Origin of the sequence: Mesorhizobium sp. B2-9-1, from assembly GCF_006439455.1 — a bacterium.
GTDB lineage: Bacteria > Pseudomonadota > Alphaproteobacteria > Rhizobiales > Rhizobiaceae > Mesorhizobium.
Genome location: NZ_VFTP01000009.1, coordinates 112,519 through 167,781, shown reverse-complemented (window position 1 = coordinate 167,781; position 55,263 = coordinate 112,519). Strand labels below are relative to the sequence as shown.

The window sequence follows — 55,263 nt, the reverse complement described above, 5'->3', positions numbered from 1 at the left end:
GTTCGAGCTTTGGGTCGGAATATTCGCCGCCATAGGTGGCCAGGATGCGCGGATGCTGCGCCTTCGCCATTTCGGCGAGCTTGGCGTTGGCCACGACATTGTCGACGGTGATCGGCTTGTCGGAAGGTTGGAAGCCGCTCTCCTGCACGTCCGGCGGCGTGAACATCTGGCAGCTCGCCAGCACGGCGACGCTCGCCAGCGCGAGAAATCGTGCCAGCGGCTTCATCCACACCTTCTCAGCGCCGCTCGACAGGTCGGCTTCCTTCCAAATCTTTCGGCAAATCACGGTCCAGCCGGACCAGCATGGCCGGACCTAGCCACACTCCCCCGGACAAGGCAAGCAAACGCCGGATCGCCCATTGCCGGTTTGGCCATAAATTATGTCCGCTTCCGGGCAACATGTTGTGATCCGGCAACGGTGCCGCCTCGATCGCCGATATAGCGTCTGAACGCATCCGGTCCAGACCGATCGAAGAAATCCTCGGCGGGCCCGGCTGCCGCGATCGTGCCTTCGTCGAGAAATGCCACGTCCTGCCCGATGCGGCGCGCATCTTGCGGCTGATGCGTGACGAACAACACCGTCATTTCGCGCTCGGTATGGATGCCGGCCATAAGGTCCAGCATATCGTCACGCAGCGCCGGGCCGAGCGACGCGAAAGGTTCGTCGAGCAGCAAAACGGGTCGGTCGCGCAGCAGCACCCGCGCCAGCGCCACGCGCTGCCGCTCGCCGCCGGAAAGCTCGCGCGGCAGCCGCTTTTCCTTGCCGGCAAGACCAACCCGCGCCAGGGCCTCGGCGACGTCGGCGCGATCGGCGTCGCCGAGTTTCAGCGACGGCGAGCGGCCGAGCCCGACATTGGCTTCGACGGAAAGATGCGCAAACAAATTGTTTTCCTGGAACACCATCGACACCGGCCGCGCCGAGGGCGGCGTGTTTCCGAGATCGACGCCGCCGATCAGGACCTTGCCCGCATCGGGCGCTTCGAAGCCGGCTATCAGATTGAGCAGCGTCGACTTGCCGGAGCCGCTCGGCCCCATGATGGCGGCGATCCTGCCGGCCGCGAAATCGGCGTCGAAGCGGAAGGAGGATTCGCCATAGCTGAACGAGACGCCGTCCAGCGCGACGGCGAGGCCCTTTTGCGCGGCGGTGCCGTCGATGGTCGTCGTCATGACTTTCCTTCCCGCCCCAGCCAGTCGGCGGCGACCACCAGCATCAGGCAGACGAGGCCGAGCAGCAAGGCAAGTCCCGCGGCGTCGGCTGTCCGGTAGCTGCTCATGCGCGCCAAAAGCAGATAGGGCAAGGTCTGCACGGAATCGCTGCCGAACAGCGCGATCACGCCGAGATCGCCGAGCGACAGCGCCATGGCGAAGGCGAAGCCGGTGGCCAAGGGCCGCCTGAGCGAAGGCCAGTCTATCAGGCTGAGCCGGTTCCAGCCGGTTATGCCGAGCGCAAGGCAAAGCCGCTCGTGGCGCTCGCTCGCCGCGTCATAGGCCGGGCGTACGGCGCGGATGGCGAAGGGCATCGCCATCACTGCGTTGACGGCGACGACCATGACCGGCGCGATGGCAAAGACATCGGTGATATGGCGCAGCGCCAGGAACCAGCCGGCGCCAAGCACGATCGGCGGCACGACGAGCACGAAGCCGGCGCCGGTGTCGGCGGCATGTTCGAGCAGGCCCATGGCCCCGCCTGCCCGGCGCCGTAGGGCCAGCGCGCGCCGTGCCGCGATCAACGCCAGCGACAGCGTCACGCTGAGAAGCGCCGCAAGCAGGGCAAGGCCGGCGCTGGTGAGGGTGGCGCGGCGCACCGCCGCCTCACCGGCCAACCGTCCGAGATCCGCCCCCAGACCTGAAAGCACGGTCGCCAGCATCGGTCCGGCGACGAACAGCAGGGCAAGCATGATGAAGCCGGCATTCAGCGCGCTTTCGATTCGGCCCGCCGAAAGGTAGCGGCGCGGCGCCACCGGCAGATTGGCATCACCGACCGTGTTGGCGCCGAGCCGCGTGAGCGCTGCGACCACGACGAAGGTGAGCGCGATCTGCAGAAACGTCAGTGTTACGGCCCGCGCGGGATCGAAATCGAAGCGCAGCGCCTGGTAGATGGCCACTTCCAGCGTCGTCGCGGCCGGACCGCCGCCCAGCGTCAGCACGATGGTGAAGGAGGTGATGCAGAGCATGAAGACCAGCCCGGCAATCCCCGGCAGGGCCGCGCGCAGCACCGGCCATTCGATCAGCCGGAAGGCCGGCCGAGCACCCATGCCGAGCTGGCTCGCCAGCCGCCACTGGTCGGCGGGAACGGTGCCCAGCGCCTCGAGGAACAGGCGCGTCGCCAAGGGCAGGTTGAAGAAGACATGAGCGACAAGGATGCCGGAGAGGCCGTAGATACCCGGCCAATCCGCACCGCCAAGTCCGGCGAAGACGCCGGCAAAATATCCGGCCCGACCGTAGAGCGCCAGGACGCCGAGCGCGGCGACGATCGCCGGCAGGGCCAGTGGCACGGCGAACAATTGCAGGATCGGGCGGCGGCCGGGAAAGGCTGGATGCCGGGACAAAGCGCGCGCCACGAGCACCGCCGGCCCGACCGACAGCAGCGTCGACAGAGCCGCCTGCCACAGCGTGAAGCGCGCGACGCGCAGGAGATAATTGTCGAAGGCGGCGGCAGCGCCGGAGAGATCGTGCGCGCCTTCGACGGCGAGGCCGGCGAAGGCACCGCCGATGAGCATGGCGATGGCCGCGAGCGCGACGACGCCGGCAGTGATGCGGGAGTCACGTGCAGGGTGCACGCTGCACCACCGGGGCAGGACTGAAAACTAGAGAGCGCCGTGTTCCTTCGCGCCCCCCTCTGTCCTGCCGGACATCTCCCCCTCTAGGGGGGAGATTGGCAGCTTTGGCGCCGCGCTCGATCCTGCAACGTCGGAGATTGGCGAAGGTCGGCGTGACAGCCAATCTCCCCCCTTGAGGGGGAGATGTCCGGCAGGACAGAGAGGGGGGCCTTGGCGCAAGCATCGCAGCCCTACTTGCTCATCACCGCCAGCCACTCATCCACCCACGCCTTGCGGTTGGCGGCGACCTCCTGCGGGCTGAACAGCAAGGTCTTGGTCGGCTTCACCAGTTTGTCGAAGGCCGGGTTGAGCGGCTTGTCGGTCTTGCCGGCGGGGAACATCCAGTTGGTTTCCGGAATGACATCCTGGAATTTCGGTCCCGTCATGAAGGCGATGAACTTTTGCGCCAGCAGGTTCTTCGCGCCCGTCTTGGTGATGCCGGCAACCTCGATCTGCAGGTACTCGCCCTCCTCGAACGAGGCCGCCTGGTAGCGCTCGGTGTTCTCGGCCACCATGTGGTAGGCCGGCGAGGTGGTGTAGGACAGCACCATCGGCGCCTCGCCCTTGGTGAACAGGCCATAGGCTTCGCTCCAGCCCGGAGTCACCGTCAGGACCTTGGTCTTGAGCTTTGCCCAGGCCTTCGGCGCCTTGTCGCCATAGACCGACTTCACCCACAAAAGCAGCCCGAGGCCGGGCGTCGAGGTGCGCGGATCCTGAATGACTATCTTGTCCGTGCCGCCACCCTCGACCAGCTCCTTCAGGCTCTTCGGCGGGACTTTAAGCTTCTGCGTGTCATAGACGACGGCGAAATAGCCGTAGTCGAAAGGCACGAAAGTGTCGTCGCTCCAGCCGCCAGGCACGTCGATGCCGGAGACTTCGCCATGCGGTGCGAATAGTCCGCTCGCCTTGGCGTCGGCGGTGAGATTGGTGTCGAGGCCGAGCACGATGTCGGCCTTGGTGCCGGCGCCTTCGAGCTTGACGCGGTTGAGGAGCGCAACGCCGTCGGCCACCGAGACGAATTCGAGATCGCAGCCGCATTCGGCCTCGAATTCCTTCTTCACCGCCGGGCCGGGACCCCAATCGGCGGTAAAGCTTTCATAGGTATAGACGGTGAGCTTGTCCTTCGCGGCGGCAGGCGCGACGCCCGCCAGAAGCGAAACAAAGCCGGTTGCAAGAATGAGATGGGACAGCATTGCGCGCATATCGGCGCCTCCTTCGTTCGAGTGACAAGGAATTGAGGCGCCGGATCGTCCGAAACGTCTAATCCCTCCGCCGGTACAAACCGGATCAGGTTCAGCGGGTTGGCTTGATCGCCTCTCAGCCGGATCACGTCCGGCACCCCGTTAGAGCGTTTCGACAGATAGGCCCGGCCGAAGCAGCGCGCAAGCGGAAGTTTGCCGGGCAGCTAATGTTCGCCGGCAGGCTGGCAGCCGAAGCGCGCGGCATCCCGCTTCCGTTTCGCCCGACGGGCTGATAAGGGCGACGGCCATGGGCACATTCACCATCCTGCTTGGCGGCGAGCTTATCCGCACGCCCCGGCTCGAACGCCAGATCGAAGGCTCGCGCGTCATCGCCGCCGATGCCGGCATCGGCCATGCCCGCATGCTCGGCCTGATGCCGGAGCTCTGGGTTGGCGATTTCGACTCGGTGCCGACCAACCTGCCGGATGATCTCGCCGCCGTGGCGCGAAAAGTCTTCCCGGCCGAGAAAGACATGACCGATGGCGAGCTCGCCATAGCGGAAGCGCTTCAGCGAGGCGCCACCAGCCTCGTGTTGGCCGGTGCCTTTGGCGGCAAGCGCGCCGATCATGCCTTCCTGCATCTGGCGATGGCCATGCGGCTGGCCGAGGCTGGCACGACCGTGCTGCTGACCAGCGGCGCGCAGGAAGGCGTTCCCATCCTGCGCGGCAAGGCCAGCTTCGACTATGACGACGGCACCTTGTTTTCGGTGCTCGGCCTTTCCGACCTGTCCGGCCTGACGGTCACCGGCGCCAAATGGCCGCTCGACCGCGTGGAGGTGGCGTTCGGTTCCTCGCTCACTATATCAAACGAGGTCAAAGGGCAGCTTGGCATCGCGCTGGAGCGCGGCCGGGCGCTGCTTCTGGCCCACCCCTATCCTCTTCCAGAAAGTTGACATGGCGCCGCCACTTCTCAACCTCGACGGCATTAGACTGACCTTCGGCGGCACCCCGCTGCTCGACGGCGCGGCGCTCAGCGCATCCGCCGGCGAGAAGATCGCGCTGGTCGGACGCAACGGCTCGGGCAAGTCGACGCTGCTCAAGATCGCCGCCGGGATGATCGAGCCGCAGGACGGCGAGGTGTTCCGCCAGCCTTCGGCCACGGTCCGCTATCTGCCGCAGATGCCGGACATGGACGGCTTCGCCGACGTGCGCGCCTATGTCGAGGCGGGCCTTGGCCCGGCCGACGATCCGCATCGCGCCACCTATCTGATGGAACATCTTGGCCTGACCGGCGAGGAGCGGCCGAACGACCTGTCCGGCGGCGAGGCGCGCCGCGCCGCCCTTGCCCGCGTCATGGCGCCGGAACCCGACATCCTGCTCCTCGACGAGCCGACCAACCATCTCGACCTTTCGGTGATTGAATGGCTGGAAGAAGAACTCGCCCGCACCTCCTCCGCGGTGATCCTGATCTCGCACGACCGCCGCTTTCTCGAGCGCGTCACGCGCGCCACCGTCTGGCTGGACCGCGGCCAGACGCGGCGGCTGGACAAGGGCTTTGCGCATTTCGAGGAATGGCGCGACCAGGTGCTGGAAGAGGAAGAGCGCGACCAGCACAAGCTCGGCCGCCAGATCGTGCGCGAGGAACATTGGCTGCGCTATGGCGTGACCGCCAGGCGCAAGCGCAACATGCGCCGCCTCGGCGAGTTGCAAACCATGCGCCAGCGCTTCCGCAGCCATCGCGGAGCAGAGGGCACCGCGACGATGGTGGCCAGCGACGCCGCCGAATCCGGCAAGCTGGTGATCGAGGCCAGGAACATCGACAAGAGCTTTGGCGATCTCACCGTGGTCAAGGGGTTCTCGACCCGCATCCAGCGCGGCGACCGCGTCGGCCTGGTCGGCCCGAACGGTGCCGGCAAGACGACATTGTTGAAGATGCTGACCGGCGAGCTGGCACCGGACGCCGGCACCGTGCGGCTCGGCGTCAATCTCGAGATTGCGACGCTCGATCAGAAGCGCGAGGCCGTTGATCCGCAGGAGACGCTGGCGCATTACCTCACCGACGGACGCGGCGAGAACCTTGTCGTCAATGGCGAGCAGCGTCATGTCGTCTCCTACATGAAGGATTTCCTGTTCAAGCCGGAGCAGGCCCGCACGCCGGTGCGCGAGCTTTCCGGCGGCGAACGCGCGCGGCTGCTTTTGGCCCGCGTGCTGGCCCGGCCGGCGAACCTTCTGGTGCTCGACGAGCCGACCAACGATCTCGACATGGAGACGCTAGAGCTGCTGCAGGAGCTTGTCGCGGGCTTTGCCGGAACCGTGATCCTGGTCAGCCACGACCGCGATTTTCTCGACCGCACCGTCACCAGCGTGATCGCGCCGGACGGCGGCGGCCGCTGGATCGAATATGCCGGCGGCTATTCCGACATGCTGGCGCAGCGCGGCGGCTCCAGGCTGGCAGACCGCAAGGCAAGGTCCAAGACCGAGGCGAGCGAGGTTGGGTCGAAAGCCGAACCGGCGGCACCCAAAGGCCCCGCGAAAAAGCTCTCGTTCAAGCAGAAATTCGCACTGGATTTGCTGCCTAAGAAGATCGAAGCGGTGACGGCCTCGATCTCGCGGCTGGAGAACAACATCGCCGACCCGTCCTTCTACGAGCGCGATCCCGCCTCGTTCCAGAAGACTATCGCCGCGCTCGACAAGGAGCGCACGACGCTTGCCGCACTCGAGGAAGAGTGGCTGGAACTGGAGATGCTGCGCGAAGAGATGGAGGGGTGAAGGGCGGTCGCACCTTGCCACAATAGGGGGATGCGCATACTATCTACGCATGTTGCGGAGGTCATCATGCGCAAGATAGCCGCAAATGCGGTCCGTCAGCCTGCAAATCTATCGATCGATTCCCGGCTCATGAAGGAAGCAAAAGGTCTCAATGTGAATGTGTCCCGCGCCGCTGAGGCCGGGATTGCCGAAGCGGTCGCTGCCGAAAAAACACGACTTTGGAAGCTTGAGAACCGCGCCACCATGGATGCGTGGAACGACTATGTCGAAAAGCACGGCATTCCACTCAAGGAACATCGGCAGTTCTGATGGCGCGCTATGACGTCTTCGCTGCTGACGGCACCGAAGGCGTCTACCTTCTCGACGTCCAATCCGACCTGCTGGACAATTTCAAGACACGGGTCGTTGTCCCGCTTCTGCCGATCGCGACAGCTCCGTCCCCGATGCGCAAGCTTCATCCGATCTTCGAGATCAACGGGCGCAAGCTGGTGATGGCTACCCAATTGATCGCCACGGTTTCAACGACCGAGCTCGGCGAAAGCAGGCTGAACCTGACGCGGCATCACGACGAGATCGTCGCCGCTCTCGACATGCTGTTTCAGGGCTTCTAGAGCAATTCCAGGAAAAGTGTGAGCGGTTTTCCGTCCGGAATTGCGTAAAAAAACAAAGAGATAGGGCGTTTTGTCGTTTCCGTGAAACGGTGAAACGCACTGAGCGGCGGCTTAAAACCGCCGCTGCCATCAGCCCGACTTCTTCGCCGCCCAGGCCTTCAGCGCCTCGTCAAACACCTTCTCGCCGGGGATGCCCTTTTCCATGGTGAGCAGGGCGCGGCGTCCGGTCTTGTAGACCACCGGCACGTCGATCCAGGCCTGGCCTCTCAGCAGCGTCAGGTTGGCGTCCTCGTCGGCCTTGGTGTCGTTGAGCGCGACGAGGAAGAAGCCGTCGGCGATCTTGGCCGGGATGCCGATCAGCGGGCTGCCGGCGTCCTGCTCGGAGCTCTTCATGGCAATGCGCAGGATGTTGTCGACGCCGCCGCCGTCGAACCCTTCCGGCGTCAGGAAGATCATCTCGATGATGTGGCTGGCGGGCAGCGTCTGGTCGGTGTTGCGCCGGATCGTCATGCGCAGCTGGATATTCTTGCCCGGGATCGTCGCCTCGGCGCGGATCGCCGGTTCCGGCGGCAGGTCGCCGCCGGGCGATTCCTGCACAAGCGACCACACGATGCTGCCTGGCTCGGCCGTGCCCTGCTGCGTGCTGGTGCGCTCCTCATAGAAGATCGCCTTCTGCCCGACCGGCACCGTTGCCTCGGCAGTCGCCGGCGCGGGCGCAGCCGGTGTCGTGCCCGCGGGCGGCGGCGTTGTCGCTGCCGCAGGCGGCGTGGCGCCGGCTGCGGGCGGCGTTGCCGCGGTAGCCGCCGGCGGCGTGATTGCGGCTGCGGGCGGCGTTGGATTGGCAGCGTCGGTCGCCGGCGCTCCGGCGGCAGGCGTCTCAGGCGTCGGCGTGGCAGGAGCAGGCGTGGCCGGAGCAGGCGGGGTCGTCGCCGGCGTAGCCGGCGGCCGCGAGGTCAGCGCCGCGACGGATTCGCCTTCGCCGATCGTGGCCTGTCCGCCGGCCGGGCCGGGATCGGTCTCCTTGCCCTCGGGCGTCAGGCGTTGCGTGAACTTGTTGGTGTCGGCCGCCTCGCCGGCGCCGGACGCAGCCGGCGCGGCCGCCGTCTCCGTCGCCGGCTTGGCCGGAGCCGGCTTGACCAGCGGCTCTGTCGAGGCCGTCTTGCTGCCACCGCCGCCAAGGCCGAAGAGCGACCCGAACGCATTCTTGTTCAGCCATATGCCGTAGCCGCCGCCGGCCAGCACCAGGAGCGCGACGACGGCGGCGATCAAGCCGCCATAGCTGCGCTTGCGCTTTTGCGGCTGTGGCCGCAGGCGCTGGAAGGTATCGGCCGCCGGCTGCTCGTCATTGGCAAAGACATCGCTGCCGTCATCGGCCTCGTCCATGTCCGCCAGGCCTACATCGTCTTCGCGCGGCGACGGCATCGGCGGCGGCGCCTTCTGCCAGGCTGGTTCCGCCTTTGGCGCAGTCTGCCAGTTCGGCTCCGTCCTTGCCGTGTTCTGCCAGGCTGGCTCGTCCTTCGCAGGGGTTTGCCGCGCGGGTTCCGCCTTCGGCGCGCTTTGCCAGCTTGGTTCGGTCCTGGCGGGGGTGGGCGACGGCCTGAACGGCTCGGACTTGAACGGATCCGGCTTGGCGGGCTCAGGCGCCGCCGGCTGGCGGGAATGACTCGGCTGGTTCTTGTTGCGGTCGATGGAGGAGAAAATATGCTCCAGCTCCGCCAGCGGATCCTCGGCCGGAACGCGTTTGACATACTCGCGCTCGACACTGGAAATGGCGTCTTCCAGCGAGCGCTTCTGCTTGCTGACGACATCGGGCGCAAGCGGCGGGGAATACTCGGCCAGTTTCTTTGCCAGCACCGCGCGGGCGCCGTCGTATATCTGCTTGCGCATCTCGAACGAAGGGTCGACCTTCTTGTCAAGCTGCTTTTTCAGAACACTAACGAAATCTGCCATGCGTCAGGTGACCTGCATTCTTTTCCCGCCGGCCGCAAATCAGCCATAGCGCCGGGAAGGGCTGTGAAACTAGTCTTGAAACGGGTCGGTCACAAGTATTGTGTCGTCCCGCTCGGGGCTGGTGGAGAGCAAGGCCACGGGGGCACCGATCAGCTCCTCGATATAGCGGACATATTTGACGGCTTGCGCCGGCAAATCGTTCCAGCTTCTGGCGCCGGCCGTGGTTCCCTTCCAGCCTTCGAGCGTCTCGTAGACGGGCTCGACCCGCGCTTGCGCGCCCTGGCTGGCCGGCAGGTAATCGATCGTCTCGCCGTCGAGGCGATAGCCCGTGCAGACCTTGATCTCGTCGAGCCCGTCGAGCACGTCGAGCTTGGTGAGGGCGATGCCCTTGATGCCGTTGACGGCGACGGCCTGGCGCACCAGCACGGCGTCGAACCAGCCGCAGCGGCGCTTGCGGCCGGTGACGACGCCGAACTCGTGGCCGCGCGTGCCGAGGAACTCGCCGATCTCGTTCTTCTGCTCGGTCGGGAACGGTCCTTCGCCGACGCGCGTCGTGTAGGCCTTGGTGATGCCGAGCACATAGCCGATGACGCCGGGGCCTACGCCCGAACCGGCTGCGGCCTGCCCGGCCACGGTGTTGGACGAGGTGACGAAGGGATAGGTGCCGTGGTCGATGTCGAGCAGCGTGCCCTGCGCGCCCTCGAACAGGATGCGTTCGCCGGCGCGGCGCCTGTCGTCGAGCACCTTCCAGACGCGGTCCATGTAAGGCAGGATCTCGGCGGCCACCGAGGTCAGTTCCTGCATGATCGCCTCATGCGTCGCTTCCGCATGACCGAGCCCGCGGCGCAGCGCATTGTGATGCGTCAGCAGCCTGTCGACCTTCAAGGGGAGCGTTTCCATATCCGCCAAATCCATCACCCGCACCGCGCGCCGGCCCACCTTGTCCTCATAGGCGGGGCCGATGCCGCGGCGTGTCGTGCCAATCTTGGTTCCGGAATTCGAGGCGGCGTCTTCGCGCAATCCGTCCAGCTCCCGGTGCAGCGACAGGATAAGCGCGGTGTTTTCGGCTATTTTCAGGCGTTCCGGCGTGACCTCCACGCCCTGCTCCTTGAGCTTCTTGGCTTCGGCGACGAAGGCATGCGGATCGAACACCACGCCGTTGCCGATGATCGAAAGCTTGCCCTGCCTGACCACGCCGGAGGGCAACAGCGACAGCTTGTAGACCTTGCCGTCGACGACCAGCGTGTGGCCGGCATTGTGGCCGCCCTGGAAGCGCACGACCACATCGGCACGTTCCGACAGCCAGTCGACGATCTTGCCCTTGCCTTCGTCGCCCCACTGCGAGCCGACGACCACCACATTCGCCATGTTCTTTTCCCTTGAAATGCCGCGCGGGCGGCCTGAAACGACAGGCCTCTATAGCGTCAAGCGGCGGTTGGCGCGACCCTTTCTTTGCCGCCGAAACCATCGCTGGAGCGTGACCCGAACCGAACGTCGGCGAAGCCAAAAAGCGGGAACCGGCTTCCGCAAGTGACCATGCCCCTCAAGGACTTGGATCAAAATGACGCCAACGGCGAGACGTCAACCTGGCCCAGGCACAACAAATTTCGGCCTTCGCATCATTTACTTGGAGCCGCCGCCACTCTAAGGCGTGTTGATATTCAGGTCAGGCCGATCCGAAAATGGCGAGTTCCGAGAACCGGAGCGGAGCGTACTTAAAGTACGTGAGCACCGGAAGCGCAGGAAACCGGCATTTGCAGGCCGGCATCACCTGAATATCAACACGCCTTGGGCCGGGCTGAACCGTCGAACACTCTGCAGGGCCGGAACCTCCATGCACCGAGCCGCCTATCTGTTCCTTCTGTCGACCATGCTCCTGTGGGGCGGCAATTCGGTGGCGGGCAAGCTTGCCGTCGGCCATGTCTCGCCGATGACCTTGGTGTTCCTGCGCTGGGTGATGGCGGTGCTGATCCTGCTGCCCATCGGCTGGCGGATGCTGCGTGAGGATTGGCCCGAAGTGCGCAGGCACTGGAGGCTGCTTGCCGGGCTCGGCGCTTGCGGCTTCACCATCTTCAACGTCATCTTCTACACGGCGCTCAACTACACGACCGCCATCAACGTCTCGATCGAGCAGGCAGCCATCCCGATCGTCATCATCCTTGCCAATTTCGTGCTGTTCAGGCTGCGCGTGCAGCCTCTGCAGATCGTCGGCGTCGTGCTCACCATCGCCGGCGTCGCGCTGACGGCAAGTCATGGCGACGTCGGCCAGTTGCTGAAGCTCGACCTCAATTTCGGCGACGCCATCATGCTTGTGGCGGTGCTTTGCTACAGCCTCTATTCGGTGGGACTGCGCCTCAGGCCGGCAATCCGCTGGCAAAGTTTCATGCTGGCGCTGTCGATTGCCGCGCTGCTGGTTTCCCTGCCCTTCTTCGTCTGGGAGGTCGCGTCTGGCCGCGTCATCGTGCCGGACGCCCGTGGCTGGACGCTCACGCTCTACACGGCGCTTGGCGCTTCGGTCGTCTCGCAGGTCCTCTACATCAAGGGCAACGAATTGATCGGCGCCAACCGCGCCGGCCTGTTCATCAATCTGGTGCCGATCTTCGGCACGTTGCTTTCGGTGCTGATCGTCGGCGAGCAGTTTCAGGCTTATCAGGCCTTCGCGCTGGCACTTGTCCTCGGCGGCATTGCGCTTGCCGAGTACAGCGGCAGCCGAGCAGCGCTGCAGACAGGGTGAATATCAACTTCCCGGCAAGCGGCCATCGGGTGACGGCCATCTCATGAATGCCCCGCTTGCTGATGCAAGCGGGGCGTTTCATGTCTGGACGTTTACTCGCCGCCAACGTCGAAGCGCAGCCGCTTCGCCGAGTCGATCGACTTGTGCGCGCGTACCTGCTCCAGCACACTTTCCGGGAAGGGCGCATCGAGATAAAGCAGCGCTATCGCATCGCCGCCCGGTCGGTTGCGGCCGAGCTGGAAGTTGGCGATGTTGACGCCGTTCTCGCCGCACACCGTGCCGAGCAGGCCGATGATGCCGGGCGCGTCGGCATTGGTGGTGTAGAGCATGTGCTGGCCGACCTCGGCATCGAGATTGATGCCCTTGATCTGGATGAAGCGCGGCTTGTGGTCGGAGAAGCAGGTGCCGGCGATCGAGCGCGTCATATGCTCGGTCTTGACGGTGAGCTTGATATAGCCGTCGAACACGCCCGACTTGTCGCGCTTGACCTCGGCGACGATGATGCCGCGCTCCTTCACCATGATCGGCGCCGACACCATGTTGACGTCGGAGACCTGCGGCCGGATGAGGCCGGCAAGGGCAGCGCTCACCAGCGCGCGCGTGTTCATCGTCGCGGTCGAGCCGTCGAACAGGATCTCGACCTCCTTGATCGGATCCTCGGTGACCTGGCCGACAAAGGCGCCGAGCACTTCGGCAAGCTTGACGAAGGGTTTCAGCCGCGGCGCCTCCTCGGCTGTGATCGAAGGCATGTTGATTGCATTGGAGACCGCGCCCTTGATCAGGTAGTCGCTCATCTGCTCGGCGACCTGCAGCGCGACATTCTCCTGCGCCTCGGTGGTCGAGGCGCCGAGATGCGGCGTTGCTACGACATTGTCCATGCCGAACAGCGGGTTGTTCTCGGCCGGCTCGACCTCGAACACGTCGATGCCCGCGCCCGCCACCTTGCCGCTCTTCAGCGCCGCGACCAGGTCCGCCTCGACGACCAATCCGCCGCGGGCGCAATTGATGATGCGCACACCGTCCTTCATCTTGGCGATCGCCGCCGCATCGATGATGTTGCGCGTCTTGTCGGTCAGCGGCGTGTGCAGCGTGATGAAGTCGGCGCGGGCGAAGAGCTCGTCGAGCTCGACCTTCTGAACGCCGAGCTCCTCGGCGCGGCTGTCGGACAGGAACGGATCGAAGGCGATCACATGCATCTTCAGCCCGACGCCGCGCGTGGCGACGATCGAGCCGATATTGCCGCAGCCGATCACGCCCAGCGTTTTGCTGGTGATCTCGACACCCATGAAGCGGTTCTTTTCCCATTTGCCGGAATGGGTCGAGGCATTGGCTTCCGGTATCTGCCGCGCCAGCGCGAAGATCATCGCCACCGCATGCTCGGCAGTGGTGATCGAATTGCCGAAGGGCGTGTTCATCACGATGATGCCCTTGCGGCTGGCGGCCGGGATATCGACATTGTCGACGCCGATACCGGCGCGACCGACGACCTTGAGCCTGGTTGCCGCATTGATCAGCTTCTCGGTGACCTTGGTCGTCGAGCGGATGGCGAGGCCGTCATACTGGCCGATCACCTCGGCGAGCTTTTCCTTGTCCTTGCCGAGATCGGGCAGATAGTCGACGTCGATGCCGCGATCCTTGAAGATCTGCACGGCGGTGGTGGAAAGTTTATCCGAAACGAGAACGCGGGGCGCCATTGCGGCCTCCTTGACGTGGGAATGGATGTGTCGGGAAATGGCGGCCCGCTGGCCGCCATGAAACTCAGGCCGCTGCCTTGAGCGACGCCTTCTGCATGGCGAAGGCCCAGTCGAGCCAGGGCAGCAGCGCTTCGACATCGGCGGTCTCGACGGTGGCGCCGCACCAGATGCGCAGGCCGGGCGGCGCATCGCGGTAGGAGCCGATGTCGTAGGCGACGCCTTCCTTGTCGAGCGCGGACACGATCCCCTTGGCGAAGGCCGCCTGGCCGTCGGCATCGAGCGCCGCCACTTGCGCGTCGGTGAAGGAGAGGCACACGGACGTGTTCGAGCGCGTCGCCGGATCGACGGCGAGATGACCGAGCCACGTTGACTTCTCAACAAACCGGTCGAGCACCGCGGCATTGGCGTCCGCGCGGGCGATCAGCGCTTCCAGGCCGCCGATCGACTTCGCCCACTGAAGCGCATCGAGACAATCCTCCACGCACAGCATCGACGGCGTGTTGATGGTCTCGCCCTTGAAGATGCCCTCGATCAGCTTGCCGCCCGAGGTCAGGCGGAAGATTTTCGGCAGCGGCCAGGCCGGCTTGTAGGTCTCCAGCCGCGCGACGGCGCGGGGCGACAGGATCAGCATGCCATGCGCGCCCTCGCCGCCCAGCACCTTCTGCCAGGAGAAGGTGACGACATCGAGCTTCTCGAAATCGAGCCTTTGCGCGAACGCCGCCGAGGTGGCGTCGCAAATGGTCAGACCCTTGCGGTTCGTGGGAATGAAATCGCCGTTCGGCACGCGCACGCCCGAGGTCGTGCCGTTCCAGGTGAAGACGATGTCGCGGTCGAAATCGACCTGCGCCAGGTCGGGCAGCTCGCCGTAGCCGGCCTCGAACTTGCGAACATCGGCGAGCTTGAGCTGCTTGACGACATCGGTCACCCAGCCGGAACCAAAACTTTCCCAGGCGACCATGTCGACGCCGCGCTCGCCAAGCAGCGACCAGAGCGCCATCTCGACCGCGCCGGTGTCCGACGCCGGCACGATGCCGATGCGATAGCCGGCGGGAACCTTGAGGATTTCGCGCGTCAGCTCGATAGCCTGCTCGAGCTTCGCCTTGCCGATCTTGGCGCGGTGCGAGCGCCCGAGCGCGGCGCCTTTCAGCGCCTCGACCGACCAGCCGGGGCGTTTTGCGCAGGGACCTGAAGAGAAATTGGGGTTTGCCGGACGGAGTCCGGGCTTGGTAAGCATCGTCATCGTGGTCTATCCTTCCAGATAGTGGCCCCTCGTTGGGGAGGGGTGGCCCACGGACGGCGATATGCGTTCAGGCTTCCGGCGTCAAGGGGAAAGTTTTTGTCGCAGCCAGGATACCAGGCGATCACGTGACTTCATGTGCAATAAAAAACGGCGGACCCAGGCCCGCCGTTGCAATTTCCAGATCCGCCATTCTACCAAAGGTCGTAGCGTAATCCGAGCTTGACCGTCTGGTAGTCGATGCCCTTGTGGATGTTGAAGGCGCCGCCGTCATACGCGACATATTTGGCGCCCGGCACCGAAAAATACTCGTAGCCGAGATCGACAGACACGTTTTGGGTCACCTGATAGGACAGGCCGCCACCGATCGAGTACGCAAGATTGAACTTGCCCTCGCTGTCGGTCTGGCCTTCGTACCCAGCGGGGTCGTCGCAGGAAAAACCGCCTGTACCGGCAGAATTAGGGGCAGTCTCAACGCAGTCGCGCGCACCTATGCTCCTATAGTATTTATTGTAGGCGAGACCGATGCCTCCGCCGAGATATGGGGTGATCCCGACATAAGTGCCCAGATCAACATAGCCGTTGGCCATGATGCTGTAGCCTTTGTTGGAGCCGTTATTGGTGAGGTCGCATGCCTGGGTGGCCGCGACGGAATTGATGGTGCCGAAACCATCGTCCACAAGCGTATGTCCGTCGCAGGTCGCCGCCAGCTTGGCGCTCTCTGTGAATTTGTCGGTTGGCAGAATGCCGCCGTTCAACTCGACCCGGAGATAGTCGTTGATGTGGTAGCCCATACCAATGCTACCAGTGAAAAGGCTCGCCTCATCGGTGAAGCTGTTAAGAGGGCCGGAGGATACCTCCTTGTGCTCGAACGGATGGCTGAAGGCATAGCCGACATCGCCGCGCAGATACCAGCCGGAGCCGACCTCGACCGGCTGGTAGTCCGGCGCCTGGTCGACATAGATCGGCGGATCGTAGTCGGCTGCGAGCGCCGGCGTCATCGGCAACAGGATGGCTGCGGCAAGCGCTGACGCGATACGCGATCTGGATATCATGGTCCCCGGCTCCTGAAATTGGCGCCAACCGCGAACGCGGGCGCCGTTTCAAGGAGCCATTGTTAACCATAGTGGTTAAGTGGCGGTTAAGGATAACAGCCAGTTACCGAATTGATTTCGATCAATATTTACCGGCGTTGCATAACAAAAACCGCCCGGCTGGCGCCGGGCGGCTGACGAACATCGGGATAATAAAGGCGATTACTTGGTGTAGATCGGTTCCGGTTCCGGCTGATAGGCAACCACCGGTGCGGCGCAGCCATTGTTGCCGCCGAACTGGTAGCGCAGGCCGCCGCGCACTTCATGGGTGTTGATGCCGCGATCGAAGCCAGGTCCGGTGCTGCTCACATCCCATTCGAACATGCGGCCGCCCTGGATATGGGTGAAGCGGTAGCCGGCGTCGAGGATCACCCTGTCGGTCAGGCAGTAGGACGCGCCGGCCATGAGAGCATAGGCAAAGCGCCAGTTGGAAGAGCCTGGGTTAGTCTCGGTGGTGTTCGGATCGTGGACCGTGTCCCACTTGACATGCGCGCCGCCGATGCCGGCGCCGACATAAGGCGTGACGCCGTGCCAAGTGCCGATATCGACATAGGCGTTGGCCAGCAGCAGCAGAGCGCTCATCTTCGACACTTCGGTCGAGGTCGAGACGAGGTCCGAGGTCTGGCCGTTGAAGTTCGACTTGAACCAGTAGTCGGCGGTCACGTCCGTGCGGAAGTAATCGTTGATCTTGTAGCCGACGCCGCCGCCGAGCGAGAAGCCGCCCTTGAGCTTGCCGAAATCGAAGCTCTTGCTGCCGGGCGTGACCGAGCAGTTACAAGGATCGACAGCGTAGGTCATGTAGTCGATGCCGCGCACGGTCGACTTGTGATAGTCGATGTCGCCGCGGATATACCAGCCGCCGATATCGATCGGCTGCTGCTCGACCACCGGCGGAGGCGCCTCCTCGATTTGCGGTTCGGGGAGGTCGGCCGCGAAGAGCGGTCCGGCCAAGCCCGCGAACAGCGCGGCAAGCAATGCCATTCTTGCTGTCTTGAACATTCTGTCACCCCTAAGAAGCCTCGGGACGACTCCCGCCCGAAGATGATTGACCTCGGGTTTGGATAATGAATTGCAAAGGTTAAAAGCCGTTTAACCGTACCGATTAACCACGAATCTATACAATTTTAGAGGGAAGGCCGTTGTCCGATCTGCGCGCCCGGTACCAAATAAGCCCGCCTTGGCGGCGGGCTTAGAGGAACTGCGGGACGGAGCTCAGGCGGCGCTGCGGGTGTCCTGCAGGATGCCGACGATGTCGTTGACGACCGCTTCGACCAGTTGCGGATCATCGCCCTCGGCCATGACCCGGATGAGCGGCTCGGTGCCGGAGGGACGGATCACGAGGCGGCCGGCCTTGCCAAGCCGGTTGCGCGCATCCTCGATGGCCGCCTTGACCGGCGCTTCCTCGAGCGGCTTGCCGCCGGAGATGCGGACATTCTTCAGAAGCTGCGGCACCGGCTCGAACTTCTTCGACAATTCGCTGACCGGCCGGTTCTGCCGCTTGATGCAGGCCAGCACCTGCAGCGCCGAGACCAGGCCGTCGCCGGTGGTCGAGAAATCGGACAGCACGATATGGCCGGACTGCTCACCGCCGACATTCAAGCCATGCGCGCGCATGTGCTCGACCACATAGCGGTCGCCGACCTTGGTGCGGTGCAGCTGCAGCTTCATGCCGCCAAGAAAGCGCTCCAGCCCGAGATTGGACATCACGGTGGAGACGACGCCGCCGCCGGCCAGCCTCCCGCTCTGGTGCCAGGACTCGGCGATCAGGGCCATGATCTGGTCGCCGTCGACGATGGTGCCGTTCTCGTCGACGATCACCACCCGGTCGGCGTCGCCGTCGAGCGCGATGCCGATATCGGCGCGCACCTCGTGCACCTTCTTCTGCAGGCCGGCCGGATGGGTCGAGCCGCACTCCTTGTTGATGTTGAAGCCGTTCGGCTCGACATTGATCGCCACCACCTCGGCGCCGAGTTCCCACAGCGCCTCGGGCGCCACCTTGTAGGACGCGCCGTTCGCGCAGTCGACGACGATCCTCAGCCCCGAAAGCGACATCGAGCGCGGCAGCGTGCGCTTGGCGAATTCGATATAGCGGTCATGCACGCCGTCGACGCGCTTGGCGCGGCCGAGCCCGTCGGAATCGGCGAGCGCCAGCTCGATATCCTTGTCGAGCATGCCTTCGATGCGTTCCTCGATCTCGTCGGAGAGCTTGTAGCCGTCGGGACCGAACAGCTTGATGCCGTTGTCGTAGTAAGGATTGTGCGAGGCCGAGATCATCACCCCGATGTCGGCGCGCAGCGAGCGCACCAGCATGGCGACCGCGGGCGTCGGTATGGGGCCGAGCAGGAACACGTCCATGCCGGCGGCGCACAGGCCCGCCACCATGGCGTTCTCGATCATGTAGCCGGAAAGCCGCGTGTCCTTGCCGAGCACGACGCGATGACGATGATTGCCGCGCTGGAAAGAGAGCCCGGCGGCCATGCCGACGCGCATGGCGACCTCGGCCGTCATCGGAAATTTATTGGCGCGTCCGCGGATACCGTCGGTGCCGAAATACTGACCTGCCATGTGTCTCAAAGTCCCCGTCGGTTTTTCAGCCGCCCGTATTGCCACAAATTGGGCCGCATCCGATCATCAAATTTCGTGATTGTATATTACCAATCCTTAGAAAAACATTGTAGCGGGCGGTGCGAGCGATTCGACAGCCTGTCACCACCTTTGACGTGGCGGCGCTATACCTGCCGGTGCGAGGCTCTTCGGTACCCCGCAAACCCTGGCTGGCGGCGAACCGGCAGGCAATTCATCACCTTATCGCGAATAACACACTTTGTGAGGGCGCCTGTGCCGGAAGCATCTGGCGCAACCGGACATTGAGAGCTATTGATTTGGCATAGGGACACTTATTGGCGGCAGCAAGGGAGAAAACGCCATGCTTATTCATAGACTTGCAGCTTTGACGGGTATCGCCGTCGCAACCTTGTTCCTGGCGGCGCCGGCCCACGCGCTGACCATGGCCGAGTGCAGCACCAAGTATAACGCGGCCAAGGATGCGGGAACGCTCGCCGGCCAGACCTGGAACCAGTTCCGCAAGGCCCAGTGCGGCAGCAACGCCACCGCGACCGACACCAAGGCCGCGACCGACACCAAGGCGGCGACCGATACGAAGGCCGCCGACACCAAGCCCGCCAAGAAGACGAAGGCGGCCGCCGCTGCCGACGACGCGGCCAAGGGCCTGAGCTCCAAGGAATGCAGCACCAAATACCAGGCTGCAAAATCCGCCGGCACGCTCAACGGCATGAAGTGGAACGACTTCCGCAAGGCCGAGTGCGGTCCTGGCGCAACCGCCGCGGCTGCCGCCCCGGCCACCGAAACCAAACCGGCCACGACGACCAAGACCTCGACCGCGGCTGCCGACGGCGGCAAGGGCCTGAGCATGGCCGAATGCAGCACCAAGTACCAGGCTGCGAAGACCGCCAACAAGCTGAACGGCATGAAGTGGAACGACTTCCGCAAGGCCGAGTGCGGCGCCGCCGCTGCCGACGACGACACCGTGCCTGCACCGACGGAAGCCACCTATACCAGCGAGCCGGCGAAGCCGAGCGTCGCTGCGCCGAAGGGCGTGACCTTCCCGAAGGCGATTTCGCCGAAATTCGCCACCGAGACCCCGGCCAAGGGCCGCATGCATACCTGCCTCGAGCAGTACTATGCCAACAAGGATGCCAACACGCTGAATGGTCTCAAGTGGATCCAGAAGGGCGGCGGCTTCTACAGCCTGTGCAATGCCAAGCTGAAGAGCTGATCGTTTAGTACCGATTGACGAAAGCCCGCGAGCCGCAAGGCTCGCGGGCTTTTTTGCCGGGCGCGATGTCTAAACCGGCCTAATTTCAAGCACCTGGTTTCGGTCGTTGCAGCAGTCCGACCAGACTAGAAAGATCGGCGTTGGCGTTACCGGCGGCCACTCCGCGTCGCATCAGGTCTTGCATCGGCAAGACGAGTTCGGCGCTGACTGTAGCCGACCTGGCGGCATCGACCAGATTGACATAGGCGTCCGCTTGCATGCCCAGATTGGAAACGACATTGCTGGTGTGATCGCCGCTGTCGATCTGTTCCGCCCATTTCGGCAGTCCGCCTTGCATTGCCTCAAGCCAGGCGGTCAGCAGCGGCATGAATTCGCGAGCCGGAATTCCGGCTTTGCCTGTCAGCGCCAACGCCTGCAGAACCCCCGCGAACAGGCCGTACATGCCGGCCAGAAGCGAGATGTCGTAGAGCGGTGCGAGGCCAGCGTCCTCGCCAAGATATCGACTGGCGCCAAGCGCATCGAGCCGTCCGGAATGAGTTTCGAATGCTTGCCTGGAGCCGCTATAAAGGATCAAGGCATGCTGCCCGCCAATCATCGGCGGCACCGCCATGATACCGCCATCGAGATAGTTGGCGCCGTGCCTGACGGCCCAGTCCGACATCGCCCGCGCCTGGTCGGGCGTACCGTTGGTGAGATTGACCAATGTGCGCCCCGAGAATGCGGCCGCGGCGGCGCCTAACGCCTCATGAACCGTGTCGTAGACCAGGAGGCATGCCACCATCAGCGGGCTCGATCTGACGGCTTCCTCGACATTCTTGGCCACGACAGCGCCTCTGGCCGCCAAAGCCTCCGCCTTTGCCGGGGAACGGTTCCACACGGTCACCTCATGCCCCTTATTCAGAAAGGCATGGGCAAGAGCCGTGCCCATGGCGCCGAGGCCGATTACTGCGATATCGCTCATCCTGCTTCTCCGTGGCTTGCTTGCGGGGTTCACGCCGGTATCGGGCTCAGATCCTGGCCAAGGCCGCCGTCGACGGTCAGCCGCGCACCCGTGGTGAAGGTGGCGTCAAAAGCCAAGAAAAGCACCGCACGTGCCACTTCCTCGGCCGTCCCGTGACGTTTCATCGGCGTGACGGCGTCGCCTATCTTCACGAAGGCCGCGCGCTCTTGGGCGGACGCGCCGGCGACACCCATCGTTGGTGTGTCGATGAACCCTGGGCTCACTACATTGACGCGGATCCGGCGAGGCAGGAGCTCGGCAGCGAGCACCTTGGCAAAGGCACGGAGCGCCGCCTTCGATCCGGAATAGACGCTCATGCCGCCGGTGCCGGATTCGTCGGCGATCGACGAGGTGAAGACGATGGCGCCGCCGTCCCTGATCAGCGGCAGCAGGCGCTGCGCGGTGAAGAAGGCGCCTTTGGCATTGACGTTGAAGGTGCGGTCATAGCTCGCCTCGGTGACATGCTCCACCGGTTCAAGATCGGCGACCCCGGCATTGATGTGAAGGAGGTCGATCTGCCCGAGCTTCTGTCCGACTTCCGCCCCGAGCGTAGCGATGTCGCCCATGGCGCTGATGTCGGACTGCACGACGTGGGCGCGAGAAAACAGCTTCTCGCGCGCGGCCTCGATATTGCGTTGATCGCGGCCGGTGATCAGGACTTCGGCGCCGCCTTCGACGAGGAGCTCGGCGACAGCCATGCCCATGCCGTGTGTGCCGCCGATCACCACGGCCTTCTTGTTCGTGTGTCGCGTCATGATTTCTCTCTTTTGACAATATCCGTCCGCCAACGGCCTTTGCAGACCGAAGCACGCTACCGATATGATGTTGTGGTGTTCGCCGGTTTCCGACGATGCCAGGAAGCTATGGACCGGCCGAGCTTTTCTCAAGTACCGACAAAAAAGTAAGGTACCCACCGATTGCTCAGAACTGGATGAAACATGGGAAAGAGACAGCCAAATAGTTGCGGACTAGGCCCTGCGCTCGAAGCGATCGGCGGCAAATGGAAGGCGTTGCTGCTCTGGCAGTTGCACAAGGCCCCGGCACGATTCGGTGAGCTGAAGCGCCTTGTGCCCGAAATCAGCGAAAAGATGCTGATTCAGCAGCTGCGCGAGATGGAAGCCGATGGCCTCGTCAATCGCGAAATCTTCGCGGAAGTGCCGCCGAGGGTCGAATACTCGATCACCGAATTCGGCGTCGAGCTGGACAATGCGCTGATCCCGCTGGCCAGATGGGGCAAAGAATATGCCGGCCGCGCCGCCAGGCCGCGCCAAGGCAAGGCAAGCGCACTCGCGCCGCAGACCCTCTGAGGTGGCTCTAATGCATGTCGCCCAGAAGTGCGCAGCGGTTCTGGGACAACGACATGCAGCAAAACAAGACTTAAAGCGCGTCGCCTGAATCCGGTTCAGCGCGACGCGCTTTAGATCGCTTCAGACAAAAGAACGCCGCGGGTTTGAAGCCGCGGCGTTCTTTTACAATTCATAAGCTGGTCAGCTCGACGGCTGCGGCTCCATGCCGCCTTCGGGCTCAGGGCCTTTCTTGCGGCGGCCGCCGGTGCCGGCCTTCGGCACGGCCGAGCCGCGGCTGGGCGGGGTGTCGTCGCCGAGGTCGCGGGCGGGCTTGTTGCCCGCGATCAGCTGCTTGATCTCGTCGCCGGACAGCGTCTCGTATTCGAGCAGTCCCTCGGCGAGCGCGATCCATTCCTTCTTCTTCTTGGTCAGGATGGTCTTGGCGGTCGAATAGGCGTCGTCGATCAGGCGCCGCACCTCGGCGTCGATGATCTGCGCCGTCTCTTCCGAGATGTTCTGGGTGCGCGCCACCGAATGGCCGAGGAAGACCTCTTCCTGGTTGTCGCCATAGGCGACGTGGCCGAGCTTGTCGGAGAAGCCCCAGCGCGTGACCATGGCGCGCGCCAGCTTGGTCGCCTGCTCGATATCGGAGGAGGCGCCCGACGTGATGTTCTCCTTGCCGAACTTGAACTCTTCGGCGACGCGGCCGCCCATCATGATCGCAAGCCGCGAGATCATGTACTTGTAGCTCATCGAATAGCGGTCGCCTTCCGGCAACTGCATGACCATGCCGAGCGCGCGGCCGCGCGGGATGATGGTTGCCTTGTGCAGCGGATCGGCCGACGGCACGTTGAGCGCCAGGATCGCGTGCCCGGCCTCGTGATAGGCGGTCAGCTCCTTCTCGGCCTGCGTCATCGCCGACGAGCGGCGCTCGGCGCCCATCATGATCTTGTCCTTGGCGTCCTCGAACTCGGCCATGGTGACGAGCCGCTTGTTGCGGCGCGCCGCCATCAGCGCGGATTCGTTGACGAGGTTCATCAGATCGGCGCCGGAAAAGCCCGGTGTGCCGCGCGCAACCACCTTGAGGTCGACATTGGGCGCCAGCGGCACGTTGCGCACATGCACCTTGAGGATCTTCTCGCGGCCGACGATGTCGGGGTTCGGCACCACGACCTGGCGGTCGAAACGGCCGGGCCTCAGCAGCGCCGGGTCGAGCACGTCGGGCCGGTTGGTGGCGGCGATGAGGATGATGCTCTCGTTGGACTCGAAACCGTCCATCTCGACCAGCAGCTGGTTCAGCGTCTGCTCGCGTTCGTCATTGCCGCCGCCGAGGCCGGCGCCGCGATGGCGGCCGACGGCATCGATTTCGTCGATGAAGATGATGCAGGGCGCGTTCTTCTTGGCCTGGTCGAACATGTCGCGCACGCGGCTTGCGCCGACGCCGACGAACATCTCGACGAAGTCCGAGCCGGAAATGGTGAAGAACGGCACGTTGGCTTCACCGGCGACCGAGCGGGCGAGCAGCGTCTTGCCGGTGCCGGGCGGGCCGACCAGGAGCACGCCGCGCGGGATCTTGCCGCCGAGGCGCTGGAACTTCTGCGGATCGCGCAGGAACTCGACGATCTCTTCGAGATCCTCCTTGGCCTCGTCGACGCCGGCGACGTCCTGGAAGGTGACGCGGCCATGCGCCTCGGTCAAAAGCTTGGCCTTCGACTTGCCGAAGCCCATGGCGCGGCCGGAGCCTGATTGCATCTGGCGCATGAAGAATATCCACACGCCGAGGATCAGGATCATCGGCAGCCACGAGATCAGATAGCCGAACAACGAATTGGAGCCGTCGGTCTCGGGCTTGGCGGTGATGGTGACGTTCTTGTCCTGCAGCCTGGAGACCAGCGACGGATCGCCGGGCGAATAGGTCTGAAAGCCGTTGGCGTTGTCCGTGTAGTTGCCGAAGATGCGGGCGCCGGCGATGGTCACGCTTTTGACCCGCCCCGACGCGACGTCCTGCAGGAACTGCGAATAGGCGATATCCGTGGTGGCGCCGCGCGTCTGCGGCGTCTGGAAAAGATTGAACAGGGCTATGAGCAGGACCGCTATGATCGCCCAGAGCGCGAGGTTGCGATAATTCGGATTCATCTATTGTCCCGTTGGCGTCCGCGCGCGGACCCGCGATGATGGATTAGCTTGGGCCTAACATAGGGAGAGCGCCCCCCCTTGCCAAGCAGAACAGCACGTATCGGTTAAGCTTTCGCCCACCCTCGGCCATCATCATGGCGGCGGAATGGCAGTGCCGGCAACGGCGGCGCGCCGACCAGGGCCGCCGCGGCGGCGGCGGGCTCGATGTCGAAGGATGGCAGGAAGCGCGCGAAAGGAGCCACCGCCGGAGCGATCGAGACCGATCGCGAGCCGGCATTGCCGCCCGCAAGAGCAAGACATTTGCCGGCGGACCATAGCGCGGGCTCCGCGGCAAGCGCGGCGCGCGAAAGGCTCGGCGGGATATCCTGGCTCAAGGGCGCTTTCCCGGCGGCGGCCCCCAGCGGCGCGATCACCAAGTCGCCCGGCCCGTCTTTCAAAGTGATGCGCCGCCGATTGTCCCAGAGCCGGTTGTGCTGCGGTGGCGCGGCTGCAGGCAGGTCGCGGTTCTCGCGGCGAAGGAAAATGCCGGTTCGTCGCGCATCGATAACCGTCCGCGACAATGTGGCGCGAAACGGAGTGGACCGCAGGCGGGAAAGCAGCGCAGCGCAGCGCGTCTCGTCGGCGAGAAACGAGACGCCGCCGATGGCGGCCAACAGGATGCGCAGCGCATGGATGACAGCTTGGTCATCCTCATTTCCGGCAAACTCGCGATCGAGGCGGATGAGGCCCGGAACCGGCCTGCCGGCAAAGGTGTCGATGAGCGTGGCGGCGCGGCGGCCGACGTCCCGGCGCTCGAAAGCCGCCTGGCCGGCCCGTGCCAGCGCCTGCGCGATACGCTGTTCGCCGTCGCCCTGCGCGAGCTTCGCCCGCACGCGCGGCCGCTCGAAATGGGCATCGGCATTGGTCGGGTCCTCGATCCAGCCGATGTCGCGGGCCCGCAGCATCTCGCGCAGTGCCGCGCGCCTTGTGCCAAGCAGCGGCCGGACGATCCATGTCCGCCAGTCGAACAGCGTGGCGGGCGCCATGCCGGCGAGGCCCCGGCCCTCGTCGTCGCGCGCCTGCCGCATCAGCACCGTCTCGGCCTGGTCGTCGGCGGTGTGGCCGGTCAGGATCAGCTTGATGCCTTCGGCGCCGGCAGCTTCGGCAAGCAGCCGATAGCGCGCCTCGCGCGCGGCGGCCGCCAGACCGGTCGCCGGCTTGTCGCCGCGCCAGGCAAGAATGCGATGCGCGATGCCGCGATCGGCGCAGAAGCGTTGAACGAGCCGCGCCTCAGCGGCCGAGTCCGGCCTCAGCCCATGATCGACGGTCACCGCGAGCAGCCTGGCGGCCGATGCGGTCCGGTCGAGGTGATCTTTGAGGAGAAGGAGAAGAGCGGTCGAGTCACTGCCGCCGGACACGGCCGCAACGGCGCCGCTCGAAAGATCCAGGTCGGAGAAAAGGCAGTCCAAAAGGTCAGGTTTGCTGTCGAGCGTCAGCACGACGCCAGGGCCCTTTCCTGCTTGATGCGTTCTTTGAGCGCGCCGGAAACATCGGGATAGCGCTTGCCGATTTCACCGAAGGTGGCGCAGGCGACGTCGTTCTGCTTCAGGCCGACCAGCGAAACGCCGAGCTTGAGCAGCATGTCGGGAGCCTTCTTGGCCTTCGGATAGTCCTTGCTGGCGGCGAGGAAGACTTCGGCCGCGTCACGGTATTTCTGCTGCCCGAGCAGCGACTCGCCCAGCCAGTAATGCGCATCAGCCGCCTTGGCGTCCTTGGGGAAGCGGGAAATATGGTCGCGAAAACCCTGCTCGGCGGTCGGATAATCGCCCGACAGGATGAATTGGTAGGAATTGCGATAGAGCTCGTCGGGATCGTTTGTCGACGGCAGGGCCGCCACTTCGGTGCCGCCGGACTTGCTCTTCTTGGCCGGCGTCTCGGCGGGAGGAGCGCTTGCGGTGGCCGCGGGAGCTTCCGCCGGCGCGCTGGCCTGCGGGCCGGTCTCGGCGTTGACCACGTTGCCGTTCTTGTCGACGGTGATGGTGCCGAAATTCTTCGGCGGCGCGCCGGTGATCAGCTTACCGGGATCGCCGGTCTGCGATTCCACGATGACATCGCCAACGCTTTTGCCGCCGTTTTGCGCGCCGGTGCCGGCCGGCGGCTGCGTCGCCGGGGCCTGGGCGACGCCGTTGTCGGTTCCGGCGTCGCCGGTGCCGGATTGACCGGTGCCGGCATCGCCGAGATTGGTGTTGCCGTCATGGCTGTTCCCGTCCTGGGGCGCGGCTTCCGATTTCTTCTGCCCGGCCGGCTTGGCGCCTCCTTGGCCCTCGAGTTGCTGGAAACGGAACTCATTGTCTTCCTGCTGCTTGCGGATCTGTTCCTGCATCTGCAGGATCTGGAAATTCATCTCCTCGATCTTGCCGTTCAGCTGACGCAGTTGGTCTTCCAGACCAGTTACGCCGGCGCCGCCCTCCTGTTGCGCGACCTGCGCCTGTTCCGGCTTCTTCTTGTCGCCGAAGATGCCGAGCGTAGGCAGATGGAAGGTGAACCCGCTGTCGGCGGCCGGCCCGGCACTGTCGGCCGGCGCGGCAAGGCTTGGGAGGCTTGATACGAGCAGCAGCGCAAGCGTGCCGCTCAGGACCGTTCTGAAGTGCATTCTGTCTCTCGCGGTGGGTGTTGGCCTGATGCGCCTTTCCAAATCAAACAAGGGAGGAAGCGCCCTCGCGCTCATAGCAGGACGCGAGACTTCGGCCAAATTTTGTTTCGGTTTGTTGCAAAGGAAAAAGGCGGCCCTGAGGCCGCCTTTCATTTTTGGTATGTTGTATTTTTGTCGCCCGGGACGCCGAGCGCCCTTACCGAAAATCGACCCCGATCTTCGGTGTCATGCGTCAGGAGCCGGCGCCGGAAAGCGTGGTGACGGCGCGGCGGTTCTGCGACCAGCAGGAGATGTCGTCGCAGACCGCGACCGGACGCTCCTTGCCGTAAGAGATCGTCTTCAGGCGGCCGGCGGAGACGCCCTTGGAGACCAGGAAGTCGCGCGTGGCGGCGGCGCGGCGGGCGCCCAGCGCCAGGTTGTACTCACGCGTGCCGCGCTCGTCGGCATGGCCTTCGATGACGATCGCATACTGGCGATACTGGTTCAGCCACTGCGCCTGGCGGGCCAGCGTGGTCTGTGCGTCGGCGCGGATCGACGAGGAATCGGTGTCGAAGAAGATGCGGTCGCCGATGTTGACGGTGAAGTCCTGCGCCGAACCGGGCGTCGCGGCTCCGGCACCGTTGAGGCCGAGATCGGCCGCGCTGTTCGGGGTCTTCTTCGAGGCGCAACCGGTAATGGCGAGCGCCATCACGAGAGCGATCATCGCTGGGTTTCTGGTAAGTGCTGCGATACGGCCCATGCCGCCTCTCCTTCGCATATGAGTGATTTCGTTGATCACCCAGTAACCACGTTTGGGTTAACCGGCATTCAAGAAACACGGTTAATGTTTGGTTTCGAGCCGCCGTCCGCGACTGCTTGCCCCGCGCTTTACGAAGGGGCGACACTGCGCGCGGACCGTAGGCGGAAATGCGGCCAAAACATGGAAAAAGAGGGAATTGGGGAACTGGGGAATTGAAGAATTGGAGAAAGAGGTCACTTCAGCGACCCTCTGAGATTCACCAGCATCCCATAGATCTGGTTGTAGGATCGTAGCCACTCGTCAAGCTGTGTCTTTGAAATGTATTCGAGGTCGAAGGCATAGGAGATCCATGTCTCGACTTCGCTACACGACCCCATAGCCATTGAAATGAAGCGAGCGAATTCGGCTTTGGAATGAGGCTGCTTGGCAAAGCCCTCCGACAAATTAGCGCAGATAGCCTTGCTGGAGCGACGCAACTGATCGGCTAGCGCGTATTGCTCGATCTTCGGAAAGGCCAGCGTGGCTTTGTGAATTTCAAGAGAAACTGCGTAGGCCCGCTTATAGACCTGCAGGTCCCTGGCGCGTCCAACGTAGCGTCCCTGCTTCTCCATTTCTTCAGTTCTTCAATTCCCCAATTCCCCAGTTCCCCAATTCCCTTCCCCTCACTCAAGCAACGGCGACCAAGCCGGGTCCGACGCATAGTTCGCCGTCGGAATCTGCTGCTCGTTGCGGCCGGTGAGATCGACCGAGACCAGCTTCGGGCCGCCGGCGGAGTCGCGGAAGAACATCAGCACGCGGCCGTTCGGCGCCCAGGTCGGACCCTCCTGCTGGAAGCCGGAGGACAGGATGCGCTCGCTCGAGCCGTCGGTTTTCATGACGCCGATCTGGAACTCGCCGCCGCTCTGCTTGGTGAAGGCGATGAGGTCGCCGCGCGGCGACCAGACGGGCGTCGAATAGACGCCGTCGCCGAAGGAGATGCGGTGCGGATTTGAGCCGTCCGCGCCCATGACATAAATCTGCGAACGGCCGCTGCCGCCGCCGCGGTCGGAAGTGAAGACGATCTGCGAGCCGTCCGGCGAATAGGAGGGAGAAGTGTCGATCGCGGTCGAATCGGTGAGCCGCGTCGTCGAGCGGCTCCTCAGATCCATGGCGAAGATGTTGGAGTTGCCATCATCGCGCAGCAGGCTCATGATCACCTTCTGGCCGTCGGGCGAGAAGCGCGGCGCGAACGTCATGCCGGGAAAGTTGCCCACCAGCTCGCGCTGTCCGGTCTCGATCTGCAGCAGATACACCTTCGGCTGCCCGCTTTCGTAGGACATGTAGGTGATTTCCTGCCGGTTCGGCGAAAAACGCGGCGTCAGAACGATCGCGCGGCCGTCCGACAGGTAGCGTATGTTGGCGCCGTCCTGGTCCATGATGGCGAGCCGCTTCTTGCGGGCGTTCTTGGCGCCGGACTCGTCGACGAAGACGACGCGCGTGTCGAAATAGCCTTTTTCGCCGGTGATCCGCTCATAGATGGCGTCGGCAATGATATGGGCGACGCGCCTGGTGTTGGCGTCGTTGGCGAAGAACTGCTCGCCCGCCATCTGCTGGCCCGCAAACGTATCCCACAACCGGTACTGGGCGCGGATGCGGCCGTCGGCTTCCTTGCCGACGCTGCCGGTGACCAGCGCCTGCGCGTTGATCACCTTCCAGTCGTCGAAGCGCGGCGTGGCGTCCGGGCCGGAAATCTTCTCGATGAAGGCGCTCTTGTCGATCGGCGCGAACAGGCCGGAGCGCTTCAGGTCGGCGGTGACGATCTCGGTGATCTGCGCGCCCAGCGCATCATTCGACTGGAAGTCCGTGATGGCGATCGGCAGCGGTTCGACATTGCCCTTGTTGACGTTGATCTCGACGAGAGCCCATGCCGGCGCGGCAGCGCCAACGAGAGAACCCAGCGCTATTGTCGCGACCATCAGGAGCGGCTTGAGGGTGAATTTCATATCTTCTCGCTTCTCTTCGCTGATTGTGCGGAGGGCAGGCCTCAGAGGCCAAGCATTTCCCTCGGATCGAAAGTGACCTTGATCTGCGCCCAGATGTCCTGTTTTCCGGGAGGAACCTGCAGGCCGGCCATGTTGCATTTCTGGATAGCGCGCACCGCGCTTTCGTCGACCTGGCGGTTTCCGCTCGATTTCTCGACGACAGGCCGGCCGTCCAGCTTGCCGGAGGCGTCGAGATTGAACGAGATCACGGCGATGAGATCGTCCGAGGCTTCCATGCCCGCCGGGAAGGTCCAGCAACCCGCAAGCTGATCGCGCAGGGCCCCTTCCTCCGACTTCGACAGCTTCTGGCCCTGGTCCTTTTCGCCGCCGAGCGAGGCCTGCTGCGTCGAGCGCTTGGCGCCGCCGCCGGACGGCTTCTGCTTGTCCAGCAGGGCGGAAATCTCATCGGCATTGAACTGCTTGTCGTCCGACTTCGGCTTGGAAGACGCTTCCTTCACCGGCTTGTCGGCGTCCTTGCGGTCCGGCGCCTTGGCGCTTTCGGCCTGGGCCGGCTGCGGCTTCGGCCGCGCTTCCGGCGCAGGCGCGGAGTCTGGAAGCTTGGCCTCGTCGGTGGGTTGCTGCTGGGTGATCGCCTCGGCGACGGCGTCGGGCTTCACCTCGTCCTTCGGGATAGCGGCGGTCGTGTCCTTCGGCGGCGTCGGTGTCGGCTGCTTGGCCGGCGTCGGCTTGGGCTCCGTCTGCTTGACCGGCTCGGGCTTGACCTCTTCCTTCGGCGTCGGCGTCGGCGCGACTTCCGTTGCCGGGATCGGCTTCGGCTTTTCCTGCGGCTTCGGCACGTCCTCGACCGCTGGCTTCTCGGTCGGCGTCGGTGCGGGCGGCGGCGCCGCCGTCTTCTCGACCGGCTTCGGCTTGGCTTCGTCCGTCACCGGCTTGTCGGTATCGACGGTGTTCTCGCCGACCTTCTGTGCATTGGGCACGACGTCCGGCCGCTTGGTCGGCAGCGGCGCCGGTTTTTCATGCATCACCGACTTCTTGTCGCCCTGCAGCGTCTGCGGCACGGCTTCCATCGGCACGATGTCGACCGCCACCGACTCCACGTCGGCCGCCGGCATGGCAGGTGGCGACGACAGCGTGAACAGCCCGAAGGCCAGCGCCACCGTATGCAAGATCACCGATGAGGTGAGGCCGGTCCGCATTTGGCGTCTACTGATCCTGTTCCTGCAGCGAGACCAGGCCGATATTCTTGTAGCCGGCCGCCGAAATGCGGGCCATCACCTTCATCGCCGTACCGTAGTCGGTCGACTTGTCGCCGCGGATGAAGATGCGTTCGTCGTAACCGGTCTTCGAGATCGCCTGCAGCTTGGCTACCAGCTCCTCGATCGGGATCTCGGTCTCCTGCAGGAAAATCTTGCCCGTCGAGTCGATCGAAACGGTGATCGGCTGCGTGTCGATATTCATCGCCTTGGCCTGCGTGTCCGGCAGGTCGATCGGAACCCCGACGGTGAGCAGCGGCGCCGCGACCATGAAGATGATCAACAGCACCAGCATCACATCGACCATCGGCGTGACGTTGATTTCGGACATCAGGGCATGGTGACGGCCGCGCCGCCTATGGCCGCGTCCGCCTCGCCCCGAGCCACTTGCGCCTGCAGCAGACATCCCCATGATCGTTCCTCAGCCCTTCTGCGCTACTTTTTCATCGATTTGGCGCGAGAGTATGGCGGAGAACTCGTCCGCGAAGCCTTCCATGCGCATGCCGATCTTGTTCGCGTCCGACGACAGCTTGTTGTAGGCGATGACCGCGGGAATGGCCGCGAGCAGGCCGATCGCGGTGGCGAGCAGCGCCTCAGCGATACCGGGCGCCACCACCGAAAGGCTGGTGTTCTTCGAGGCGGCGATCGCCTGGAACGACGTCATGATGCCGATGACGGTGCCGAACAGCCCGATGAAGGGTGCGGCCGAGCCGGTGGTGGCGAGGAAGCCGAGCCGACCCTCCAGCTTCTCCATCTCGCGCGTCAGCGCCAGATCCATCGCCTTGTCGATGCGGGTCTGCAGCGCCAGCGCCGATTTCGCGCCCTTTTCGAAACTCTTCTTCCATTCGCGCATGGCGGCGACGAAGATCGCGCCCATGCCGGTGGTCTTGCGATCGGCCAGCGTCCGGTAGAGATCCTCCAGCGACTGGCCCGACCAGAACACCTGCTCGAAGCGGTTGAGCGCCAGCCGCATGCGGCTATAGGCGACGAGCTTGTCGATGATGATCGCCCAGGTCCAGATCGAGGCGCAGAGCAGGCCGATCATGACCAGCTTGACCACCCAGCCGGCCTGCATGAACAGGGCCCAGAGCGACAGATGCGCGCCCGGTTCGGCGAGTGCGATATTTTCCATGACTTACGTCCTTAAGATTTTCCGGGCATCGCTGGCGGCTGGCCCATGGGCATTCCTTTGGTCCGATCGCGCGAAGCTAGAAGCTTGCGGGATAGCCCCGAATGCACCGTTTCGCGGCCTTTTCGAGGCAAATATTGGTGAAAGGAAGGCGCACGGATTGCGCCAATCTTCGCCAATTCCTTCATGAACCGTTATGGTTAAGGATGGGTTAGGGCATCAGGCGCGGCGCATTGCCGCGCATGGCCGCGGCCAGCCGGCGAGACGCGACGCAGGGCAAGGTGGGATTCAGGTCAGGCTGAGCCCGCCGTTCGCAGGCCAGCCTCACCTGAATATCAGCTTGGCCGAGGCATGAAGGCCGCGATCCATTCCTTCGGGAAACGCTTTGGCCGGCCGCTTTCGCCGACGATCGCCGCTTCGACCTTGGCCTCGACCAGCACGTCGCCGCCGCGCTTCAATTGCTGGCCCATGAAGATGCGGGCGCCGGAAATATCGTCGGTGCGCGTGTCGATGGTTAGGATATCGTCCATGCGCGCCGGCGAGCGGAAGTCGATCTCCATGCGCCGCACCACCCAGACGATGCGCTCGCCATGCTTGCCGTCCAGGAGTTCGGTGTGATGGACGCCGGTCAGCCTCAGATAGTCGGAGCGCCCGCGTTCGAGGAATTCGAGATAGCGCGCATGATAGACGACGCCGGAGAAATCCGTGTCGGCATAGTAGACCCTCGCCATCAGCCGGTGGCCGAAATCCGTCAGCGCGCCGGAAAGCCCTGCGCCGAGCGCCGCCGATTCACCATGATCGTCCATCGCGCTTTCCTTTTCAGGCCCGAACAGGCACCTAAAGCCCTCGGGCTTTAGGCATTTTTCTGTGCGTGTCGTTGTCCCAAAAACCGCTGCACGCTTTTGGGCGACACGCACTGTTTTCGCGCGGGAACGGGATGGCATTGTTGGGCACGATGATCAAGACCTTGATGGCAGCGCTGCTTGCGCTTGGCCCGTTAGCGTTGCCCGCCGCAGCGGCGACCTTCTCGATGAAGCGCGGCCTCAATCTCGACCAGTGGGTCACCTGGCCGGCCGAGGACAGATGGGGCGAGCGCGAGGCGATCCTGCCTTATCCGGAATGGCGCAAATTCCTCAAGGAGGACGACCTCAAGGCGCTCAAGGGCGCAGGCCTCGACTTCCTGCGCATGCCGGTCGATCCTTCGCCCTTTCTTTCGGACCGCACCACGGCCCTTCGCGACGACCTCTATGCCAGTGTGCTGGACTCCGCGCGCATGATCAACCGTGCCGGCCTGAAGGTGATCGTCGACCTGCATCTGATCCCCGCCGGCGGCAACCGCAAGATCGGCATGAGCGAGGTGGTGCATGACCCGGCCGTCTTCGATGCCTATGCCGAGCTGGTGCGCAAGATGGCGCGGACGCTGGCAAAGGAGGACCCGAAGCTTGTCGCGCTGGAACTGATGAACGAGCCGCTGGTCGATTGCGACGAGAACGGCACCAACCTTTGGCCCGACCGTCAGAAGCAATTGTTCGCCGTCGCGCGCGCCTCCGCCACCAGGCTGACGCTGGTGCTGAGCGGCGGCTGCTATTCGAACGCGGAGTCGCTGGCCAGGATCGATCCCAAGGCGATCGCCGATGACAACATCATCTGGGCTTTCCACGCCTACGATCCGTTTCTTCTGACGCATCAGGGCGCAAACTGGGCCGGCGACTTCATTCCCTATGTCACCGGCCTGTCCTACCCGTTGACGGCTGTCCCGAAGGCGCAACTCGACATGACGCTCGACACGATCCGCGAGCGGATCAAGGCCGAGGCGCCTTGGGCGCGGCGGAGCGGCCTGCTCGCCTATCTCGACGAGCAGGTGGCGACGATGGACAGCCCTGAAAAGCTGCTTGGCGTGATGGATGCGCCGTTCGCGACGGTCGACGCCTGGGCGAAGGCCAACGGCGTCAAGCCGCAGGACATCACGCTCGGTGAATTCGGCATGATCCGCAAGGAATACGGCAACAGCTTCGTCATGCCGGCCGCATATCGCGCAGCCTATGTGCGCGACATGATCGCCCGCGCCGAGGCGCATGGCTTTTCCTGGTCGGTGTGGAGCTATGGCGGCGCCTTCGGCGTGGTCGACGCCTTCGATGGCGAGAAGGCCGAGCCGGACGTGATGAATATGATCAGGTCGCTGCGCTGAGGCAGCGGGCCGGGGCGACACGCCTCAGCCCAGATCGATCTGCAGGATTTCCGGCCGCACCCCGAGACGCACCGGCAGAATGCTGAAGCCCAGCCCGCCCGACACGATCAGGTTCCGGTCATTCTCCACGACATGACCGTAGGCGAAGCGATTGCCATAGTCCGAAGGCACGACCGGCGAATAGCCGAACAGCCGCACCTGTCCGCCATGCGTGTGTCCGGACAGTGTCAGCGACACCCGCTCCGGCACCTTCGTGAAAATGTCGGGCTCGTGTGCAAGCAGGATGATCGGCTCGCTGCCCTGGATCTTGGCCAAGGTGCCCGGGAGATCGTCGAAGCCCTGGAAACTGTCACGGCCTTTGGCCTTGTTCGGCAGCAGCGCCAACTGATCGGCTAGCCCGGCGATCCAGAAACCATGCCCGTCCTTTTCCAGCCGCACGACGTCGTTTTCCAGCACCGGGATGCCGACATGCTCGAGCGCCTTGCGCGACTGGGTCGGGCCGGCTTCCGCTCGCTGGGCGAAGAAATCCGTCCACCAATCGTGATTGCCGAGGATCGACAGCACGCCGAGCGGCGCCTTCAGCCCCGACAAAGCCTCGGCCCACTCCTCCACCCGCACCCGGCCGGTCACCAGCTTTGTCCCGGCGGTATAGTCACCGAGCAGCACGATCAGATCCGGCTGCAACGCGTTGGCCTGCTCGGCAAGCGCTGTGATCCGTTCCGGCGTCATCCAGGGCCGGCAGGAGTGGATATCGGCCAGCGCCACGACGCGCAGCTTAAGCCCGGCCGGCCAGTGCGGCGGCGTCAATGTGTAGCGCTTCACATGGGTGAGCAGCATCGGCTCGATGCCGACCGCATAGGCGCTGAGCGACACCATGGCGAAGGCCGAGCCGCCGACAAGGCGCAGGAAAGCGCGTCTGGTGATCATAGGTCGCCCCAAGCCCTAGGATTGCGTCAGATAGCCTATCTTAAAGGATGCAATTGCGCCCTCAGTCGGGCCGAGCCGCGCAGATTCTGCGCAGATCGGCCATTGCGCCGCCGAAACGGCGAACAAATCTGCGTTACTCCTCCTGGAACAGGCTGATCTGCTGCTGGGCGATGTCCCTCGGCGGGTCGAGGCCGAGATGGCGCCAGGCGTTGGCGGTCAGCACGCGGCCGCGCGGCGTGCGCTGGATGAAGCCCTGCTGGATCAGATAAGGTTCGATGATGTCCTCGATCGCGTCGCGCGGCTCGGAGAGCCCGGCCGCGATCGTCTCGATGCCGACCGGACCGCCGCCGAAATTGCGCGCGATCATCGACAGATAGCGGCGGTCGAGCGCGTCGAGGCCGAGCGCATCGACCTCCAGCCTGGTCAGCGCCTCGTCGGCGATCCTCCTGTCGACATGACCGTCGCCGGCGACCGAAGCAAAATCGCGCACCCTGCGCAGCAGCCTGCCGGCGATGCGCGGCGTGCCGCGCGCGCGGCGCGCGATCTCCACCGCCCCATCGTCGCCGAGCGGCATCGACAGGATGCGGGCGCCGCGGCGCACGATCTGCTCCAGCTCCTCGACCGTGTAGAAATTGAGCCGGACCGGAATGCCGAAACGGTCGCGCAACGGATTGGTCAGCAGGCCGAGCCTCGTCGTTGCCGCGACCAGCGTGAAACGGGCAAGGTCGATCTTGACCGAGCGCGCCGCCGGCCCCTCGCCGATGATGAGATCGAGCTGGAAATCCTCCATTGCCGGATAGAGGATTTCCTCGACCGCCGGGTTGAGGCGATGGATCTCGTCGATGAAAAGGACGTCGCGCTCCTCGAGATTGGTCAGCAGCGCCGCGAGATCGCCGGCCTTGGCGATGACCGGACCCGAGGTCGAGCGGAAATTGACGCCGAGCTCGCGCGCCATGATCTGCGCCAGCGTCGTCTTGCCGAGCCCCGGCGGCCCGACGAACAGCACATGGTCGAGCGCCTCGCCGCGGCTCTTGGCGGCATCGACGAAGACCTTGAGATTGGCACGCACCGCCGCCTGGCCGACGAACTCGTCGAGCGACTGCGGCCGCAAGGTCTGGTCGGCATCCTCACCGCGCTTGTCGGGGGCAATGAGGCGGGGCGAAAGGGTCATGCCGCGCCCTTTGTGCGCGGCGCAACTCCGACAATCTGAAGGCCAACCGCGTCCCTTACCGCAGCATCGACTTCTTCCAGCGTGGCTGGACCGCCGAACGGATCGCCTAGAAACCCAGCAAGGTCAGCGAATTCAAGGTTGCGCGGCGTACCGATCAGACGGCCGTCCATGACCGTCAAGGCAGCCCTGTCGCCAGCCTTGAGCGACAGCACGTCGCGAACATGCTTTGGAATCGTCATCTGCCCCTTGGAAGTCAGCTTTGCATCTGCGCCCATATTCCTATTTGGGGCAAATGTCACCGCGCCAATTCCTTCAGGCCGAAGCGGATCAGCTTGGACGCGTCCGCGCCCTCGCCGGCCGATTTCAGTGCAGCCGCGACCGCGTTCGCGGCGATGTCGCGCGAATAACCGAGATTGACGAGCGCCGAGACCGCATCGGTGATCGGCGCGGCCGCGACGCCTTCGCCAAGCTCCTGCTTGAGGCCGATCGTGCCTGTGGCCGCGCCCGCATAGGCAGGCGCCTTGGTGCGCAATTCGGTGACGATGCGCTCCGCCACCTTCTTGCCGACGCCGGGCGCGCGGGAGACCATGGCGATGTCGCGCAGCGCGATCGCGTTGGCGAGGTCGGCCGGCGCCAGCGTCGACAGGATGGCCAGCGCCACCTTGGCGCCGACGCCCTGCACATTGTTCATCAAGAGGCGAAACCACTCGCGCTCCAGCCCGGTCTGAAAGCCATAGAGCCGGATCATGTCCTCGCGCACATAGGTCTCGATGAACAGCACCACCGCCTCGCCGGGCGAGGGCAGCGCGGCCAGCGTGCGCACCGAGCAATGGGCGACGTAGCCGACGCCATGCACGTCGATGACGCAGCTATCCTCGTCGATCTCGTCCAGCGTGCCTTTCAGCTTGCCGATCATGGATAAGCTCTCTTACGGGTGGGTGTCGGGCGCGATAAGCGTGACATCGGGAAAGTATTTTCTGAAACCTGTCGGATCGCGCGTAAGAATGGGATAGCCTCTGATGACGGCATGAGCACCGATCAAAAAATCGGGCATGACCCTCTCGCGCGGCCCTCCTTGCCGACGATAGAGCAAAAATGCCCGCGACGCCGCGAAGGCAGCTTCGAATGGCAACCCCTCACGTCGGTATTCATCTTCGGACAACACATCATCGACTTCTTCGATTGTCTCGTAGCGTATCGAGAACTCTGCATAGATGATCTGATTGATGACGAGGCTGCCGCGCTTGCGGGCAGCCTCTATTTTCGGCCGCGACCATTTCAGCCAGACAGGATCGCGGACCGCGACATCGATAAGCACATTGGTATCGACGAGCGTCGCCAAGATCAGCGATCCCTCGTCAGCGCCATGACGTCATCGGCATTCATCGTCTGATCGCCACTCCCCTCCAGCCGATCAAGCGCTGCGAGAAAACTGGCAAGCCGTTCACGATCTGCCAGCCGTCCCTTGTCGTGCCGGGGCGTGATCGTGATCTTTCCGCCCTCAATGCCGAAAATGACTTCGCTGTTGGCGACAATGCCGAATGTCTCGCGCAGATCGCGAGGAATGGTCACTTGGCCCTTGCTGGTCACTCGCATTGAAATATCCTTTCTTACAAGTAAGGAATATTCCAACAGACGGAACAAGTCAAGAACAACACTACCCGGCCAGCGCGGCCATCCGGTAGGCGACGCTCTGGCGGTGATGCGCGTGGCAGATGGCGATGGCCAGAGCGTCGGCGGCGTCGTCGGTGTCGAAGACAGCCTTCGGCATCAGCACCTTCACCATCATGTGGATCTGCTTCTTCTCGCCGTGGCCGACGCCGATCACCGCCTTCTTGACGGCATTGGGCGCATATTCGGCGACCACCAGCCCGGCGCGCGCCGGCACCAGCATGGCGATGCCGCGCGCCTGGCCGAGCTTCAACGTCGCCGTCGCATCCTTGTTGACGAAAGTCTGCTCGACCGCAGCCTCATGCGGCATGGCCTGGTGCAGCACCTCGGCCAAGCCGTCATGCAGCTGGCAGAGTCTTGTCGCCAGCGACTCCTTCTCGTCGGATCGCACCGTGCCGGATGCGATGAAGCGCAGCGAATTGCCCACGCTGTCGATAATACCCCAGCCGGTGCGCCTCAGGCCCGGATCGATGCCGATGATGCGAATCGCTTCCCCCATGCGCCAAGTCTAGCCGTGGCGGCAAGCGATGCCAGCAAAATGTGAACAAACCGGAAACAATTGCGATCTCAGCGATTCGCCGAAACGGTGAGACGCTCTAATTCGTCACGCGGCGGATGGTTTTCGACAGCCGCGTGAGAAATGCCGGCCTGGACGATGCGACCAGTTTCCACGCCAGGACTGCATTGCCCATGCGCCGCGGCAGGATGCCGATGCAAAGGAACCAGGCCGCCAGAGCAGCCCGCCGCCGCCAAGATGCGTTCATTTCCAGACTGGCGGCCGCGCCCGCTCTTGCCAGTCCCAGCCGCGAGTCGGTTGCAACCGGATGCTGGGGTTCGTCGACGCAGAGCGAAGCCAGCCGCTCTTCCAGATGCACCGGGTCGCGAAGGCCGGCATCCGGCGGCACGGTCAAGCCGATCTCGGCCGCCCGGCCGGACAAGGCTTCGAGACGCCGGAAATCATGCTGCACGCGCCAACGCGCCCGCTCGGCAAGCTTTTCGGCAAAGATCGAATGATTGGAGCCGTGGATGCGGTAGGCGCCAAGGCAGGTGTCGATGGATTTCACCTCTCCGTGCAGCGGCGCGAGCGTTGCGAGATAGCCGTCGGCGCCTTGCCGGAAATCGCTTTCAGGCATCGGCATTATCGTTTCCAGCGCTTCGCGGTCGAACGCCAGCCCGCTTGTCACCGTCGTGCGGTACCGCCCCTTGCGCAGCAATTCCGGCACGACGTCGCCTGAATCGAACGGCTGTTCCGGCGGTGGAAAGACATCCTTGATATGCTGGTCCTCATCAACGAGATGCAATCTGAATTGCGCTTGGGCGACATCCGCGTCCCACTCGTCCAACACCTCTGAGACGGCGTTCGGATAGAGATAGTCGTCGGCGTCGAGGAAAAGAACGATCTCCCCGGTGCTCGCCTCGAACCCGGTATTGAACGCAGCCGCATGCCCGCCATTCCTACGCCTCAGGCACGAGCGGATTTTGTCGCCATAGGACTCGATGACGGCCACCGACGCATCCGTCGATGCGTCATCGACGACGACGACCTCGACATTTCGGTGGTCCTGCTCCAACGCGCTGTCGATGGCGCGTCCTAGAAACTGTTCGTAGTTGTAGTTGGGGATGATGATCGATACCGGGATGCGGTCCAATGGCGAATGCACGGGATCAAGCCTCGCAATCTGCTTTGGTCACAGTGACGGTGGTTTTCTTGCAGAACCGGCTCGGGTCGACCCGGCTGCGGCGAACGGCTCCAACTAGGGGGCCATCGCTTCAAGGCAAGGGGTGATTTTCTCGAAGGCCGGCACTGCCTTTAACGCGAGACGGCTACCGCAATATCGAAGAGCGGTCGTGGTCGCAGGCGTTCGACCTGCGGCCAGGTCGCGGCTCGCCAAATCGCGGCTCGCAAAAATCACGGCTCGAACAAGGGATGCCGGTTCCGGCTCCCGCGCGACTCTGCCGCGGCGTTGTTGCAAACGCGGTTTCAGCCGCGCGCGAACGCCGTGTTCAAAAGACTGATCTGGTCGGACACCGGATTGGCGCGCCGGCTGGGCGCGTGCGTCTCGCTGATGACGCCGCCATAGATTTCCTCGTCCATGCGCCGCACCAGCGACTGCAGGCGCAGCGAGCGCGTCACGAGGTCCAGAAAATCCCCGGGCAGCTCGTTCCAGCCAAGCGCCTCGTCATGCGCGGACGCGGTGTCGAGACGCACCTTGGATTTCTCCGAAGCCACCTGGTCGCGCGTCATCTCGCCGGAATTCGCCGCCCGCTGCAGCAAGAGCCAGGAGGCAACCTGCATGAGCCTTGTGGTCAGCCGCATCGATTCGGCCGCATAGAGCGTCGCCGCCGTGCGCGACAATTTCTTGGCTTCGAGCCTGCCCTTGCCATCGAGATATTCGGCGGCCTGTTCGACCAGCCCCATGCCTTCCTGGTAAAGCGGCTTGAAGGATTGGGAGAAAACCCGGCGCTCCGCCAATTTGATGGTTTTCGCGCTGCCCTTCGAAGGCTCGTTCATCGATACGCCCCTGCACTGCCGCAGCCGATTCGGCATCCTTGCCGACGCGGCCGCACCCTAAATGACTGAGGCTTGAAAATGCGCTTCGATGCCAATGAAGGCAAGCGCATGTTTAACAAACGGTTAACGCCGGGCCGGTTCCGGCCATCCGCAAGCGGACGGCATCAGCCAGCCGGCAGCGGATAAAAAAAGAGCCGCGGATAAGGCGGCTCTCAGGAGTTTAACAGGGAGGCGTCAAACAAAGTGGCTCCAACCACTCGGTAAGAATCCAGCAAAACTGGATGCGCTTAGTAAACGCCCGTAAAGCTTAATGAACCCTTAACGCGGCGGCGATTTTTTAAGCGAACGCGCTTTACTGTGCCGGAACAGGACAGCGGATTCGCCGCCCGGGATCGTCCGAGCACCGGATTTCGGGCGCCGATCGTGGCGGCCGTAACATGTTTGCTGCTGCCGCGGCATCGTTCCGAAACACGCGCCACGCAAAAGGCCGCTCCACAAAGGCGGCGCGCAGATCCGCGCCGCTTGAAATCAGGCAGGATATCCGGAGCAAAATCATGGATTGGTATTCGATTGTCAAATTCCTTCACGTCGTCTCGGCCGTTTTGTGGGTCGGCGGCGGCTTCGTGCTGTTCCTGCTCGGCGTGCTGGCCGAGCGCGCCGGCAAAATCGAGGACAAGCTGCTGGCTATCCGCGCCAGCGGACAGCTCGGCGGCCGGTTCTTCGCGCCGATGTCGATGCTGACGCTGGTCTTTGGCCTCGTCATGTGCGGCTTGTGGGTCGGCTTTGCCGACCTGTGGATCGTCATCGGCCTCGTCGGCTATGCCACGACCTTCTCGATCGGCATGCTGATCTTCAAGCCGACCGGCGAGCGCATGGGCACCATGATTGCCGAGCAGGGCGTGACGCCGGCCGCCCTCGCCATCGGCCAGCGCATGATGAACTGGGCGCGCCTCGATTATGCGGTGATGCTGGTGATCATCGCCGACATGGTGCTGAAGCCCACTTTGCACGACGTCGGCATTCTTGCCGGCATGGCGATGGTGGTTGCGCTGGGCGCCGCGCTCGCCTTCGGCGGCAGCCGCCAGATGGTGCCGAGCGCCGCTTGACATTAAGGCGCTCGCCCGAAGGCGCGTTGAGATTCAGGTCAGGCCGAGTCGGAGTCGAAGACGGGCGCGAAGCGACCAAACTGGGTGGTTTCCGAGAACCGGCCTACGCCGGCCGTAGCCTTCATAGACGGACACATCTATGAGGGCTTCATCCGGCGAAGGCCGGAAGCGCAGGAAATCGCCATTTGCAGGCCGGCTTCACCTGAATATCGACGCGCCTCACATCAAACCGGCTATGCCGTCCCACAGCAGCTTGACGGCGACCACCGCGACGGTGGCGTAGGTGAACGGATAGAAGATCTCCGGCCGCATGCGGCGCACCAGCCACGCGCCGGCGATGGTGGACAGCGGCGCCAGTGGCATCAGCACCGCCGAAGCGGTGAGATTGGTGGTGTCGAACTGGCCGAGCGCGAAATAGGGGACGAGCTTCAACGCATTGGTGGCGGCAAAGAAGACTGCCGCCGTGCCCGACAGCACTTTCGGATCGAGCCGGATAGGCAGCGCATAGACCTGGAAGGGCGGGCCGCCGACATGGGCGACGAAGCTGGTGAAGCCGGCGACAGTGCCCCAGAAAGCGGCGGCAATGCGGTTCGGTTCCGCCACATGATCGGCGCCGTGACGGAACTGCAGGTAGATCCAGCGCAGCACGAACACCAGCGCGACGGCGCCGACGATCAGCCGCACCATCTCCTCAGTGACCAAAGCCGCGGTCAGCCAGCCGAGCCCGATGCCGATGACGGCGCCGGGCATCATGTCGACCAGCATCCTGCGGTCGTAGACGCCCCACCAGGTCCACACTGAAACCACGTCCATCAGACACAGGATCGGCAGCAGGATGGCGGCCGCTTGAACCGGCGGGATGGTCAGAGCCATCAACGGCACGCCGACGAAACCGACGGCGCCGCCGAAACCGCCTTTCGACAAGCCGACAAGGATCACCGCCGGAATGGCGGCAGCATAGAACCACGGGTCGCTGAGCAGGCCTGACATCGGCAAAGGAGGGTTGGAGAAGGCGGGAATTCAGCCATAGCGCAGAACGGCGCCGCCGGGATAGTCATTAGTGCCGGCATCGGTTACCGCCGACCCCCTATATCGACGGCCGGCCGCATGGCCCGCGAAGCGGACTTGCGGCGATCTACCGAGCCGAGATTTTTGAACCAATCATCTTTCCTAGGAAACCGTAGAACCAGTCAGCCTGAGCACGATCAGCCTCATACATAATGCGATCCTGTTCCTCGCGTGACTGAACACCCGGTTTGCCATAGAAGCCATCCAGCGCCGCCTGCATGCGTCGGAATCCCTCGATTGTCACTTCGGGATGAGCTTGGAATGCGAAGGTGCTTTCTCCATAGCTGAAGGCTTGGTTGGGGTAGAGATCGCTTGACGCGAGATGTGTTGCGCCGGCTGGCATATCGAATGTGTGGAAATGAGCCTGCGCGACATGCAGTGGGTTCGGGAGAGTGGCACGGCCCGCTTCCGTGGGCCGCAACTCGTAGTATCCGAACTCTTGAACGCCGGAAGAAGGCGGTCCCACTTGGGCGCCAAGGGTATGGGCAATCTGTTGAGCGCCTAGGCAGAGGCCGAGCAATGGCACATCCTGCTTGATGCAGGCTTCAATCCAGCGTGCCTCCTCTTTGAGAAATGGATATCTGATTGTCTCGTAAGCCTCGAACCTGCCACCGAAGATGATGCTGGCTGCAACATCACGTTCTGGCGCTCCTAATACGTCTCCGTCAAACGGGTATCGATAATCGAGTTCAAATCCATGTCGAGTTCCAAAAATGGAAACCCGGTCATCGCGCGGACCACGGTCGTGACAGACCAAGATCAATCGACGCTTCTCCGGTCCTGTGGCCATCCCGATATCCTGTGTGTTGGCACCAAGGCACATGTCTACGCGTCAGCAGGAGCGCAAATCAATTGCTGATCCGCCAACCGGGGCATTGATTGAAAGCTAAAGCTCCGGGGAGTTTGACTGGATCGCCCCCGATGGGCTCTGCAACACGGACCAGCTGACGCCCGATCGGACGATGCTCGTCCCGCCCCCGTCCGCCGCATAGCCGACTGTTCAAGCCGCTCCCTTTGCTCTATGCCGCAATGCAACCATCTTCGCCCGGCATAGGCGAAACCGGGATCGAAGGCCAATGAACGAAGCAACTCCTCCCAACCGCTGCCGCATCGTGCTGATCGCGCCGCCGCTCGTGCCGGCGGAGCAAATCTGCGCGGCGTTCGACGGTGGCGACGTCGCCTCGTTGATCCTGCCCGACAACGGCATGGACGATGCCTCCTTCCAGGCCTTCGCCGAAAGGATCGTGCCGATCGCTCAAGGCGCCGGTGTCGCCGTCATCATCGCCGGCGACAGCCGCATCGCCGGGCGCGTCCAGGCCGACGGCATCCATGTCGAAGTGAAGCCCGCGGAACTCGCCGAGACGATCGAGCGCGTGGCCGGCAAGATGATGGTCGGCGCCGGCGGCGCCAAGACGCGCGACGAGGCGCTGGGGCTCGGCGAGGCGCGGCCCGACTATATGTTCTTCGGCCGTTTCGGCTATGACAACAAGCCGGAGCCGCACCACCGCAACCTCGCGCTGGGCGAATGGTGGGCGGAGATGATCTCGATCCCCTGCATCGTCATGGCCGGCTCCGAGCTCGCCTCCGTCGAGACGGTGGCCGCGACCGGTGCCGAGTTCGTGGCGCTGTCCAGCGCCGTCTTTGCCGACGGACGTGACCCGCGCGCCGCGATCGCCGCCGCCAACGCGTTGCTCGATGAAACCGCGCCGCGTTTCGAGGACTGACATGCGCCTGCGTGGCCTTTGCCTGACGGTTCTGGCCGGCTTGTTTGCGCAGGCCGCGATGGCGGCTGAGACCGTCCCGCTGCCGCAGCCGCGGCCGGAGACGAGCGCACCGGACAAGAGCGCACCCGACGCAACCAAGCCGGATGCAAGCACGCCGGATAGCGGCATGCCGGAGACTGGCACGCCGAATAAGGGCAAACTGGATACAGCCGCGCCGGACGCCGGCGCGCCGGATCCGAGCAGGTTCGGTACCGGCGCGCATATCGACAAGCCGATCCAAAACACCTTGCCGCAACCGGCGACCATGACGCCGCCATCGGCCGACGCCGTCAATCCCGACCGCTTCGGCGCCAAGCAGCCGGACGCCGCCTACGGCGCCTTCCAGCGCGGGCTTTACAAGACCGCCTACAATCTCGCCATGGAGCGCGCCAAGAACGGCGATCCGGCGGCTGAGACGCTCGTGGCCGAAATCCTGTCGCGCGGGCTGGGTGTGCCGCTCAATCCGGCCGAGGCCGCGAAATGGTATGCGCTGGCCGCCGAACAGGGCGTGCCGGAGGCTCAGTTCCAATATGCGCTGGCGCTGCTGGACGGCCGCTATGTGAAGAAGGACGAAAAGGCCGCTTTCGCGCTGATGCAGGCCGCGGCCGAGGCCGGCAACCGGCTTGCCCAGTTCAACTTCGCCCAGTTGCTCGTCCAGCAGGATCCCGGCGATGACGGCCTTGTGAAGGCCGCCGCCTATTACGAGCGCGCCGCCGCCACCGGACTTGCCGATGCGCAATATGCGCTGGCGCAGCTCTACGCCAATGGCGTCGGCGGCAAGCCGCATGACGACGCCCAGGCGCGTCTTCTCCTGGCGCAGGCCGCGAGACAGAACTACGACACCGCGCAGATCGACCTCGCCGCCTGGATGATCGAGGGGCGCGGCGGCGGGCGCGACCTGAAATCGGGCTTTGCCTGGATGAGACGGGCGGCGGAAGGCGGCAATGTCGCCGCCCAGAACCGTCTCGCCAAGCTCTATATGGGCGGCATCGGCACCGATCCGGACCTGATCCTTGCCGGCGCTTGGTACATCGTCGCCCGCCGCGCCGGGCTGATCGACCCGCAGATGGACGATTTCCTGCAGGGCCTCGACGACGATCAGACCAAGCAGGCGCTGCAGAAGGCAAATCGCCTGCCGTAGGAGCAAATGCAGGAAAGTGTCAGGCGGTCAGGTTCGGCGACTTCGCCGTGGCCTTCGGTCCGCAATTGCTCCTAAGGAGAAGACTTCATCACTGCATATGGTCGAGCACGACCTTGCCGAAAGGCGAGCCATGCTCGAGGTAGCGAAGCGCCGATGCGGCCTCATACCAGGGAAAGACCTTGTCGATAACCGGACGCAGGCCATTGACGGCAATCGCCCGGTTCATTGCCTCGAAGGACTGGCGTGACCCTACCGGAATGCCGCGCGCCGTGACCTGACGGCGGAAGATGTCGAGCGGATTGACCGATCCGTCGTTGCCACCGAGATAGCCGATGACGTTTATCTGGCCGCAGCGGGCCGCCGCATTGAGCGACTGCGCGAAACTGCGTGGACCGCCGACCTCGATGATGTGGTCCGCGCCGCGTCCGTCGGTCAGCCGCAGCACGGCTTCCGCCCATTCCGGATTGTCGCGATAATTCACGCCGTCATGCGCGCCGAGCTCTTTTGCCCGAGCAAGCTTTTCATCGCTGCTCGACGTGACGATCACGCGCGCCCCGGCGCTCTTCGCAAGCTGCACAGCGAACAGCGACACGCCGCCGGTGCCGAGAGTGAGCACCGTCTCGCCCGGCCTCAACTTGCCTTCGGTGAATAGCGCATGCCAGGCGGTCACGCCAGCGCAGGCCAGCGTTGCCGCTTCGATGTCGCTCAGATGGGCGGGCGCGAGCACCGCTGCCTGCTCATCGAGCAGCGCATACTCGCTGAGCATGCCGTCGATCGGCCCGCCACGCTGGTAAGACGCCTCGGCCATGGCGAAGCTGCCGGCTACCCAGCGTTGCCAGAACGTGCCGCAGACACGGTCGCCGACCTTGAACCGGCTGACCTCAGCGCCGACAGCCGCCACCTCGCCGACGCCGTCGGAAAGCAGCACCAGGGGCAGGGTGAATTTCGAGTGATAGCTGCCGCGGGCAATTTCGACATCGCGGTAATTGAGCGCGCTCGCCTTGACCTTGATGAGGATTTCCTGGCGCCCCGGCGCCGGCGTCGGCCGTTCAACGAGCTTGAGGTTTTCTATGCCGCCCGGGGCCTGTAATTCGATCGTGCGCATTTGCTTTCCTTCGACTGGAGTGTCGGCAGGAAAATCGCTTGCGCGACAGCGGAATTCAAATTCATAATAATCAGAATGATTATGCATCTGGAACATGAGCGATGATTGAGGAACTGCGCACCCTCGTCCTCTTCGCCGAGGAAGGTTCCATCCAGAAAGTCGCGCAGCGCCTGCCGCTGACGCAGCCGGCGGTGACCAGACAGCTGCAGCGGCTGGAGGACTTGCTCGGCACGACGCTGCTCGACCGCCGGCAAAAACCGCCGCGACTGACGTCGGCCGGATCCGAAGTGCTCTTGCGCGCCAGGGACATCCTTGCCTCGGTGGAGGCTCTGAAGTCTTTTGCAGCCGAGGCCGAACCGCGAGGCGTGCTGCGACTTGGCCTGGCGCATGGATTGTCCGACGCCAGCGTGGCCAACGCCATCGCCGGCGTCGCCGCGGCGTTTCCAAACGTCTCGCTGCGTCTGCGGACCGCCTGGAGCGGAGAACTCAGCGATCAATTCGAGCGCGGCCAATTCGACATTGCGATCGTTCTGAGAGCCCCTGACTACGAGGGTCCGGGCAAGCTTGGCATCGAGCGTCTCAGCGTCATCGCCCGGGCCGGCGGCACGCAGCGCCATCTCGAAGCCGGGTCGCCGATGCCCTGGGTGCTCAGCCCCGAACCTTGCGACGCCCGTCAAAGGCTGCTGTCTGTGATGGGGAGCGACAAACGGCGCCGGCTGGTCGTCTCGGCGGAAATTCAGGATCCCGCGATGCAGATGGAATGGGTCCGTCGCGGACACGGCCTCGGCCTGATGCCGTCGCGGTTGGCGGTGCGCGGAATTCCCGACGGCCTTGCCCTTGTCGACGCCGGCGATTTCGATCTTTCCATGCGGGTCGTGGCGCTCCGCTCCCCACATCTCAACCGCCTGGAAAAGGTAGCGGACGCCATCGCTCAGGTCGTCGGCGAGGCGATCGCGGTCACTGGCTGATATTGGCTCGCCGGGCGCGGCCGTTGCCTGCCTCCCTTGCTACTATGGGCAATTTGTGGTCTTGGAGGCGCCAAAGCGCGAGCCGCGCCAGAAAAATCTCATTCCGGATCAGTTCATCATGGCCAAGATCAGTGGCAACGAAATCCGTCCCGGCTATGTCATCGAGCACGATGGCGGGCTTTGGGTGGCGGTCAAGACCAACACCGTCAAGCCGGGCAAGGGCGGCGCCTACAATCAGGTCGAGCTGAAGAACCTGATCAACGGCACCAAGCTCAACGAGCGCTTCCGCTCGGCCGAAACCGTCGAGCAGATCCGGCTCGACCTGAAGGATTTTTCGTTCCTCTACGAGCAGGGCGACGCGCTGGTCTTCATGGATACCGAAAGCTACGAGCAGCTCGAACTGGCGAAGGACTTCGTCGGCGAGCGCGCCGCCTTCCTGCAGGACGGCATGATGGTGACGGTGCAGCTTTACGAGGAGCGGCCGATCGGCATTTCGCTGCCCGACCAGGTGACGCTGGCCATCACCGAGGCCGACCCGGTGGTGCGGGGCCAGACGGCCGCCTCCTCCTACAAGCCGGCGGTGCTGGAGAACGGCATCCGCGTGCTGGTGCCGCCCTTCATCTCGGCCGGCGAGCGCATCATCGTCGACACCAACGAAATCACCTACGTGCGCCGCGCGGATTAACGGCAAGAAAGCAGGAAGAAAAAATGGCGCGTTCCGCTCTCCTCAACGTCATGGTCCAGGCTGCGATGAAGGCCGGCCGCTCGTTGTCGCGCGACTTCGGCGAGGTGCAAAACCTGCAGGTCTCGATGAAGGGCCCAGGCGACTATGTCAGCCAGGCCGACCGCAAGGCCGAAGAGATCGTCTTCGCCGAGCTTTCCAAGGCGCGGCCGGGCTATGCCTTCCTGATGGAGGAGCGCGGCGCCGTCGAAGGCGAGGACGCTCAGCACCGCTGGCTCGTCGATCCGCTCGACGGCACCACCAACTTCCTGCACGGCATCCCGGTCTTCTCGGTGTCGATCGCGCTCGAGCGCCAGGGCCAGATCGTCGCCGGCGTCGTTTACAATCCGGCGATGGACGAGCTCTACACGGCCGAGCGCGGCGGCGGCGCCTTCATGAACGACCGGCGGTTGCGTGTTGCCGGCCGCTCCAAGCTGACCGACGCGGTGATCGGCTGCGGCGTGCCGCATCTCGGCCGCGGCCAGCACGGCAATTTCCTGATCGAGCTGCGCAACGTCATGGCCGAAGTCTCCGGCGTCCGCCGCCTCGGCTCCGCCGCGCTCGACCTTGCCTATGTCGCGGCCGGACGCATGGACGGTTTCTGGGAGACCGGCCTGTCGTCCTGGGACATCGCCGCGGGCATTCTTCTGGTGCGCGAGGCCGGCGGCTTCGTCTCCGACATGGATGGCGGACAGGGCATGCTGGACAGCGGCGAGGTCGTCGCCGGCAACGAACTCATCCAGCGCGCGTTGCTGAAAACCGTGAAGAAGCCATTGGCTGCTCGCTGACTAATGCATGTCTCCCAGAAGTGTGCAGCGGTTCTAGGACAACGACATGCATCAAAACAAAGACTTAAAGCGCGTCGCCTGAATCCGGTCCAGCGCGACGCGCTTTAAGGCGTTCTTTGCGTCGAAACGACGCGCTGCTTTGGTCGCAAAACCGCAACCGAAGCTTGAAATACTGGTCCGCGACTGCCCAGATTAGGCGTTGCAGGATCATTCATGAACGACGCGCATCCAGATACGAAGCTTGAGATCCCCTTTGTCGGGCGCTGGCACTATTCGCGCGCCGAAATGATCGCCGACGGCATCGTTCACGCAGTGGGCATCGTGCTGGCGATCGCCGCCGGCTCGACTTTCCTGGCCCTGGCTGCCTTCCACTCCGGCCCCGGCGAATATGTCGCCGCGGTGTTCTACGTGGTGTCGCTGCTCACCGTGCTCTCGGTTTCGCTGGCCTATAATCTGTGGCCGGTTTCGTGGCCGGCGAAATGGATCCTGCGCCGCTTCGACCATGCCGCGATCTATCTCCTGATCGCCGCCACCTACACGCCCTTCCTCGCCCAGCTCGACAACTCGCCGCTGGCGCTGCCCATGATCGTCATCGTGTGGAGCGCGGCAGCGGCCGGCATCGCCATCAAGATGTTCCTGCCCGGCCGGTACGACCGGCTGGCGATCGTCTTCTATCTCGCCATCGGCTGGAGCGGCGTCGTGCTGGCCGGACCGCTGGTCGAGACGCTGCCGACGACCTCGGTCGCGCTGCTTGTCGCCGGCGGCATCGTCTATTCCTGCGGCGTCGTCTTCTTCGCCTGGAAGGGCCTGCGCTTCCACAATGCCGTCTGGCACGGCTTCGTCGTCACCGGGGCGGGCCTCCATCTGGCCGCCATGGTCGACTGCCTCGTCGTCAACCGGTTCTAGGCCCTGGAGCAATTTCGGGAAAAGTGCGTAGCGGCTAAGTCCGGGGCCTCGGCCGTGGCGTTCCGTTCGGAATTGCGCCAAAACAAGCAAGTGCCGGCGATATTGCCAAGCGCCATTCAATTTGGTCACAATTCCGTTTAGAGTCGCGGCAATTCTGCGGCGGTGGCATCGGAAACGGGGCACGGATGGCTTTTCTCAGATCCTTCGGCAGGCGATCGGACGTCCTGGTCTATGATCCGCACAAGCTGTCGAGCCCGCAGGTCTTCCTGCTCACCATGGTGATCTTCCTGATCATCGTCGCTTTCATCGCCGCCATCCTCACCCGCCAGATCTCGACCGCCTTCTCCAGCAATCCGGGCCTCAACGGATTGATCGTCGGCGTGCTGGCGGTCGGCATCCTGCTTGCCTTCGCCCAGGTCGGGCGGCTGTTTCGCGAGGTGCGCTGGGTCAATTCCTTCCGCGCCGGCTCCGAGACCACCGAGCCGGTGCTTTTGTCGCCGATGAAGGCGATGATCGGCCGCTCATCGACGATCGCTTTTTCGACCTCCTCGATGCGCACGATGCTGGATTCCATCGCCACCCGCCTCGACGAGAGCCGCGACACCTCGCGCTATCTGGTCGGCCTGCTTGTGTTCCTCGGCCTGCTCGGCACCTTCTGGGGCCTGCTCAACACCATCGCCTCGATCCGCGAGACGATCGAGGCGTTGGACCCAGGCACCGGCGATGCCGCCGCCGTGCTCGACGCGCTCAAGCAAGGCCTGTCGGCGCCGCTCGCCGGCATGGGCACCGCGTTCTCGTCCTCGCTGTTCGGCCTTTCCGGCTCCCTGGTGCTCGGCTTCCTCGACCTGCAGGCCGGCCGCGCCCAGACCCGCTTCTACACCGAGCTTGAGAACTGGCTGTCTTCGGTCACCGATCTGTCGTCGGACATCGTCGTGTCCGAGACGTCGAAAACAGCCGAATCCTCCGAGGACATCCGCCTGCTGTCGGAGCGGTTGCGCAGCCTGCAGGAGAATGGCGGCGGCTCCAATCCGCGCGTCGCCACCGCCATGGCCAATCTTGCCGACGGCATCTCGGGGCTGGTGAAGAACATGCGCTCCGAGCAGCAGATCATGCGCGACTGGGTCGAAGCCCAGTCCGACGAGCAGAAGGCCATGCGCAACACGCTGGAAAAGATCGCCGACGCGCTGAAGAAGCAAGGGGTCCACTGACGTGGCGCTGGCAAGACGGCGCGCCGACCGCCGCATCGACTATTGGCCGGGCTTTGTCGACGCTTTGTCGACGCTGCTGCTGGCGATCATGTTCCTGCTCACCGTCTTCGTGCTGGCGCAGTTCCTGCTCAGCCGCGAGATCTCCGGCAAGGACACGGTTCTCAACCGGCTCAACTCGCAGATCAACGAGCTGACCCAGTTGCTCGCGCTCGAGCGCTCGAATTCGCAGGACAAGGAAGACTCGCTCGCCAATCTGCAGGCCTCGCTGTCGGCGGCGGAAGCGGAAAGGGGCCGGCTCCAGCAATTGCTGGAACAAGGCGCCGGCGCCGGCGATGCCGCCAACCAGCGCGCCACCGCATTGTCCGGCGAGCTCAGCAACCAGCGCCAGATCAGCCAGCAGGCGCTGAGCCAGGTCGAGATCCTCAACCAGCAGATCGCGGCGCTGCGCAAGCAGATCGGTGCGCTGGAAGACGCGCTCAACGTCTCCGAGCAGCGCGACCGCGACTCCAACACCAAGATCGCCGATCTCGGCCGCCGCCTGAATGTCGCGCTGGCGCAGCGCGTGCAGGAGCTCAACCGCTACCGTTCCGACTTCTTCGGCCGGCTGCGCGAGATCCTCGCCGACCGCGAGAACATCCGCATCGTCGGCGACCGCTTCGTCTTCCAATCGGAGGTGCTGTTCCCGACCGGCTCCGACGTGATCAACGACGCCGGCAAGGTCGAGATGAAGAAGCTCGCCGACGCCATCATCGAATTGCAGAAGGAAATCCCGCCGGAGATCAGCTGGGTGCTGCGTGTCGACGGCCATACCGACAACAAGCCGCTGTCCGGCACCGGCCGCTATCGCGACAACTGGGAGCTGTCGACCGCCCGCGCCACCTCGGTGGTGAAGTTCCTGATCGAGAACGGCGTGCCGGCCAACCGGTTGGTGGCCGCCGGCTTCGGCGAGTTCCAGCCGCTCGACCCTGCCGACACCGACGAGGCGCGCAGCAAGAACCGCCGCATTGAACTGAAGCTCACCGAACGGTGAGCTATTATCACGCCAAGTCACGGGGAGTTGTTTGTCGGCTGAATACTTAGAGCGCCAAGTCGCCGCGACAAGCGCCGAAAACATTATCTCTTTTTAATTACACATCGCAAATCGACGCACCTAACTTGCCGCGCAGGGCCGGGGTCCGCCGGCGATGCCTCGCATCGCGACGCGACGGAACCGGACGGCCCGAAAGGTCGGAAGACGAAGCGGCGCGGCCGCTCCCTTCCTGGTAGGAGGATGCGCCGCCATGCGCATTTCAACATCTCTCAAGACAGCAACCCTCGCTGCGGTTCTGATCGCGGCTCCGCTCGCCGCCTATGCGGCCGGCCATCACAGGGGCGGCGCCCTGGACACACCCGATCCGACCGTTATGACCGGACCGCGCGTGACGAGCCTGGTCGAGCAGATGCAGGGCGTGAACCAGGGCATCACCGACGCCCGCGAAACGAACAGCATCTCGGCCTCGGAAGCGCAGCACCTGCATATGCGCACCGCGCATATCAGCCAGGCCGCGCAACATGTCGCGGCTTCGGATCACGGCAGGATACCGTCCGCACAATATCATGAGCTGCTGCGCAGGCTCGACAATGTCGACCAGAGACTGATGAACGATACCGGCAGCAGCTTCATGATGGGCGACGGTTCCGACGGCGGCAATTACCCGAACGGCTGACCTCTTCGAAAGGGATCACCTGGCGCTCGCGGAACCTGGTCCCGAGGGCGTCCTTTTTCGATCGCGCCCTGCTTCGATTACAGGCCGAGCCAAAGCGCGATAATGGCGAGCACCGCCGGCGCCGTCTGGATGAACAGGATCTTGCGGCCGACGGTCGCCGCGCCGTAGAGGCCGGCGATGGCGACGCAAAGCAGGAAGAACATCTTGATCTGGAACCCGCCGGCGTCGAGATAGAGGCCCCAGATCAGGCCCGCGGCGAGAAAGCCGTTATAGAGGCCCTGGTTGGCGGCAAGCACCTTCGAGGCGCTGGCGAATTCCGGCGTCAGTCCGAACGCCTTGCGGCCGCGCGGCGTGTCCCACAACACCATCTCAAGATAGACGATATAGCAGTGGATCAGCGCCACCAGCCCGACCAGGATATTGCCGACCATTGTCCCCTCCGTTCTTCGGACAAGCATTGACCACGCGTCGACGCCGCTGCGCAAGATAGACTGACCCCGGACTCGCCAGCCAGGGTTGCCAAGCTTCGCGCGTTGGTATCTTTTCGCGCCAGCCCCTTGCAGCCGGAACCCGCCATGTCCTTCCACAAACTCGACCAACTCGGCCATAAGCTCGAAGCGCTGGAGCATGCCTTAGCGATTCTCGGCGCCGACGAAGCGACGCATATGGCGGTCGGCGGCGGCGAGAAGCGCGCCGAGGCGATGTCCTCGCTTGCCGGCATGCTGCACCGCCAGGCCACAGCGCCCGAGATCGGGGACTGGATTTCGGCGGCCGAAGCCGAGCCGCTCGGCGAAGAGCAGCAGGCGGCGGTGCGGGAACTGCGCCGCCAATACACCAATCTCACTTGCCTGCCGGTCGAATTCGTCGAGCGCCAGACGGTGGCGCGCATGCGGTCCGAGCAGCTTTGGCGCGACCTGCGCGCCAAGAACGACTGGGCCGGCTTCCTGCCGGCGCTGGAAGGCGTCGTGACCCTGGTGCGCGAGGAAGCGGCGCTGCGCGCCGACGCCCTCGGCCTAGCCCCCTATGACGCGCTGATGGAACAGTACGATCCCGGCAACCGCGCCGCCGACATCACACCGGTGTTTGCCGAGCTGAAGACCTTCCTGCGCGACTTCCTGCCGCACGCGCTGGCCGTGCAGGATGCGCGGCTGGCAAAGCATCCGCGAAAGCCGCTCTCCGGCAGCTATGCCGTCGAGCGCCAGCGCGAGCTCGGCCTTGCCATGATGGCTGCCGTAGGCTTCGACCTCACCCACGGCTCGCTGTCGGTATCGCATCATCCCTTCTGCGGCGGCGTGCCGACCGACGTGCGCATCACCACCCGCTACAAGACCTCCGACTTCCTGTCGGCGCTGATGGGCGTGCTGCACGAGACCGGCCATGCGCTCTACGAGCAGAACCTGCCGAAAGCCTGGTCGCATTGGCCGCTCGGCAAGGCGCGCGGCATGGCCGTGCATGAGAGCCAGAGCCTGTTCGTCGAAAAGCAGATCGGCCGCAACCCGGCCTTCTGGCGCTGGGCGCTGCCGGTGGTCGAAAAGCATCTCGGCGAAGCCTGGTCGATCGACGACATCCTGCCGCATGTCCACCATGTCGAGCGCGGCCTGATCCGCGTCGACGCCGACGAGGTCACCTATCCGCTGCATGTCATCCTGCGCTACGAGCTCGAGCAGGAGCTCGTGTCCGGCCGGCTGGAGGTCGCCGACCTGCCCGAGGCCTGGGATGCCAAGATGCGCGACTATCTCGGGCTCTCGACCATCGATAATCCGGCCGACGGCCCGATGCAGGACGTGCATTGGCCGGGCGCCGCCTTCGGCTATTTCCCCTCTTACACGCTGGGCGCCATGATGGCAGCGCAGCAATGGGCGGCTTTGACCAGGGTGCATCCGTCCGCCGACGAAGATCTCGCCAAGGGCGATTTCAGCGCCATCAACGAGTGGCGTCGCGCAAAGATCTGGTCGCAAGGCTCGCGGTGGTCGACACCGGACCTGCTCGAGCGCGCCACCGGCGAGAAGCTAAACGCTGCTTACTTCACCGAGCACTTGAGCAGGCGCTACGGCAACTGACCCGCGGGTCAAAACCAGCTGGGTGCGGCGTGCCTACTCCGCCGCGCCCTTGAAGGCGCTGGCTCCGGTCTCGAACTGCAGCTTGGCGAGCCGCGTGTAGATGCCGCCCTTGGCGACCAGGCTCTGATGCGTCCCTTCCTCGACAATGCGCCCGCCGTCCATGACCAGGATGCGGTCGGCCTTGAGCACAGTCGCCAGCCGGTGCGCGATGAC

General features: G+C 64.1%; 56 protein-coding genes and 1 riboswitch (2 of these 57 cut by a window edge). Of the genes, 19 read left to right on the top strand and 37 right to left on the bottom strand.

Features of this window, described 5'->3' with window-relative positions; translation table 11 throughout:
* The 4 genes from FJW05_RS17910 to thiB all read right to left on the bottom strand — a co-directional run.
* Nucleotides 1-226, bottom strand: partial view of a M48 family metalloprotease gene (locus FJW05_RS17910; RefSeq protein WP_140634454.1) — the 5' portion only. The gene continues 1,241 nt to the left of window position 1, outside the view; only the first 226 of its 1,467 coding nucleotides appear in the window; it begins with the start codon at nt 224-226; its stop codon lies off the left edge, out of view.
* 152 nt (nt 227-378) lie between these two features.
* The gene (gene thiQ, locus FJW05_RS17905) at nt 379-1,167 is read right to left on the bottom strand and encodes a thiamine ABC transporter ATP-binding protein (RefSeq protein ID WP_140634451.1); all 789 of its coding nucleotides are present in this window, start codon (nt 1,165-1,167) and stop codon (nt 379-381) included.
* Nucleotides 1,164-2,780 carry a thiamine/thiamine pyrophosphate ABC transporter permease gene (gene thiP, locus FJW05_RS17900; RefSeq protein ID WP_140634449.1) on the bottom strand — a complete coding sequence of 539 codons (1,617 nt, stop codon included), beginning with the start codon at nt 2,778-2,780 and terminating at the stop codon, nt 1,164-1,166. The genes thiQ and thiP overlap by 4 nt, the downstream gene beginning before the upstream one ends.
* 230 nt (nt 2,781-3,010) lie before the next feature.
* Complete coding sequence (gene thiB / locus FJW05_RS17890; protein ID WP_140634447.1) at nt 3,011-4,021, bottom strand: thiamine ABC transporter substrate binding subunit; 1,011 nt, start codon at nt 4,019-4,021, stop codon at nt 3,011-3,013.
* Between the two features lie 45 nt (nt 4,022-4,066).
* Nucleotides 4,067-4,172: riboswitch (TPP riboswitch) on the bottom strand.
* A gap of 135 nt (nt 4,173-4,307) precedes the next feature.
* Here thiB and FJW05_RS17885 point away from each other — a divergent pair.
* The 4 genes from FJW05_RS17885 (at nt 4,308) to FJW05_RS17870 (ending at nt 7,379) form a co-directional block, all read left to right on the top strand.
* Nucleotides 4,308-4,952, top strand: coding sequence for a thiamine diphosphokinase (locus FJW05_RS17885; protein ID WP_140634445.1), 645 nt, complete (start codon nt 4,308-4,310; stop codon nt 4,950-4,952).
* Between the two features lies 1 nt (nt 4,953).
* Nucleotides 4,954-6,768 carry an ABC-F family ATP-binding cassette domain-containing protein gene (locus tag FJW05_RS17880; RefSeq protein WP_140634443.1) on the top strand — a complete coding sequence of 605 codons (1,815 nt, stop codon included), beginning with the start codon at nt 4,954-4,956 and terminating at the stop codon, nt 6,766-6,768.
* A gap of 66 nt (nt 6,769-6,834) precedes the next feature.
* Nucleotides 6,835-7,077 carry a type II toxin-antitoxin system CcdA family antitoxin gene (locus tag FJW05_RS17875; RefSeq protein ID WP_140547068.1) on the top strand — a complete coding sequence of 81 codons (243 nt, stop codon included), beginning with the start codon at nt 6,835-6,837 and terminating at the stop codon, nt 7,075-7,077.
* The gene (locus tag FJW05_RS17870; RefSeq protein ID WP_140547069.1) at nt 7,077-7,379 is read left to right on the top strand and encodes a CcdB family protein; all 303 of its coding nucleotides are present in this window, start codon (nt 7,077-7,079) and stop codon (nt 7,377-7,379) included. Before FJW05_RS17875 ends, FJW05_RS17870 begins: the two co-directional genes overlap by 1 nt.
* 129 nt (nt 7,380-7,508) lie before the next feature.
* On the opposite strand, the gene FJW05_RS17865 is transcribed toward FJW05_RS17870, so the two are convergent.
* Nucleotides 7,509-9,329: a hypothetical protein gene (locus FJW05_RS17865; protein WP_140634442.1), complete on the bottom strand. Its 1,821-nt coding sequence runs from the start codon at nt 9,327-9,329 to the stop codon at nt 7,509-7,511.
* A gap of 69 nt (nt 9,330-9,398) precedes the next feature.
* Complete coding sequence (locus tag FJW05_RS17860; RefSeq protein ID WP_140634440.1) at nt 9,399-10,697, bottom strand: adenylosuccinate synthase; 1,299 nt, start codon at nt 10,695-10,697, stop codon at nt 9,399-9,401.
* A gap of 466 nt (nt 10,698-11,163) precedes the next feature.
* Here FJW05_RS17860 and FJW05_RS17855 point away from each other — a divergent pair, with 466 nt between their 5' ends.
* Nucleotides 11,164-12,063, top strand: a complete 900-nt coding sequence (locus FJW05_RS17855) for a DMT family transporter (protein WP_140634438.1) — start codon at nt 11,164-11,166, stop codon at nt 12,061-12,063.
* A 92-nt stretch (nt 12,064-12,155) separates the two neighbouring features.
* Here FJW05_RS17855 and serA read toward each other — a convergent pair whose 3' ends face one another.
* From serA to glmM, 5 genes are all read right to left on the bottom strand, one after another.
* Nucleotides 12,156-13,757, bottom strand: coding sequence for a phosphoglycerate dehydrogenase (gene serA, locus FJW05_RS17850; protein WP_140634436.1), 1,602 nt, complete (start codon nt 13,755-13,757; stop codon nt 12,156-12,158).
* Between the two features lie 64 nt (nt 13,758-13,821).
* On the bottom strand, nt 13,822-14,997 hold the full coding sequence (locus FJW05_RS17845; protein WP_140634434.1) for a phosphoserine transaminase: 1,176 nt from the start codon (nt 14,995-14,997) through the stop codon (nt 13,822-13,824).
* Nucleotides 14,998-15,188: 191 nt separating this feature from the next.
* Nucleotides 15,189-16,049, bottom strand: a complete 861-nt coding sequence (locus FJW05_RS17840; protein WP_140634433.1) for an outer membrane beta-barrel protein — start codon at nt 16,047-16,049, stop codon at nt 15,189-15,191.
* A 201-nt stretch (nt 16,050-16,250) separates the two neighbouring features.
* Nucleotides 16,251-17,087 (bottom strand): outer membrane protein, encoded by an 837-nt coding sequence (locus FJW05_RS17835; protein ID WP_140546025.1) that lies wholly within the window; start codon nt 17,085-17,087, stop codon nt 16,251-16,253.
* Between the two features lie 213 nt (nt 17,088-17,300).
* A complete protein-coding gene (gene glmM / locus FJW05_RS17830) occupies nt 17,301-18,653 on the bottom strand; it encodes a phosphoglucosamine mutase (protein WP_140634431.1) in 1,353 nt (450 codons plus the stop codon).
* A gap of 361 nt (nt 18,654-19,014) precedes the next feature.
* Between glmM and FJW05_RS17825 the strand changes: the two genes are divergently transcribed.
* Complete coding sequence (locus tag FJW05_RS17825; protein WP_140634429.1) at nt 19,015-19,884, top strand: hypothetical protein; 870 nt, start codon at nt 19,015-19,017, stop codon at nt 19,882-19,884.
* Nucleotides 19,885-19,969: 85 nt separating this feature from the next.
* On the opposite strand, the gene FJW05_RS17820 is transcribed toward FJW05_RS17825, so the two are convergent.
* Both FJW05_RS17820 and FJW05_RS17815 read right to left on the bottom strand, forming a co-directional pair.
* Entirely contained in the window at nt 19,970-20,845 is an 876-nt protein-coding gene (locus tag FJW05_RS17820) for an NAD(P)-binding domain-containing protein (RefSeq protein WP_140634427.1), read from the bottom strand.
* Nucleotides 20,846-20,874: 29 nt separating this feature from the next.
* Nucleotides 20,875-21,639 carry an SDR family oxidoreductase gene (locus FJW05_RS17815; RefSeq protein ID WP_140634425.1) on the bottom strand — a complete coding sequence of 255 codons (765 nt, stop codon included), beginning with the start codon at nt 21,637-21,639 and terminating at the stop codon, nt 20,875-20,877.
* A 183-nt stretch (nt 21,640-21,822) separates the two neighbouring features.
* On the opposite strand from FJW05_RS17815, the gene FJW05_RS17810 reads away from it, so the two are divergent.
* Nucleotides 21,823-22,191 carry a helix-turn-helix domain-containing protein gene (locus tag FJW05_RS17810; RefSeq protein ID WP_140634423.1) on the top strand — a complete coding sequence of 123 codons (369 nt, stop codon included), beginning with the start codon at nt 21,823-21,825 and terminating at the stop codon, nt 22,189-22,191.
* A gap of 180 nt (nt 22,192-22,371) precedes the next feature.
* Here the strand turns inward: FJW05_RS17810 and ftsH are convergent, their stop codons facing one another.
* From ftsH to ybgC, 10 genes are all read right to left on the bottom strand, one after another.
* A complete protein-coding gene (gene ftsH / locus FJW05_RS17805; RefSeq protein ID WP_095767284.1) occupies nt 22,372-24,306 on the bottom strand; it encodes an ATP-dependent zinc metalloprotease FtsH in 1,935 nt (644 codons plus the stop codon).
* 104 nt (nt 24,307-24,410) lie between these two features.
* Nucleotides 24,411-25,784 (bottom strand): tRNA lysidine(34) synthetase TilS, encoded by a 1,374-nt coding sequence (gene tilS / locus FJW05_RS17800; protein WP_140634421.1) that lies wholly within the window; start codon nt 25,782-25,784, stop codon nt 24,411-24,413.
* Entirely contained in the window at nt 25,778-26,938 is a 1,161-nt protein-coding gene (gene ybgF, locus FJW05_RS17795) for a tol-pal system protein YbgF (protein WP_140634419.1), read from the bottom strand. Before ybgF ends, tilS begins: the two co-directional genes overlap by 7 nt.
* A gap of 232 nt (nt 26,939-27,170) precedes the next feature.
* Complete coding sequence (gene pal / locus FJW05_RS17790) at nt 27,171-27,677, bottom strand: peptidoglycan-associated lipoprotein Pal (protein ID WP_095767281.1); 507 nt, start codon at nt 27,675-27,677, stop codon at nt 27,171-27,173.
* A 233-nt stretch (nt 27,678-27,910) separates the two neighbouring features.
* Complete coding sequence (locus tag FJW05_RS17785) at nt 27,911-28,288, bottom strand: four helix bundle protein (protein ID WP_140634417.1); 378 nt, start codon at nt 28,286-28,288, stop codon at nt 27,911-27,913.
* Nucleotides 28,289-28,339: 51 nt separating this feature from the next.
* Nucleotides 28,340-29,632 (bottom strand): Tol-Pal system beta propeller repeat protein TolB, encoded by a 1,293-nt coding sequence (gene tolB, locus FJW05_RS17780; protein WP_246673510.1) that lies wholly within the window; start codon nt 29,630-29,632, stop codon nt 28,340-28,342.
* Between the two features lie 68 nt (nt 29,633-29,700).
* A complete protein-coding gene (locus tag FJW05_RS17775; RefSeq protein WP_140634413.1) occupies nt 29,701-30,855 on the bottom strand; it encodes a cell envelope integrity protein TolA in 1,155 nt (384 codons plus the stop codon).
* Nucleotides 30,856-30,862: 7 nt separating this feature from the next.
* Entirely contained in the window at nt 30,863-31,318 is a 456-nt protein-coding gene (tolR, locus tag FJW05_RS17770) for a protein TolR (protein ID WP_140634411.1), read from the bottom strand.
* Nucleotides 31,319-31,333: 15 nt separating this feature from the next.
* Nucleotides 31,334-32,044, bottom strand: coding sequence for a protein TolQ (tolQ, locus tag FJW05_RS17765; RefSeq protein ID WP_095767277.1), 711 nt, complete (start codon nt 32,042-32,044; stop codon nt 31,334-31,336).
* A gap of 332 nt (nt 32,045-32,376) precedes the next feature.
* Nucleotides 32,377-32,847 carry a tol-pal system-associated acyl-CoA thioesterase gene (ybgC, locus tag FJW05_RS17760; protein WP_140634409.1) on the bottom strand — a complete coding sequence of 157 codons (471 nt, stop codon included), beginning with the start codon at nt 32,845-32,847 and terminating at the stop codon, nt 32,377-32,379.
* A 131-nt stretch (nt 32,848-32,978) separates the two neighbouring features.
* Here ybgC and FJW05_RS17755 point away from each other — a divergent pair, with 131 nt between their 5' ends.
* Nucleotides 32,979-34,229 (top strand): cellulase family glycosylhydrolase, encoded by a 1,251-nt coding sequence (locus tag FJW05_RS17755; protein ID WP_140634407.1) that lies wholly within the window; start codon nt 32,979-32,981, stop codon nt 34,227-34,229.
* 24 nt (nt 34,230-34,253) lie between these two features.
* Here FJW05_RS17755 and FJW05_RS17750 read toward each other — a convergent pair whose 3' ends face one another.
* The 9 genes from FJW05_RS17750 to FJW05_RS17710 form a co-directional block, all read right to left on the bottom strand.
* On the bottom strand, nt 34,254-35,156 hold the full coding sequence (locus FJW05_RS17750) for a metallophosphoesterase (RefSeq protein WP_140634405.1): 903 nt from the start codon (nt 35,154-35,156) through the stop codon (nt 34,254-34,256).
* A 133-nt stretch (nt 35,157-35,289) separates the two neighbouring features.
* Nucleotides 35,290-36,327, bottom strand: a complete 1,038-nt coding sequence (gene ruvB / locus FJW05_RS17745) for a Holliday junction branch migration DNA helicase RuvB (protein ID WP_140545985.1) — start codon at nt 36,325-36,327, stop codon at nt 35,290-35,292.
* On the bottom strand, nt 36,324-36,626 hold the full coding sequence (locus FJW05_RS17740) for an AbrB/MazE/SpoVT family DNA-binding domain-containing protein (protein WP_246673504.1): 303 nt from the start codon (nt 36,624-36,626) through the stop codon (nt 36,324-36,326). Before FJW05_RS17740 ends, ruvB begins: the two co-directional genes overlap by 4 nt.
* Entirely contained in the window at nt 36,623-37,243 is a 621-nt protein-coding gene (gene ruvA, locus FJW05_RS17735; RefSeq protein ID WP_140634403.1) for a Holliday junction branch migration protein RuvA, read from the bottom strand. The genes FJW05_RS17740 and ruvA overlap by 4 nt, the downstream gene beginning before the upstream one ends.
* A 12-nt stretch (nt 37,244-37,255) precedes the next feature.
* On the bottom strand, nt 37,256-37,669 hold the full coding sequence (locus FJW05_RS17730; RefSeq protein WP_140634401.1) for a type II toxin-antitoxin system VapC family toxin: 414 nt from the start codon (nt 37,667-37,669) through the stop codon (nt 37,256-37,258).
* A 2-nt stretch (nt 37,670-37,671) separates the two neighbouring features.
* Entirely contained in the window at nt 37,672-37,923 is a 252-nt protein-coding gene (locus FJW05_RS17725; RefSeq protein ID WP_140545982.1) for an AbrB/MazE/SpoVT family DNA-binding domain-containing protein, read from the bottom strand.
* Nucleotides 37,924-37,984: 61 nt separating this feature from the next.
* Entirely contained in the window at nt 37,985-38,497 is a 513-nt protein-coding gene (gene ruvC, locus FJW05_RS17720; protein ID WP_140545981.1) for a crossover junction endodeoxyribonuclease RuvC, read from the bottom strand.
* Between the two features lie 97 nt (nt 38,498-38,594).
* Entirely contained in the window at nt 38,595-39,659 is a 1,065-nt protein-coding gene (locus FJW05_RS17715) for a glycosyltransferase (RefSeq protein WP_140634399.1), read from the bottom strand.
* Between the two features lie 320 nt (nt 39,660-39,979).
* Entirely contained in the window at nt 39,980-40,510 is a 531-nt protein-coding gene (locus FJW05_RS17710; RefSeq protein WP_140634397.1) for a DUF1465 family protein, read from the bottom strand.
* A gap of 554 nt (nt 40,511-41,064) precedes the next feature.
* Here FJW05_RS17710 and FJW05_RS17705 point away from each other — a divergent pair.
* Entirely contained in the window at nt 41,065-41,616 is a 552-nt protein-coding gene (locus FJW05_RS17705; RefSeq protein WP_140634395.1) for a DUF2269 family protein, read from the top strand.
* Between the two features lie 219 nt (nt 41,617-41,835).
* On the opposite strand, the gene FJW05_RS17700 is transcribed toward FJW05_RS17705, so the two are convergent.
* Nucleotides 41,836-42,606, bottom strand: a complete 771-nt coding sequence (locus tag FJW05_RS17700) for a sulfite exporter TauE/SafE family protein (RefSeq protein WP_140634393.1) — start codon at nt 42,604-42,606, stop codon at nt 41,836-41,838.
* Nucleotides 42,607-42,751: 145 nt separating this feature from the next.
* Nucleotides 42,752-43,474, bottom strand: a complete 723-nt coding sequence (locus tag FJW05_RS17695; RefSeq protein ID WP_140634391.1) for a glutamine amidotransferase — start codon at nt 43,472-43,474, stop codon at nt 42,752-42,754.
* Nucleotides 43,475-43,760: 286 nt separating this feature from the next.
* Between FJW05_RS17695 and FJW05_RS17690 the strand changes: the two genes are divergently transcribed.
* Together FJW05_RS17690 and FJW05_RS17685 are read left to right on the top strand one after the other, a co-directional pair.
* A complete protein-coding gene (locus FJW05_RS17690; protein ID WP_140634389.1) occupies nt 43,761-44,408 on the top strand; it encodes a thiamine phosphate synthase in 648 nt (215 codons plus the stop codon).
* A gap of 1 nt (nt 44,409) precedes the next feature.
* On the top strand, nt 44,410-45,588 hold the full coding sequence (locus FJW05_RS17685) for a tetratricopeptide repeat protein (RefSeq protein WP_246673502.1): 1,179 nt from the start codon (nt 44,410-44,412) through the stop codon (nt 45,586-45,588).
* Between the two features lie 88 nt (nt 45,589-45,676).
* Here the strand turns inward: FJW05_RS17685 and FJW05_RS17680 are convergent, their stop codons facing one another.
* Entirely contained in the window at nt 45,677-46,693 is a 1,017-nt protein-coding gene (locus tag FJW05_RS17680; RefSeq protein ID WP_140634387.1) for an NAD(P)-dependent alcohol dehydrogenase, read from the bottom strand.
* A gap of 101 nt (nt 46,694-46,794) precedes the next feature.
* On the opposite strand from FJW05_RS17680, the gene FJW05_RS17675 reads away from it, so the two are divergent.
* The 7 genes from FJW05_RS17675 (at nt 46,795) to FJW05_RS17645 (ending at nt 52,990) form a co-directional block, all read left to right on the top strand.
* A complete protein-coding gene (locus FJW05_RS17675) occupies nt 46,795-47,661 on the top strand; it encodes a LysR family transcriptional regulator (RefSeq protein WP_140634385.1) in 867 nt (288 codons plus the stop codon).
* Between the two features lie 118 nt (nt 47,662-47,779).
* On the top strand, nt 47,780-48,346 hold the full coding sequence (efp, locus tag FJW05_RS17670; protein ID WP_095767538.1) for an elongation factor P: 567 nt from the start codon (nt 47,780-47,782) through the stop codon (nt 48,344-48,346).
* Nucleotides 48,347-48,369: 23 nt separating this feature from the next.
* Nucleotides 48,370-49,170 carry an inositol monophosphatase family protein gene (locus FJW05_RS17665; RefSeq protein WP_140634383.1) on the top strand — a complete coding sequence of 267 codons (801 nt, stop codon included), beginning with the start codon at nt 48,370-48,372 and terminating at the stop codon, nt 49,168-49,170.
* A 213-nt stretch (nt 49,171-49,383) separates the two neighbouring features.
* The gene (locus FJW05_RS17660) at nt 49,384-50,076 is read left to right on the top strand and encodes a hemolysin III family protein (protein WP_095767262.1); all 693 of its coding nucleotides are present in this window, start codon (nt 49,384-49,386) and stop codon (nt 50,074-50,076) included.
* A 185-nt stretch (nt 50,077-50,261) separates the two neighbouring features.
* Nucleotides 50,262-51,284 (top strand): MotA/TolQ/ExbB proton channel family protein, encoded by a 1,023-nt coding sequence (locus FJW05_RS17655; RefSeq protein ID WP_140634382.1) that lies wholly within the window; start codon nt 50,262-50,264, stop codon nt 51,282-51,284.
* 1 nt (nt 51,285) lies between these two features.
* On the top strand, nt 51,286-52,314 hold the full coding sequence (locus FJW05_RS17650) for a peptidoglycan -binding protein (protein ID WP_140634380.1): 1,029 nt from the start codon (nt 51,286-51,288) through the stop codon (nt 52,312-52,314).
* A gap of 250 nt (nt 52,315-52,564) precedes the next feature.
* Nucleotides 52,565-52,990, top strand: coding sequence for a hypothetical protein (locus FJW05_RS17645; protein ID WP_140634378.1), 426 nt, complete (start codon nt 52,565-52,567; stop codon nt 52,988-52,990).
* 77 nt (nt 52,991-53,067) lie between these two features.
* Here the strand turns inward: FJW05_RS17645 and FJW05_RS17640 are convergent, their stop codons facing one another.
* Nucleotides 53,068-53,421: a DUF1304 domain-containing protein gene (locus FJW05_RS17640; protein ID WP_140634376.1), complete on the bottom strand. Its 354-nt coding sequence runs from the start codon at nt 53,419-53,421 to the stop codon at nt 53,068-53,070.
* A 144-nt stretch (nt 53,422-53,565) separates the two neighbouring features.
* Between FJW05_RS17640 and FJW05_RS17635 the strand changes: the two genes are divergently transcribed.
* Nucleotides 53,566-55,050, top strand: a complete 1,485-nt coding sequence (locus FJW05_RS17635; protein ID WP_140634374.1) for a carboxypeptidase M32 — start codon at nt 53,566-53,568, stop codon at nt 55,048-55,050.
* Between the two features lie 33 nt (nt 55,051-55,083).
* On the opposite strand, the gene FJW05_RS17630 is transcribed toward FJW05_RS17635, so the two are convergent.
* Nucleotides 55,084-55,263, bottom strand: the final stretch of a protein-coding gene (locus FJW05_RS17630) for an ABC transporter transmembrane domain-containing protein (protein WP_140634372.1). It continues 1,623 nt past the right edge of the window; only the last 180 of its 1,803 coding nucleotides appear in the window; the start codon falls outside the window, past its right edge; the stop codon is at nt 55,084-55,086.

What these genes read in the sequence shown, in the direction of transcription:
- tolQ (WP_095767277.1), bottom strand. Translation starts at nt 32,044, where the DNA reads ATGGAAAATATCGCACTCGCCGAACCGGGCGCGCATCTGTCGCTCTGG.
- FJW05_RS17880 (WP_140634443.1), top strand. Translation starts at nt 4,954, where the DNA reads ATGGCGCCGCCACTTCTCAACCTCGACGGCATTAGACTGACCTTCGGC.
- FJW05_RS17825 (WP_140634429.1), top strand. Translation starts at nt 19,015, where the DNA reads ATGCTTATTCATAGACTTGCAGCTTTGACGGGTATCGCCGTCGCAACC.
- FJW05_RS17820 (WP_140634427.1), bottom strand. Translation starts at nt 20,845, where the DNA reads ATGAGCGATATCGCAGTAATCGGCCTCGGCGCCATGGGCACGGCTCTT.
- efp (WP_095767538.1), top strand. Translation starts at nt 47,780, where the DNA reads ATGGCCAAGATCAGTGGCAACGAAATCCGTCCCGGCTATGTCATCGAG.
- FJW05_RS17885 (WP_140634445.1), top strand. Translation starts at nt 4,308, where the DNA reads ATGGGCACATTCACCATCCTGCTTGGCGGCGAGCTTATCCGCACGCCC.
- FJW05_RS17725 (WP_140545982.1), bottom strand. Translation starts at nt 37,923, where the DNA reads ATGCGAGTGACCAGCAAGGGCCAAGTGACCATTCCTCGCGATCTGCGC.
- ruvA (WP_140634403.1), bottom strand. Translation starts at nt 37,243, where the DNA reads ATGATCGGCAAGCTGAAAGGCACGCTGGACGAGATCGACGAGGATAGC.
- FJW05_RS17835 (WP_140546025.1), bottom strand. Translation starts at nt 17,087, where the DNA reads ATGTTCAAGACAGCAAGAATGGCATTGCTTGCCGCGCTGTTCGCGGGC.
- FJW05_RS17810 (WP_140634423.1), top strand. Translation starts at nt 21,823, where the DNA reads ATGGGAAAGAGACAGCCAAATAGTTGCGGACTAGGCCCTGCGCTCGAA.
- FJW05_RS17635 (WP_140634374.1), top strand. Translation starts at nt 53,566, where the DNA reads ATGTCCTTCCACAAACTCGACCAACTCGGCCATAAGCTCGAAGCGCTG.
- ftsH (WP_095767284.1), bottom strand. Translation starts at nt 24,306, where the DNA reads ATGAATCCGAATTATCGCAACCTCGCGCTCTGGGCGATCATAGCGGTC.
- ruvB (WP_140545985.1), bottom strand. Translation starts at nt 36,327, where the DNA reads ATGACCCTTTCGCCCCGCCTCATTGCCCCCGACAAGCGCGGTGAGGAT.
- thiB (WP_140634447.1), bottom strand. Translation starts at nt 4,021, where the DNA reads ATGCGCGCAATGCTGTCCCATCTCATTCTTGCAACCGGCTTTGTTTCG.
- FJW05_RS17870 (WP_140547069.1), top strand. Translation starts at nt 7,077, where the DNA reads ATGGCGCGCTATGACGTCTTCGCTGCTGACGGCACCGAAGGCGTCTAC.
- FJW05_RS17640 (WP_140634376.1), bottom strand. Translation starts at nt 53,421, where the DNA reads ATGGTCGGCAATATCCTGGTCGGGCTGGTGGCGCTGATCCACTGCTAT.
- FJW05_RS17755 (WP_140634407.1), top strand. Translation starts at nt 32,979, where the DNA reads ATGGCATTGTTGGGCACGATGATCAAGACCTTGATGGCAGCGCTGCTT.
- FJW05_RS17700 (WP_140634393.1), bottom strand. Translation starts at nt 42,606, where the DNA reads ATGTCAGGCCTGCTCAGCGACCCGTGGTTCTATGCTGCCGCCATTCCG.
- FJW05_RS17875 (WP_140547068.1), top strand. Translation starts at nt 6,835, where the DNA reads ATGCGCAAGATAGCCGCAAATGCGGTCCGTCAGCCTGCAAATCTATCG.
- FJW05_RS17785 (WP_140634417.1), bottom strand. Translation starts at nt 28,288, where the DNA reads ATGGAGAAGCAGGGACGCTACGTTGGACGCGCCAGGGACCTGCAGGTC.
- FJW05_RS17865 (WP_140634442.1), bottom strand. Translation starts at nt 9,329, where the DNA reads ATGGCAGATTTCGTTAGTGTTCTGAAAAAGCAGCTTGACAAGAAGGTC.
- FJW05_RS17690 (WP_140634389.1), top strand. Translation starts at nt 43,761, where the DNA reads ATGAACGAAGCAACTCCTCCCAACCGCTGCCGCATCGTGCTGATCGCG.
- ybgC (WP_140634409.1), bottom strand. Translation starts at nt 32,847, where the DNA reads ATGGACGATCATGGTGAATCGGCGGCGCTCGGCGCAGGGCTTTCCGGC.
- ybgF (WP_140634419.1), bottom strand. Translation starts at nt 26,938, where the DNA reads ATGCACTTCAGAACGGTCCTGAGCGGCACGCTTGCGCTGCTGCTCGTA.
- FJW05_RS17660 (WP_095767262.1), top strand. Translation starts at nt 49,384, where the DNA reads ATGAACGACGCGCATCCAGATACGAAGCTTGAGATCCCCTTTGTCGGG.
- FJW05_RS17815 (WP_140634425.1), bottom strand. Translation starts at nt 21,639, where the DNA reads ATGACGCGACACACGAACAAGAAGGCCGTGGTGATCGGCGGCACACAC.
- tolR (WP_140634411.1), bottom strand. Translation starts at nt 31,318, where the DNA reads ATGTCTGCTGCAGGCGCAAGTGGCTCGGGGCGAGGCGGACGCGGCCAT.
- thiQ (WP_140634451.1), bottom strand. Translation starts at nt 1,167, where the DNA reads ATGACGACGACCATCGACGGCACCGCCGCGCAAAAGGGCCTCGCCGTC.
- tolB (WP_246673510.1), bottom strand. Translation starts at nt 29,632, where the DNA reads ATGGTCGCGACAATAGCGCTGGGTTCTCTCGTTGGCGCTGCCGCGCCG.
- FJW05_RS17860 (WP_140634440.1), bottom strand. Translation starts at nt 10,697, where the DNA reads ATGGCGAATGTGGTGGTCGTCGGCTCGCAGTGGGGCGACGAAGGCAAG.
- FJW05_RS17750 (WP_140634405.1), bottom strand. Translation starts at nt 35,156, where the DNA reads ATGATCACCAGACGCGCTTTCCTGCGCCTTGTCGGCGGCTCGGCCTTC.
- FJW05_RS17705 (WP_140634395.1), top strand. Translation starts at nt 41,065, where the DNA reads ATGGATTGGTATTCGATTGTCAAATTCCTTCACGTCGTCTCGGCCGTT.
- FJW05_RS17855 (WP_140634438.1), top strand. Translation starts at nt 11,164, where the DNA reads ATGCACCGAGCCGCCTATCTGTTCCTTCTGTCGACCATGCTCCTGTGG.
- ruvC (WP_140545981.1), bottom strand. Translation starts at nt 38,497, where the DNA reads ATGGGGGAAGCGATTCGCATCATCGGCATCGATCCGGGCCTGAGGCGC.
- serA (WP_140634436.1), bottom strand. Translation starts at nt 13,757, where the DNA reads ATGGCGCCCCGCGTTCTCGTTTCGGATAAACTTTCCACCACCGCCGTG.
- FJW05_RS17675 (WP_140634385.1), top strand. Translation starts at nt 46,795, where the DNA reads ATGATTGAGGAACTGCGCACCCTCGTCCTCTTCGCCGAGGAAGGTTCC.
- FJW05_RS17710 (WP_140634397.1), bottom strand. Translation starts at nt 40,510, where the DNA reads ATGAACGAGCCTTCGAAGGGCAGCGCGAAAACCATCAAATTGGCGGAG.
- FJW05_RS17695 (WP_140634391.1), bottom strand. Translation starts at nt 43,474, where the DNA reads ATGGCCACAGGACCGGAGAAGCGTCGATTGATCTTGGTCTGTCACGAC.
- FJW05_RS17665 (WP_140634383.1), top strand. Translation starts at nt 48,370, where the DNA reads ATGGCGCGTTCCGCTCTCCTCAACGTCATGGTCCAGGCTGCGATGAAG.
- FJW05_RS17685 (WP_246673502.1), top strand. Translation starts at nt 44,410, where the DNA reads ATGCGCCTGCGTGGCCTTTGCCTGACGGTTCTGGCCGGCTTGTTTGCG.
- glmM (WP_140634431.1), bottom strand. Translation starts at nt 18,653, where the DNA reads ATGGCAGGTCAGTATTTCGGCACCGACGGTATCCGCGGACGCGCCAAT.
- FJW05_RS17645 (WP_140634378.1), top strand. Translation starts at nt 52,565, where the DNA reads ATGCGCATTTCAACATCTCTCAAGACAGCAACCCTCGCTGCGGTTCTG.
- FJW05_RS17840 (WP_140634433.1), bottom strand. Translation starts at nt 16,049, where the DNA reads ATGATATCCAGATCGCGTATCGCGTCAGCGCTTGCCGCAGCCATCCTG.
- FJW05_RS17680 (WP_140634387.1), bottom strand. Translation starts at nt 46,693, where the DNA reads ATGCGCACGATCGAATTACAGGCCCCGGGCGGCATAGAAAACCTCAAG.
- pal (WP_095767281.1), bottom strand. Translation starts at nt 27,677, where the DNA reads ATGGGCCGTATCGCAGCACTTACCAGAAACCCAGCGATGATCGCTCTC.
- FJW05_RS17775 (WP_140634413.1), bottom strand. Translation starts at nt 30,855, where the DNA reads ATGCGGACCGGCCTCACCTCATCGGTGATCTTGCATACGGTGGCGCTG.
- FJW05_RS17655 (WP_140634382.1), top strand. Translation starts at nt 50,262, where the DNA reads ATGGCTTTTCTCAGATCCTTCGGCAGGCGATCGGACGTCCTGGTCTAT.
- FJW05_RS17845 (WP_140634434.1), bottom strand. Translation starts at nt 14,997, where the DNA reads ATGACGATGCTTACCAAGCCCGGACTCCGTCCGGCAAACCCCAATTTC.